The sequence below is a fragment of the Phenylobacterium sp. P4_E10 genome, assembly GCF_056401675.1.
This window is the reverse complement of sequence record NZ_JBFUIW010000012.1, coordinates 54,676-111,428: the sequence shown is the minus strand read 5'-3', so window position 1 is coordinate 111,428 and position 56,753 is coordinate 54,676. Positions and strand designations below refer to the sequence as shown.

Here is a 56,753-nt window from a genome sequence, read left to right as displayed (position 1 = left end):
ACCAGGCCGATCATCATCCCGACGGCCGCGGCGCCGAATCCCCAGTGCCAGCCCACCTTTTCGCCGAGCGTGCCGGCGATCAGCGGCGCCAGCAACGCGCCGACATTTAGGGCGATCAGGTAGAGGCCGAAGGCGCGGGTGCGCCGGTCGTCTTCACGTCCGTAGAGCAGGCCGAGTTGGGCGCTCATATTGCCCTTCACCAGGCCGGCCCCAAGGATGATCAGCGCCAGGGCCGCCAGGAACCATCGCTCGGAGGCCATCGCCAGATGCCCTGCCGACATCAGCACGCAGCCCAGCGTGATCACCGGCGTCCGGCCGACCACGCGGTCGCCCAGCCAGGCCCCGAGCAGCGGCGTGAGATAGACGCATCCGGAATAGAGCCCGAAGACTTGGCTCGCGAACGCCAGGTCGCTGAGCGAGCCATCCGGCGAGACCAGCCGACGTAGCGCCGTCAGGCCGACGACGCCGTCGGCCACCGCCGGCGCCAGCAGATGCTGCGTCAGGTACAGCATCAACAGCGCCTGCATGCCGTAGAAGGAGAAGCGCTCCCAGGCCTCGAGCCCGACAATGAAGCCAAGCCCGCGTGGATGACCGAAGAACGCGGAGTCCTCCAGCCTTTCTCGGTAGCGCTTCTCCTTCCCGGCGACCTCCCCCAAGGCCGCCGTTCCGTCTTCCAGCATCGGCATGCGCCTACTGCCGGATGGCGGTGAACGCGCTGCTTGCGCCGCTCTCCTTGTCGTCCACCTGCAGCTTCAGTGTCTTGCCGTCTTCCGCCACGGCGTAGGTCTGCACCAGCACGACCTTGCCCTTCAGCAGGCTGATTTCCTCAATGACGCTGGGTGATGGACGGCGCACCGACACCACGGCCCCGCCGACATCCCCGACCAGTGGAACCGCCGGACCGCCGACCTTCGCCTGATAGCTGAGGCCCGTAGCGGAGCTGAATCGCACGCTGTCGCCCTCGACGGCCAGGGTCATCAGTACCGCATTGTCCGACGCGTCTTCGTACTTGGCGATGCGCCAGGAGCCGGAGATCGGGTGCGCCCCGGCCGGGCCGGACGACAGCCGCTGGCGGGTGGTGCTCGTGATCGCTCCCCCGGCCGTGTAGCTATCGACATAGGTCGCGCTCATCTCCTTGCCGTCAGCCGACAGGTGGAGCATGCCGTTCATGACGACCCGGTCGTCCTTCATGGTGACCAGCATCACCGTCTGCGGGTCGATGACGCTGATCGCTCGGCGATCGGCATAGGCGTTGTCCTTGAGGGGATGGAACCGACCGTCGGCCGGAATGCTGTAGGCTGGAATGCAGCTGTTGCAGGTGAAGACCCCGTCCTTGAGCTCCAGCACGCTCGGCCGCTCGGGGGTCTTGGCCGACGCCATATCCAGCTTCCAGGTGCCGTCGAACGGGCTCGCCGCCATCGCCGGACCAGCCGCGAACAGCAGGCCGATAGTCACCGCCATCGTCTTCATGATTTGCATCCAGTTCTCGCGCCGCGCCCCCCGCGCAGCGTACGAACCCAAGCTTGGCCATGACGCGTCCCGCGCCAACCGATTGCCGGTGATCTTTCGCTTATGAACTGATGATTTCAGTCACGCACTCAACAGAAGGGCGGGCGCGCGCCGCAGCCCCTGTCGCCCGGCGAGCCTTTGCCCCTGGATGTGACGGCCGCCTGCGCGGGGCTGTCGTCGGGAAGCGCCGACAACGGTGGAGCTCAATGTCTCAACTGGCGCTCGACCAGGTCGAGAGCACCACCTCCCGTTCGACTTCGTCGGCGTTCTGCAGGGTCAGGGTCCAGTTTCCCTTGGAGATCGGCCGGTCGACGAAGAGCGACCGGAAGATCTGGCTGGCCTCGGGTTTGCCGGCCAGGTTGGCGCCGACGACAGCGCCCTTGTCGTCGGCCAGGGTCGCCGAGACCTTGCTCGCGGCGACGAAGGTCAGGCCGAGGTTCCGCGCCTCCTTGACCGGAATGGCGACTGTCGTGGTCTGGCCAGGCGCCAGCTTCACGATCTTCGAGAAGTCCGGCGCGACCGACGCGGCGTCGGCAGGCCCGCTGTCGGCGGCGTCGGCCCCCTGGGCGAGCGCGTTGAGCGCGGGCGACAGGGCCGACAGCTTGGCGGCCGATTTCTGCTTGCCGGGTCCGATGGCGACGCGCGGCTTCACGAACGATGAGAAGCCCTCCGTGCCGGTCATGCTGGTGTGCAGGACGCTCTGCTGCTCAGTGTCCGTGATGGTCCAGGTCGCAGACGGAACGGTGACCACCCCGTCGTTGGCGTTGTACATGTAGCAGATGGCCGGCAACGGGTTCCCGGCGAGGACGGAGAACTCCACGCCCTTGCGTTCGGTGTGGGTGGCGTTGAATTCCGCGACCACGCTCGGCCGCAGTTCGCGCAGCGCGTCCATCGATCGGCCGGCGGCCTCCAGCGGGGCGCTGATCAGGTCCGCGCAGCGGCTGCCCATGTTGGGGGTGCCGAGCATGACCAGATGGGCGACCTGCGGCTTGCCGTCAGGATAGGTCGGCATGGTCGCGTGGATGTAGCGCCGGCTGATCAGCCCCCCCATCGAGTGGGCGACGATGTCGACGTGCCAGGCGTTGCGGTCCTTCTGAGCGTGTTTGACGTAGAGCCCCAGCTCGATGGCGTTCTGGCTGATAGTGTTGGTTTGCCCGAGATTGCCCATCTCCTCGCCGGTGTTCATCCGGCCATGCTGGGCCTCCTGCCCGACTGGGAACGCCTTCCAGTCATAGGAATGGGTGGTTGTCAGGATGTTCTGCCAGCTTTCCCACGCCGTCCAGTTCGACCATAGGCCGTGCACGAGCACGATCGGCTTGGGCGCGATCTTCAGGTTGAGGGTCTTGTCGTCGACCTTCTTGCCCGCATCCTCGACCTCGGTCTTGATGCGCTGGATCAACCGCGGGCGGCCGTCGTCGTACCAGGCGTAGCCCGAGGAATCCCATTTGAACGTGACTTCGCGCTGTTCGCCGGCCGGCACCTTGACGGCGAGTTCCTCCAACAGCCCGTCGGGGCGAGACCCGTCCCACTTGTCGCCCTTGTAGGTGTCGCGGAACTTGACCGTGGCCGACTTCTCGTCGGGACCGTCATTGGCGACGACCGCGGTGATCCGGACGATGTTGCCGTCGATCGTGCCCTTCTGTTCGTTGATTTCCTGCCAGGCCTCCCAGGTCGGAAAGCGCATGTCCTCGAACTTGACGTCGACCAGGCGTAGGTCACCGCCGCAGCGGCGCAGATTCCAACGAAGCGTTTCGGTCACCCCATAGGACGAGACCGAGTGGCTGCCGGACAGCCGATTGGGATCGGAGGGCAGGACTCGGTCTTCGCCGCTGGTGGAGAACGTGAACCCGTCGATGGTGGTTGGCGTGTCGGCGATGCTGTGGTTCACGCCCTGCTTGGGGGTGCACTGGCCGGCGAAGCTCGACGAATTTGATCCGGAAACGGTCCCCTTCACCTCCGGAAGCCGGACGCCGACGCTATAGGTCCCGTCCGAATCCATCGTGATGTCGACGTTCGTCTCCAGCCCGCTCGCGTTCGCCCGGGTCTCGCTCTTGGTGACGAAGCTGCCAGACATGGTGCGCGGCGTGGTCGTATGGGGGCAAATCTGCTGGTCCTGGGCGTTGGTCGTCTCGGTCGAGACGGAGTTCAGGGTGATGTTCGCCCGGCCGACGCTGAGATCTGGCTCGGGCGCCGCGCGCACCGCGACCTGCGCCGCATACTCATAGGTCATTGACCAGTTCGTCGTGTCCGTGCCCTTGCGGGACACGCGCTCCACGGTCTTGGAACTGTTGTTGGCCTGGGATCGAGAATACTGCACCGATCCCGTCCAGCCGCGCGTGCATTGGGCGGCGGCGGCCGAGGTCGAGAAGGCCGTGCTCGACAGTATCAAGCTGATCGCGAGCGCCGGCAAAGTACGTGAAACGACGGCGCAGATCACCGGACACGATTTCATTGACTGGGCCCTCGGCTCGCAAAAGTTGAGCCGCGTTAGCCTCGAAACACAGGCGCGTCGCGGAGCCGAACGACCAAACTCGCCCGACATGCGCTTGATCGCCGAGATGCAGGAAATGGGCGTCCAAGGCCCGGTCGAGCGAGGCGGTCCAGGACGGCCTGGCATCTCAGACTGGGGCGGCCACGCGCCCCGCGAGGTCTTCGCCGCGCGGGTCAGCAGCCAAGCTCCTCATCGACGGGTGGGAGCACCCACGAACCGCGGGGGCGACGCCCGAGCATTCGCCTTCATCTCCTTGTCGCACCGTTGAGCGCTTTCGACGGACAGGCATGGTCAGGCTGGCCGTTCGCGTCGAACAGAATGCATGCGTTCGTGCATTCAAATTCGCCGCCTCGGCGGCGGCGGCAAGGGGGCCGTCCAATATGCGCAAGATGATGCTGGGGGCCGCGATGGCCTTGCTGCTGGCAGGAACCGCTCAGGCTGCGCCGCCGCGCGAGGTGGTCGGCCAGGTCGCCGACGAGATCTCGAAACGCTATTTCGACAAGGACCGCGGCGCCAAGCTCGCCGCCGAACTCAAGGCCGAGGCGGCGCGCGGCGACTATGATCGCTACGCCGTGCCAGAAGATCTGGCGAACGCGCTCACCGTCCGACTCAAGCCGCACGACGCCCACTTCCAGGTTAGCTGGTCGGCGTCGCCGCCGCCTGCTGCGCCCCACACCCCGGCGCCGGCGAGCTCGGAGCGCCGCCAGAACTACGGCTTCCGCGCAGCCGAGCTACGGCCGGGCGCAGTGGCGGTCGTGCGAATGAGTTATTTCGCGCATTTCGAGGGCCTCGACGGCCCGGCGAAGGAGATGGCCGACGCCGCCATGGCGATGACGGCGGGCGCCGACGCTGTGATCTTCGATCTGCGCGACAACATCGGCGGCTCGCCCGCCATGGTCGCCTATCTGGTCAGCCATTTCGTGCCGGAAGGCGCCAACGTCTACAACACCTTCAAGACCCGCGGGGCCGACGAGCTCGAAGGTCCGCCGGCCCCGCCGAAAACCGGCCGCCGGCTCGACCAGCCGCTCTACGTCCTGGTCAACGGCCGCAGCGCCTCGGCGGCGGAGAGCTTCAGCTACATCCTGCAGGCGGCCAAGCGTGCGGTCATAGTCGGCGAGGCCAGCATCGGCGGCGCGAACCCCGGTGAAGAGTTCCCGGTCGGCGACGGGTTCGCCGCCTTCATCTCCGACGGCAGCCCGGTGAACCCGATCACCGGCACGAACTGGGAGGGGGCCGGCGTGATCCCGGACGTGAAGGTCTCGTCCGGCGACGCCCTGGTGAAGGCCGAGCAGCTAGCCCTGGCCAAGGTGCTGGAGAGCCAGCGCGAACCGGCGCTCGCGACCGAAGGCCGTTGGGCGCTCGAAGCCCTGCAGCCGCCCGTTCAGGTCCAGGCGTTGGCCGACTACGCCGGCGCCTACGGCTCGCGCAAGGTGGTCATGCAGGACGGCCGCCTGCAGGTCGTCCAGAGCCGCCGTTCGCCGCTGTCACTGAAACCCATCGGACCCGACACCTTCGTCGTCGAGGGCGCGGCGATCCCCAGCAAGGTGACCTTCGACCGCGACGCCGCGAGCAAGATCACCGGCATGGTCCTAAGCCTCAGCACCGGCCAGTCGGCGCGGTTCGCCCGGGCCGACTAGACCGCGCCGGCGATCCGCTCCATCACCTGGGCGATCTGGGCGTCGTTGCGGCGGTAGAAGGTCCACTGCTTGATCTTCGTCGCGGTGACCAGACCGGCCTGCACCAGGATGCGCATGTGCTCGCTTAGGGTCGGCTGAGTGACCTGAAGCTTCTCGGCCAGGAACACCGCGCAGACCCCGTCCGCGACCAGGTCGCCGTCCACCTGCGGCGGGAAATGCGCCACCGGGTCCTTCAGCCAGTCGAGGATCTGGAGCCGGCGCTCGTTGGCGAGAGCGCGCAGCAGATGGGCGATGTCCATGTTGGGACTTTGCCAATTGACTAAGTTGTGTCAAGCCGGAGCTCTCCCTTCTCCGGCCTGGACGGCGCATATGACCAGCTATCCCTTCGTCACCCTCGACGTGTTCACCGACACCCGCTTCGGCGGCAACCCGCTGGCCGTGTTTACCGACGCCCGCGGTCTGACCGACGCGCAGATGCAATCCCTTGCCGCCGAGATGAACCTGTCCGAGACCACCTTCGTTCTGCCGCCGCAGGACCCGGCCAACACCGCCCGCGTGCGGATCTTCAACCGCACCGCCGAGATGCCGTTCGCAGGCCATCCGTCGGTCGGGACCGGCTGGACGCTATCTCAGATGGGCCGGGGCGAGGCCCTGCGGCTGGAAGTTCCGGCCGGCATCGTCGAGGTCAGCATCGTGGACGGCGGCGGCGTCATCGCCGCGCCGCAGCCCCTGTCGCTCGGCGAGCCTTTGCCCCTGGATGTGACGGCCGCCTGCGCCGGGCTGTCGCCGGACGACTTCGTGACCGCCGGCCACGCCCCCGTCGAGGCCTCGGTCGGCGTCGCCTTCGTGTTCGCCGAGGTGACGCCCGAGGCGCTGACCCGAGCCGCTCCCGACCTCGCCGCCTTCAAGCAGGCGGCGATCGACTACCCGCACTTCGGCGACCGCCTATCGCTGCACCTCTACGCCCATGATGGCGAGGGCCGCCTGCGAGCGCGGATGTTCGCGCCCAATTCCGGCACGGTCGAGGATCCGGCCACCGGCAGCGCCAACGCTACCCTGGCCGCTCTGCTGCTCTCGCTGACGGACAAGGAGACCGGCGCCTGGGACATCATCCAGGGCGTCGAGATGGGCCGGCCCTCGAAGCTGCGGGCCAGCGCCCGCCGGGCCGCTGACGGGGTGCGCGCCACCATCGGCGGCGGCTGCGTGCCGGTGCTGCGCGGCGAGGCCAGCCTCGCCTAACGGCACGATGGTGGGATTTCGCGCGGAAAACCTGCCGACGAGGCGCCGATAGCGCCTCGCCCTGCCGATAGCGCCGATGGGCGGTTAGGCGGCCGCCTCGGGTCCGCCGAACCGCTCCAACCAGGCGGCGACCTGGTCGTTCTCGACCTTCTTGAACAGCACTTCCGGGGCCGCGACCGTGCGGCCGGCGGGCAGGATGTCGAGCACCGCGGCGCCCTCGCCGGTCGGCCAGACGCCGGGGAACGGCTCGCCCACCGCCAGCGCGATCTTCTCGCAGGCAAAGGGAATAAAGGGTTCGGAGACCTTGGCGAACAGCGCCACCAGGTTCAGCCCGGTGCGCACCACCACCGCCGCGCGCTCCGGGTCGGTCTTGATCGCGGTCCAGGGCGCGGCCTCGGTCAGGTACTGGTTGCCCAGCACCCAGAGCTGCCGCAGGGCGGTGGTCGACTTGCGGAATTCGCGCGCTTCCAGGAGCTCGGTGAGCTCGGCGAGCTTGGCGCCCACATCGGCATATAGGCGGGTTTCCAGTTCGGCAGGCGCGCCCCCTGCCGGTACGACACCCTCGAAGCGGGTCTCGGTGAACTTCAGGATTCTATTGACGAAATTGCCCAGGACGTCGGCCAGGTCGGCGTTCACCTGCGCCTGGAACTGTTCCCAGGTGAAGGTCGAGTCCGAGGTCTCCGGGGTGTTGGCGGTGACCCACCAGCGCCAATAATCGGCCGGCAGCAGCTCCAGCGCGTGGTCCATGAAGACGCCGCGCTTCTGCGAAGTCGAGAACTTGCCGCCGTAATAGTCCAGCCAATTGAAGCCCTTAAGCTCGTCGACCAGCTTCCAGGGGGCGTTGTCCGCCGGCGTCCACGAGCCGTCCGCCTGCAGCCGCTCGTTGATCCCGATCAAGGTGCAGGGGAAGCCAACCGTATGAAAAGGCACATTATCTTTGCCCATGAACTCGACATAGGTGACGTCCGCCGCCTCCGGCCCGCGCCACCAACGTTCCCACTCGGAATCCTCGGCCGGACCGCGCCCAGCCTCGGCCGCACGGGCGTCGGCCCATTCCCAGGTCGCGGCGATGTACTCGATCGGCGCATCGAACCAGACGTAGAACACCTTGCCCGCCAAGCCTTCGATGTCGGGCGTCTTGCCTTCGGGGTTGGGGCCCCACTGCCAGGCGTTGACCGGCACGCCCCACTCCAGGTCGCGCGTGATGCCGCGGTCCTGCAGCCCTTCATCCAACCATTTCAAAGCGATGGAGGTCACCAGCAGCGGCCACTGCCCCTTCTTGCCGTCGATCCACGCCCGGAGCCGATCCGAGAACAGGCTCTGGCGCAGGAACAGGTGCTTGGAGTCGCGGATCTCGATGTCCTCGGACCCCGACACCGCCGAGCGCGGATGGATCAGGTCGGCCGGGTCCAGCACCCGCGTGCAGTTCTCGCACTGGTCGCCGCGCGCCGCCGTGTAACCGCAGTGCGGGCAGGTGCCGATCACGTAGCGGTCGGGCAGGAAACGCTTGTCGGCGTTGGAATAGACCTGCTGGGTGATCCGCTCCTCGATGAAGCCCGCTTCCCAAAGCTGCTGGGCGAACCGCTGGGTCAGCTTGTGGTTCTGCGGCGAGGACGAACGGCCGAAGTGGTCCCACGACAGCCCGAACTGGCGTCCCAGGTCGTGCTGCACCTCGTGCTGCGCGGCGCAGAAGGTCGCCGGATCCTGGCCGGCTTCGGCGGCAGCCAGCTCGGTCGGGGTGCCGTGTTCATCCGTGGCGCAGATGTAGAGCGTCTCGCGGCCCCGCGAGCGTTGGAAGCGCGCATAGACGTCGGCCGGCAGCATGGAGCCCGCAAGCGTTCCCAAGTGCTTGATCCCGTTGATGTAGGGCAAGGCCGAGGTGATGAGGATGCGGGACATGGATGCTCTCGAAATGAGGAGGAGCGCGGCTTATAGGGCGCCCGCGCCGCGCGCTAAAGCGGTCCCTTGAACACGAACAGCGCGCCCACTGCGATGAATCCGAAGCCGACGGCGTGGTTGAGCGTGAACCGCTCCCCTAGATAGGTGATTGAGAACACTGCGAACACCGCGAGCGTGATCACCTCCTGCATGGTCTTGAGCTCGGCCGGCGAATAGACGGCGCGTCCAATCCGATTGGCCGGCACCGCCAAACAGTATTCGAAGAAGGCGATCCCCCAGCTGACCAGGACCAGCAGCCAGATCGGCCGATGCTCCACCTTCAGGTGTCCATACCAGGCGAACGTCATGAACACGTTGGACGCCACCAGCAGCAGGATCGGTGCGATCGTCGCCATACTGAAGGGCACTAGGTAATCTCCTTGCGCATTAGCACTTAAATTCCGACGCCTTGGCCCTATAAGCTGCACTCCTGGCGAGTGGGAGAGCGGGATGAAGAGTTGGACAAAGACTCTGGGGGTGGCGGCGGCCTTGCTCCTGAGCGTGAGCCTGGCGGCGTGCGGCCAAGGCGGCGGCGGCAAACCCCAGACGCTGAAGATCTACAACTGGTCAGACTATATCGACCCGGCGATCCTTGCTGACTTCACCAAGGAGACGGGGATCAAGGTGCAGTACGACACCTTCGATTCCAATGAGATCCTCGAGACCAAGGTCCTTCAGGGCAACACCGGCTACGACATCGTCGCCCCGTCGAACCACAACATCCCGCGCTACATCACCGCCGGCGCGCTCGCCACGCTCGACAAATCCAAGCTGCCCAACAACAAGAACCTGTGGTCAGACGTCATGACCCACATGGAGCCGTTCGACCCGGGCCAGAAATACACCGTGCCCTATATGTGGGGCACCATCGGCATCGGCTACAACGTCAAGGAAGTCGCCAAGCGCCTGCCCGGCGTGAAGATCGACAGCTGGGCGGTGGTCTTCGATCCCGCGAACCTGGCCAAGTTGAAGGACTGCGGCGTCTACTACCTCGACGCTTCGGAGGATATGTACGCCGTCGCCCTCAACTACCTGGGCAAGGATCCGAACTCCGAGCACGTCGCCGACTATCAGGCCGCCACCGAGATGATGGTCAAGGCGCGGCCGTTCGTGCGCAAGTTCCACTCCTCGGAGTATGTCGAGGCCCTGGCCAACGGCGACATCTGCGTCGCCATCGGCTACTCCGGTGACATCCTCCAGGCCAAGACCCGCGCCGTCGAAGCCAACAACGGCGTCGAACTCGCCTATGTCATCCCCAAGGAAGGCAGCCAGGTCTGGTTCGACGTGTTCGCCATCCCGGCCGACGCGCCGAACCCTGAGGCCGCGTACAAGTTCCTCGACTACATGCTGCGCCCCGAGGTGATCGCCAAGGCGTCGAACTACACCCAGTACGCCAACGCCAACCTGCCGGCGACGCCGATGGTGGACGCCTCGGTTCGCGGCGATCCGAACGTCTATCCGACGCCGGAGGTGTTCAGCCGCCTCTTCGTGACCACCACCAAGGACCAGGATCTGCTGCGCGAGGTGACGCGCATGTGGACCCGGGTGCAGACCGGACAGTAGGAAGCAGGGTCGATGACCGAGCGCTCCCGCCCGCGCCTCAATATCGGCGCGGTCCGTTCGACCTTCGCGCCATGGGCCGACCCGACGGCCAAGCCCTTGGTGCGGTTCGAAAAGGTGGTGAAGCGCTTCGACGGCGAAACCGCCGTCAATGGTGTCTCCCTTGACATCTATCCGGGCGAGTTCTTCGCCCTGCTCGGCCCGTCGGGGTGCGGCAAGACCACCCTGATGCGCCTGCTGGCCGGCTTCGAGACGCCCGACGAGGGCCGGGTTCTGCTCGCCGGGGAGGACCTTGCGGGCAAGCCCCCGCACGAACGGCCGGTCAATATGATGTTCCAGTCCTACGCGTTGTTCCCGCACCTCAGCGTGGAGCGAAACATCGCCTTTGGCCTGAGGCAGCAAGGCATGGACAAGACGCAGATCGCCGATCGCGTGAACGAGATGCTGGATCTGGTCAGGCTTCAGGGTCTGGCCAAACGCAAGCCGCATCAGCTCTCCGGCGGCCAGCGCCAGCGAGTCGCCCTGGCCCGCGCCATCGCGCCGCGACCCAAGATGCTGTTGCTGGACGAGCCCCTCGCGGCTCTGGACAAGAAGCTGCGTGAAGAGACCCAGTTCGAGCTGATGGCGCTGCAACAGCAGCTGGGAATGACCTTCCTGATCGTCACCCACGACCAGGAAGAGGCCATGGTCACGGCCGACCGGATCGCGGTGATGCGGGCGGGCGAGATCGTGCAGATCGGCCGTCCGGCCGATGTCTACGAGGCGCCCAACTCCCGCTACGTGGCCGATTTCATCGGCGACGTGAACATCTTCGAAGGCAAGGCCGAGCTGGCGGACGGAACGACAGTCCGCATGTCCAGCAGCGAGTCCCCTCAAGGCTTCGACGTGGTCGAGGACGACCGCATTGAGGTCGGCGCGACCGCTTGGCTGGCCGTGCGCCCCGAGAAGATCCAGGTGCACCTGGACGAACCCCCGCCCGGCCCGAACCGGATCGCCGGCAAGGTCGCGGACATCGGCTATCTCGGGGACTGGACCACCTATCTGGTCGAGCTTGAGAGCGGCCGGACCATCCGCGCGGCCCGGGCCAACGCCTCGCGTTTCGTGGATCGGCCCGTCGACTGGGACGACAATGTCTGGCTGACCTTCGCCCGCGACGCGGGCGTGGTGCTGACCCAGTGAAGCGCCGCGGGGACCGCACGGCGCTGGCCGCCGCCGCGCCGTTCCTGTGGCTCGGCCTGTTCTTCCTGTTCCCGTTCCTGCTGGTGGCCAAGCTATCGCTGTCGGAAACGGCGCTGGCCATGCCGCCCTATGCCCCGCGCATCGACTGGTCGGCGGGGTTAGCCGGTATCAGGACCTTCATCGCCGGCCTGGATTTCGAGACCTACGCCCGGCTGACGTCCGACCGGCTCTACATCGTCGCCTATCTCTCCAGCCTGAAGTTCGCCACCGTCGCCACCTTCATCCTCCTGCTGCTGGGCTACCCTCTCGCCTACGCCATGTCGCGCTGCTCGCCGGGGATTCGTCAGGGGTTGCTGATGGCGGTGATCCTGCCGTTCTGGACCAGCTTCCTGATCCGGGTCTATGCGTTGATTGGCATACTGAAGCCCGAAGGCCTGCTGAACGTCGTGCTCCACTCCGTGGGCCTGCCGAGCGTCGCCATCCTCAACACCGACACGGCGATCTATATCGGCCTCGTCTATGCCTACCTGCCGTTCATGGTCCTACCGCTCTACGCGGTGCTGGAACGCCAGGAGCACGACCTCCTGGAGGCGGCGGCCGACCTCGGCTGCACGCCCCTCCAGGCCTTCTGGCGCGTGACCTTCCCGATCTCGCTGCCGGGCGTGGCCGCTGGATCCCTGCTCTGCTTCATCCCGATGGTCGGCGAGTTCGTGATCCCCGACCTGCTGGGCGGCTCCTCGACGCTGATGCTGGGCAAGGTCATCTGGACAGAATTCTTCGCCAACCGCGACTGGCCGGCCGCCTCGGCCGTGGCCATCGTGCTGCTGTTCACCCTCGTCGTTCCCATCGTCCTCTACCAGCGCCAGCAGGCCAAACTGATGGAGGCTGGGCGATGAAGCGCGGGCTGACCTGGTTCAACCTCACCGCCCTGATCGTCGGCTTCGGCTTCCTCTACCTGCCGATCGTGCTGCTGGTGATCTACTCGTTCAACGCCAGTCGGCTGGTGACGGTGTGGGGCGGGTTCTCCACCAAGTGGTACGCGTCGTTATTCCGCAACGAACAGCTGCTGGACGCCATCTGGGTCACATTCAGGGTCGGGCTGATCTCGGCGACCATCGCCACCATCCTGGGCACATTTGCAGCCGTAGCGCTGGTGCGGGCCGGGCGCTTCCGCGGCCGGACGCTCTTCTCTGGCATGGTGTTCGCCCCGTTGGTGATGCCCGAGGTGATCCTTGGCCTGTCGTTGCTGCTTCTGTTCGTCTCGCTTGGCCTGCCGCGCGGTTTCTGGACGGTCACGGTGAGCCACGCGACCATCACCACCTGCTACGCCGCGGTGGTCATCCAGGCCCGTCTGGCCGCCTTCGACCGCCAATTCGAGGAAGCCGCCCAAGACCTGGGATGCCCCCCATTCAAAGCTTTCTTCCTGGTGACCTTGCCCAACATCGCCCCGGCCGTCGCCGCCGCCTGGATGTTGGCCTTCACCCTCTCGCTCGACGACCTAGTGATCGCCAGCTTCACGTCCGGCCCGGGCGCCACGACGCTGCCGATGCGCATCTACAGTCAGGTGCGGCTGGGGGTCAGTCCTGAGATCAACGCCGTCTCGACCCTGCTGATCGGCATGGTCGCGACGGGCGTGATCGCCGTCTACCTGTTCCAGATGCGCCGGCGCAAAGCCGACGCCTAGAGCGTCGGCACGCGGTCGAACCAGGGCCGCGCCTTCTCCAGTTGCCCCGCCAGGCGGAACAGCAGCGCCTCCTCGCCCATCCGCGCAACGAACTGCATGCCGATCGGCAGGCCGCCCTTGCTCTGGGCCAGGGGCACGGTCATCGCCGGTTGGCCGGTGTTGTTGAAGGCCTGGGTGTTGGGCATGAAGTGGAACAGGCGCTGGGTGTATTCGCGCACGTTTTCGGTCAGATGTCCGACCGGAATGGCCGGGCTGCCCAGGGTCGACAGAAGCAGCACGTTGTAGCGTTGGAACAGGCCCGCCACCGCGCGGCCGTAGGCATGGATAGCCGCCAGTCCGCGGACGTAGTTCGCGCCTGAGACCTGCTTGCCGCGCTGGTACATCAGCCAGGTCAGCATCTCGACTTCGCCCTCGACGACCGGCCGCCCGCGCCGCTCGCCCTCGGCGTCGAGGGTGGCGGCAATGCTGGCCGCGATCACATCGCCGGCCCCCTGCTGCATGGCGGCAAGATCGCCGGGAACCTGCACCTCCTCGACAATGTGGCCTAGGCTCTCGCAGAGCTTCGCCGACTCCAGCACCGCCGCTGCACACTCCGGATCGAGCCCGCTCGAGGCCAGGGCCGCTGTGGTGAAGCCGATGGCCAACCTCCCAGGGTCGCGATCGACCTCCTCGAAGAACGGCCGCTCGGGAGGCGCCAGAAAATAGGGATCGCCGGGCTGCGGCTGGCAGACGATGTCCAGCAACACGGCGCTGTCGCGCACCGATCGGGTCACCGCGTGTTGGATCGAGGCGCCGCCCCAGCCCTCACCCGTCGGGGCGAACGAGACCCGCCCGCGAGAGGGTTTCATGCCGAACAGGCCGCAGGCCGAGGCGGGCGTGCGGATCGACCCGCCGCCGTCGCTGGCGTGAGCAGCCGGCACAATGCCCGCGGCGACCGCCGCGGCAGCCCCGCCCGATGATCCGCCCGGTGTCCGATGGACGTCCCATGGATTGCGGCAGGGGCCGAACAGGACCGGCTCGGTCACCGGCATCAGGCCGAATTCCGGGGTGTTGGTCTTGCCGAAGGTGACCAAGCCCGCCTGCTTGTAGGCGGTGACGATGGCGCTATCGGAGCTGGCGGTGATGTCTTTGAATACCGCTGAGCCGGCGCTGGTCGGCGAGCCGGCCAGCTGTGCGCCCAGGTCCTTGAGCAGGAACGGCACGCCGGCCAGCGGTCCGCTCCAGATGTGGCGCTGCACGTCCTGGCGGCCCCACTCGGTGAGATCCATGGTGACCGCGTTGATCTTCGGATTGACCTCGGCCATCCGCGACACCGCGGTCTCGAGCAGTTCCGAAGGACTGACCTGGCCGCTGGAGACCAGGCCGGCCAAGCCAACGGCGTCGTGCCTGCGATAGTCCTCGAAGTTCATCGGTGGCCTCCCGTTGTCGTTTTCGACAAGGGAGCACGAGGGCCAGAGCGCGCCAAGCCCCGGCTCGGTCGGATCGTCGCCTCAGACCATCCCGACGTGCTCGACCGGCGCGCCCTTCATGGAATGGGTCTGCTGCACAGGCAGGCCGTCGGCTTCGAACTCAGCCTTCAGCTCATCCTTGCGGACGGCCATCTGGCGGCCCAAGGCGTCCATATCGAGGCCAGCGTCACGGGCCTGGGCGAACATGCCCTCGGAGCGCATCTCCTCTTCCTTGACGTGATGCTTGATCTCCTCTGACAGCACCTTGACCTTGGCGTCGTAGAAGGACTCGTCCGGCTCGCTCTCGCTCAGTTCGGCGATCAGCATCTTGGCCCCGTCGTGCTCGACATAGGCTTCGTCCAAGGTGTCTTCCTCGACCTTCCCGCGGCAGGCCGGGTAGAAGATCTCCTCCTCGATCATGGTGTGGACGGTCAGCTCCATGCAGATCTGCCGAACCAGCGCAGCCTTGCGCGCCGGGCCACGGGCCTTCTCGAAATCCTCAAACAGACCTTCGACCTTGCGGTGATCGGCCTTCAGCAAGGCGATGGCGTCGAGCGCAGTGGTAGTGGTCATGGGGTACTCCTAGGGAGGTGTCGACGCACCCGCGCCGAAAAAGGGTCAGACCCTCAATCCCAGGGCGCGAAGACGGTTCCTCTGTCGGGAGTCCGACGGGGCGATGGTGCCGGCTACAGGAATCGAACCCGTGACCTTCGGTTTACAAAACCGCTGCTCTACCAGCTGAGCTAAGCCGGCCCCTGCGACGCGCAACGTCGCCGCGGGACCGATGCCACGCCCCGCCGCCGCTGCCAACCCCCCGCATCTGGCACGCCTATTGCGACGCTCCCCTCGTCCACCTGGACAGAATCCCATTTGGAGACTCACAAATGACGACCAAGACGAAGACTCTGCTGGTGGGCGCAGCTTTCGCGGTCGCCGCAGCGCTCGGCGCCGGTTCGGCCAATGCCGCCAGCGTCGTCAACGGCAGCTTCGAGTCGGGTGTGAACCCGGGCTCGTTCATCACGCTGGGTCACAACAGCACCGGCATCGACGGCTGGACCGTCAAGGGCAACGGCGTCGACTATGTCGGCTCCTACTGGCAGGCCGCCGACGGCGTCCGCAGCGTCGACCTCTCCGCGCTCAACGGCGGCAGCATCCAGCAAACGATCGATACCGTCGTGGGCCAAGCCTACAAGGTCACCTTCTGGCTGGCCGGCAACCCGGACGGCGGTCTGGGCGACAAGTTTGTCGCGACCTCGGTCAGCGGCGACTGGGTGAACAGCTTCACCTTCAACGTCGGCGCCGGCAACACCAAGGAGAACATGGGCTGGAAGGAGTTCAGCTACATGTTCACCGCGTTCGACACGACGTCGACCCTGGTGTTCAACTCGCAGACCCACACCCCATACGGCCCGGCGCTCGACAACGTTTCGATTTCGTCGGCTGTCCCGGAACCGGCCACCTGGGCGATGATGATCGTCGGCTTCGCCAGCGTCGGCGGCATGGTCCGTTCTTCGCGCCGCAAGCAGGCTCTCGCCTTCGCCTGATCGCCTACAGGCACTATGAAGGACGCCGCCGGTCATCAGGCCGGCGGCGTTTTTCGTGTTCGGAAGGTCCAGTGACCAGCAAGCCCATCGAGATCTTCATCGACGCCGACGCCTGCCCGGTGAAGGACGAGATCTACAAGGTCGCCCAGCGTTACGGCCTCAAGACCTGGGTGGTCTCCAACGCCTTCATGCAGATCCCGCAGTCGCCGCTGGTGGCGAGGATGATCGTCGACGCCGGCCCCGACGCCGCCGACGACTGGATCGCCGAGATCATCGCGCCCGGCGACGTGGCGATCACCAATGACATCCCGCTGGCCGAGCGCGTGCTGCAGGCCGGCGCCCACGCCCTGGCCGCCAACGGCAAGCCCTTCACCGAGAATTCGATCGGCGCGGCCATCGCTCAGCGCGCTCTGATGGAGCAACTGCGTTCCACCGGCGAGATCCTGGGCGGACCCAAGCCGTTCGACCGCAACGATCGCTCGCGCTTCTTGCAGAGCCTGGACGAGACAATCCAGAAGGAACGCCGACGCCGCGCCTTGCAACGCGGCGGCGCATGACTAGCTTGCGGTCACGTTTGTTAGCCAAGGGGTTCGAGACAATGCGCAACGCGACCATGCTGACGCTAGTGGGGGCCTGCGCCCTGCTCGCCGGCTGCGGCCAGGGCGGCGGCGAGAAGTCCCCCGCGTCGCCGGCCGCCACCGAGGCCGCTGCGCCGCCCGAGCCCACGGCTGCCGAGAAGCAGGCCCTGCTGTCCAGCCTGCCCGCACCCTACAACACCGCCGACATCGAGAACGGCAAGATGAAGTTCGGCATGTGCCGGTCGTGCCATACGATCGTGCCGGGCGGCGCGAACCTGACTGGCCCCAACCTGCATGGTGTGTTCGGGCGCAAGGCCGGGACCCTGGAAGGCTACAAGTACTCCGACGCAGTCAAGAACGCCGGCTTCAACTGGGACGCCGAGCATTTGGACAAGTGGCTGGCCCAGCCGCGCGACTTCCTCCCCGGCACCAAGATGTCGTTCGCCGGCCTCAAGACCGAGAAGGATCGTGTGGACCTGATCGCCTATCTGAAGGTGGAGACGGGCTACAAGCCGCCAGCGTCGTGAGACGCTAACTCTCCAAAACATCAACCTTGACGAGAATATGGAACGGCCGCAGGATCATGCGGTCGAGGCTGCGCTTGCATCTGTCAGCCGAGATCCTGCGCCGGCGCCTGTGACACCCCCTTGTCGCAGCCGGCGCCACCCCGACAACTCGCCTCCCCCGCTGGGGGAGGCTTTTTCGTTTGTGAGATAGACGTCTCGCCTATTCGGCGGCGTTGGCGGCCCGGGCCTGTTCGGCCTCTTCGAAGGCCTCGATGCGGCGGGCGGTGGCCTGCGGCGACTTCGTGAACCGAGCCAGCATGTTGTAGAACACCGGCACGATGAACAGGGTCAGCAGGGTCGAGAAGATGGCCCCGAAGAAGATGACCACGCCGATGGTCTTGCGGCTGGCGCCGCCGGCCCCGCCCCACAGGATCAGCGGGATGGCGCCGGCCGCGGCCGAGATAGAAGTCATGATGATCGGACGCAGGCGCAGCGAGGCGCTTTCGATCACTGCCTCGCGGATCGACAGCCCTTCGTCGCGCAACTGGTTGGCGAACTCGACGATCAGAATGCCGTTCTTGGCCGCGATCCCGATCAGGATGATCAGGCCGATCTGACTATAGGTATTGATGGTCGAGCCTGCGATCAGCAGGCCGAACAGCCCGCCCAGCGCCGCCACCGGCACGGTCAGCATGATCACGCCCGGGTGAATCCAGCTTTCGAACTGGGCGGCCAGCACCAGGAACACCAGCAGCAGAGCCATGCCGAACGCCAGGCCCACGGCGTTGCCCGCTTCCAGGTAGTCGCGGGCCATGCTGCCCCATTTCACCTGCGGACCAGGAGGCAGCTTGGCGATTTCGCTCTCGAAGAACTTCACCGCGTCGCCGACCGGGTAACCGGGATTGAGCTGGGCTGTGAGGGTGACAGACCGCAGGCGGTCGACCCGCGCACGGTCCGGGGTGTCCCCACGGATCTCGGTGGTGACCAGTGTCGAGAGAGGGATCAGCTGGCCCGAGTTCGCCCGGACATAGAGATTGCCGATGTCCTGCTCGGTCTGGCGCTTGTCGCGATCGGTCTGCAGGAGGACATCGTACTCCTGGCCGTTCTTGATGTAGGTCGTCACCCGGCGGGTGCCGAAGTTGCTCTCCAGCGCACGACCGACCGCCTGGGCGGAAACGCCCAGGGTCGCGGCCTTGTCGCGGTCGATGCTGACCAGCACGCGCGGGCTGGTGGGTTCATAGTCCAGCCGCGCCCGGGACAGGCCGGGATTTCCCTCCGCCGCGGTCAGCAGCGGTTTGATCCAGGCGGCGATCTGCCCGTAGTCGTCGCCGACTGCGATGACGTCGACGCTGTTGCCGCCGCCACCGCCGCCGCCGCCGCGCTGGAAGGCGGGCCGCACCGAGGCGATGGCGCGCACCGAGGTGATCGACGACAGTTCGCGATTGAGCTCGGCGGCCAGGTCGTTGGACGTGATCTTGGCGTCAGGCCCCAAGGTGGTGTTGCCGAAGCCGCTGTTGAACTGGGTGCCGCCGAACCGCGGCACGCCGATGATGTAGCGGGTGGTGACGCCTTCTTTCAGCAGCTCCTGCAGCCGGGCCTCGACCTGCTTCACCGCCTTCTGGGTGTAGTCGTAGCCCGCGCCTTCCGGCCCGATAATATTGATGTCGACCCGGCCGCGGTCTTCCTCCGGCACCAACTCGCGCGGAAGCACCGTGAAGAGACCGCCCGCACCGACCGCCAGCACGGCGACCAATGCGCCGGTGGCGATAGTCGCGCTGCGCCGGCCCAGCAGCCACTCCAGCGAGGCGTGATAGGACGAGCGCAGATTGTCCATGCCGCGATCGACATTGCGGGCGATGAAGCCCTCGCCATGCGCCGGCCGCAGCAGTTTGGAGGCCAGCATCGGCGAGAGGCTGAGCGCCAGCAGGGCCGAGAAGGCCACGGCGGCGGCGATGGCCACCGCCAGCTCGACGAACAGCCGGCCGATATAGCCAGGCAGGAACATCAGCGGCGCGAACACCGAGATCAGCACGATGGTCGTGGCGACCACGGCGAAGAACACCTGCCGCGCCCCGCGCTGGGCGGCGACGATCGCCGGCTCGCCGTCGTCGATGCGGCGCTGAATGTTCTCGACCACCACGATCGCGTCGTCGACCACCAGGCCGATCGCCAGCACCAGGGCCAGCAGGGTCAGCAGGTTGAGCGAGAAGCCAAGCGGGGCCAGGACGATGAAGGTCGAGAGGATGCAGATCGGAGCGACGACCGAGGGGATCAGCGCCGCGCGCCAAGTGCCCAGGAAGATGAAGTTGACCAGCGCCACCAGGGCCAGGGAAATGCCCATCGTGATCCAGACTTCCTGGATCGCGTGCGCGGTGAAGACGGTGTAGTCGACCGCCACCTCCAGCGACGTGCCCTTGGGCAGCGACTTGTTCAGTTCCGGCAGCAGGTCGCGGACGCCCTTGGAGATCTCCAGGTCATTGGCCTGGGACTGGCGGGTGATGGCGATGCCGACTTGATCGCGGCCGTTGGACCGGAAGCTGCGGCGCGGCTCGTCTGGCCCCTCCTCCACGCGGGCGATGTCGCCAAGACGGGTGACATAGCTTTGGGTCGCGTTGCCGGTGGCCGCGACGGTGCGCGCGCCGGACGGCGTCACCGGCAGCTCGGCGAACTGCGCGGGCGTCGAGTAGCCGCGAGCGACGCGGATGGTGAAGTCCTTGTCCTTGGCTTCCAGCGAGCCCGCCGGAAGCTCGAGGTTCTGGCTGTTCAGCGCGGTCTCGACGTCGTCGACGGTCACGCCGCGAGCCGCCATGGCGTCCGGATCGAGCCAGATGCGCATCGAGTAGAGCTGGCTGCCGCCGACATTCACCTGAGCCACGCCCGGGATCGTCGAGAACCGCTCGACCAGATAGCGCTGGGCGTAGTCGGATAGCTGCAGCCGGTTCAGGTTCGTCGACGCAAACGAGACGAACATGATCGGCGAACCATCGGCGGTCGCCTTGGCGATCTGCGGCGGGTCCGCCTGCAGCGGCAGGTTGGCCGCCACGCGGCTGACCGCGTCACGGACGTCGTTGGCCGCATCATCCAGGTCCCGATCGAGCCGGAAGGAGATGTTGATGTTCGAACGGCCGTCGCGCGACGAAGAGTTGACGCGATCGATACCCTGGATGCCGGAGATCTGGCGCTCGATCACCTCGGTGATCCGCTCTTCCACGACCTCGGCGGAGGCGCCGCGATAGGTGGTGGAGATCGACACCACCGGCGGGTCGACGCTGGGCAGCTCGCGCACCGTCAGCGAGGCGAACGCCGCCAGACCGACCACGCAGAGAATGATCGCCGCGACCGCGGCGAAAACGGGCCGGCGGACCGAGATATCCGACAGCATCATGCGCCGGGCCGCGCGCCGCGCGCTCCTGGCTGAAGGCCGGCCTCGGCCTCACGCGGGCCTTGGCTCGCCTGCACCCGCACCGGCTGGCCGGGTTGGATCTTGTTCAGTCCGTCCGCCACGACCTGTTCGCCAGATTGTAGTCCATCGCGGATCTCAACCAGACCGTCCTGACGCACGCCGGTCAAGACCGGACGCTGTTCGGTCTTGGTCTGCTCGCCCTCGCGCTTCAGCACATAGACGAAGGCGGAGTCGCCTTGGACCGACACTGCGGCCTCAGGAACGGCCACCACCTGGCGCTGGCCGCGGGCGATGGCGATGCGCATCATCATGCCCGGCTTCAGCTTGCCGCCGGGATTGGGAAATTCGGCCCGCGCGGTGATGGCGCGGGTGCGTTCGTCGATCCGCGTGTCGAGCTTCTGGATCTTCCCGTTGATCGCTTCGCCCGGGTAGGCGTCGACGCGGGCCACGATCGGCTGGCCTTCGCGGACCGACGCCAGGTAGCGATCCGGAATCTCGAAATCGACCCGCACGGCCGAGACGTCGTCGAGGGTGACGACCGGCGCGCCTGGATTGATCAAGGCGCCGGCCGTGATGTCCGACAGACCGACGACACCGGCGAACGGCGCGCGAATGGTGCGGTCCGCCTCTCGCGCCCGGGCCGCGTCCACATCTGCCTTGGCGGCCAGATACGTCGCCTCGCGCTGGTCGAGTGCGGTCTTGGAGGCGAACCCCTGCGCGGCCAGCTGCTTCCAGCGATCGAAGTCACGCTGCGCCTGCACCAGTCGCGCCTGCGCCTGCGCCAAGCCGGCCGACTGTTCGGTGGACTTCAGTTCGACCAGCACAGCGCCCTTGGGCACGAACTGCCCGTCGCTGAAATGGACCTCGTCGACCAGCTGGGTCGCCGCGGCGCTGAGCGTTACGGACTTGCGGCCCTTGGCCACCCCGATCACGTCGATGGCGTCGGTGAAGACCTTCGACTGGGCGCCGACCAGCGAGACCGGCGTCGGACCGCCCATGCCGCCCATTCCGCCTCTGCCGCCGCCAGGGCGACCGCCGCCGCCGGGACCGCCCGGGCCCTTCTGTGCGGCCATGGCGCCGCCGGGGCCTCCATGAGCGTCTTTCTTGCCCAGGGTCAGCTTCCAGCCGCCCGCGACCACCATCAGGGCCAGGATCACAATCGCGCCGACGAGGAAAAAGTGGCGTCGTAACAAGTCGCGGAAACTCCTGGGCCTAACTCCAGAGTGGAGTTGGAAAACAAATGAATCGAAGCGGGTCTTATGGCGACGACATAGGCGCCGTCCAGTGACAGAACGATGGCTTTGCGTGTCGGTCCTGAAATAGAGCGCCGATATGCCCAGCGACGACACTCATCGCCGGCCGCGAAAGCGTATTGGACAGTTCCCGCAAACAAAACGGGCGCCCGTTGAACGAGCGCCCGTCATACCAATCCTTGATATTGACTCTAGCTGTCGTAGCCGGGGAGCGCCCGGTCAAGTTGCCGCAGGGCGCCCGGCCAGGCCAGCTTGCCGCCCAGGCCGCGGGCCAGCTGGGACTTCACCTCGTCCTGCGCCGCCTCGGGGGCGAAGAGGACGTTCTCACGGCCAGCCGACAGGGCCATCACCTGCTGTTTGCAGGCCCGCTCCAGGTAGAACATGTTGATCCAGCAGTCGGCGGCGGTTTCGCCCACGGTCAGGGTGCCGTGGTTGCGCAGCAGCATCATCTTCTTGTCGCCGATGTCGGCCACGAGGCGCTCGCGCTCGTCGAGGTTCAGGGCGATGCCCTCATAGTCATGATAGGCCAGCTGGGTGCGCACGATCAGCGCATGCTGCGAGAGCGGCAGTAGCCCCTCCTTCTGCGCCGCCACGGCCACGCCCTGGTCGGTGTGCAGGTGCATGACGAAGTGGGCGTCTTCCCGCGCGGCATGGATGGCCGAGTGGATCGTGAAGCCCGCCGGATTGATGAAATACGGCGTCTCCTGGAGGATGTTGCCCTCCAGGTCGATCTTCACCAGCGAAGAAGCGGTGATCTCGCCGAAGTACATGCCGTACGGGTTGATCAGGAACTGATGTTCGGGTCCCGGCAGGCGGGCCGAGATATGGGTGTAGATCGCGTCATCCCAACCATAGAGCGCCACCAGCCGGTAGAGCGCCGCGAGGTCGACGCGCGCTTGCCACTCCTCGGCGCTGACCTTGCCCTTCAGCGAATTGACGCCCGCGAGCGAACCATCGGCCATAGCGGTCTCCCTTCAAGTGTTCTGATATCTCGTTGGGCCGCAGAGTCGCGCCCGGCGCCGCCAGCGTCAAGCGCCGTGCTGGGCGAGTTCATTATCGGCCTGGTTAATTGACTTCCCCCTCCGAGGGGCGGAAAACCATTAACAAGAACAATAACTCTCCGCGCATCACGCAGTCAGTTCCTGAGTTGGCGCCTGTCCCCTAAGCGGAACGACGGGCGCCCTGGAAATTCCTCGTTGCGAAGCGGAGTGTCATCGTGTCCCAAACCAGCATCAAAATGCTCGCCTTGGCTGCAAGCCTCCTGCTCGCGGGATCGGCCGAGGCGGCCACCTTCTACAAGGCCACTCTTCTAGGCTCGAACGAGAACCCGCCCAACGCCACCACCGGCACCGGTACGGCCCTCGTGACGATCGACGGGACCAACATGACGTTGGACGTCGCGTTCCAGAACATGACGAACCCCACCACGGTCGCGCACATTCACTGCTGCGCCACGCTGCCGGCCAATGCGGGCGTCGCCACGGGAGTTCCGACCTTTCCCGGTTTTCCCACCGGGGTGACTAGCGGGACTTACCTGCAGACCTTCGATATGACCCTGGCCAGCAGCTACAACCCGGCCTTCGTCACCGCGCAGGGCGGCGTTGCCCAGGCCTTCGCCGCGCTGGTTGGCGGTCTCGGATCAGGCAGGGCCTATCTGAACATCCACACGGCAGTCTTCCCGGCCGGCGAAATCCGCGGCAATTTCTCGGCGGTGCCTGAGCCGGCCACCTGGGCGCTAATGATCACCGGCTTCGCCTTGGTCGGCGTCGCCGTCCGTAGTCGGCGGCGGCTGCTGCCCGCATAGCGCTGCCTAGGCGCTGGTCCGCACCCGGGCGACCGCATCCAGCCAGCGGGCATAGGCCGCCTCGCGATCGTGCGTGTTGAGCGACGGCTCCATCCGCTCGGTCGTGGGCCGGGCGGCGATCGCCTCCTCGACGGTGGCGTAGACCCCAGCGCCCAGGCCCGCGAACAGGGCCGCGCCCAGCGCAGTGGTTTCCAAGTAGCTGGCCCGCCCCACGGCGATCCCGGTCAGATCGGCCAGTCGCTGGCTGAACCAGGCGCTGCGCGACATGCCGCCGTCGATCCGCAACTCGACCTCGCGGCCGAAGGCGCCGGGCGCGTCGGCCCGCATCGCCTCGATCAGGTCGCGGGTCTGCAGGGCGCAGGCGTCGAACGCCGCCTGGGCGATCTCGGCCAGGCCGGTGTCGCGGGTCATGCCGAACAGCGCGCCGCGGGCGTTGGCGTCCCACCAGGGCGCGCCAAGTCCGGTAAAGGCCGGCACCAGCACCACGCCGTGATCGTCCCGGGCCGTCTGCGCGAGCTTCTCGACGCCAGCGCCGCCTCCCTCGACCTTCAGGCCTTCATTGACCCATTGGAGGGCCGCCCCGGCGATGAAAATCGAGCCTTCCAGCGCATAGGTGGTGCGGCCCTTGAGCCGCGCCGCGACCGTGGTCAGCAGCCGTGAGCGCGACGGCGCCAAGTGCTCGCCAGTGTTGACCAGCATGAAGCAGCCCGTGCCGTAGGTGGCCTTCATTTCCCCGGCGCGCACGCAGCCCTGGCCCATCAGCGCCGCCTGCTGATCGCCGGCCACGCCGCGGATCGGCACCGCATGGCCAAGCAGTTCAGGCGCGGTGGAGCCATAGTCGTCCGCGCAGTCCAGCACCCGCGGCAACATCGGCGCAGGCACCTCCAACATCTCGAGCATGTCGGCGGACCAGGCCTGGGCCTTGATGTCGAACAACAGGGTGCGGGAGGCGTTGGTCGCGTCGGTGGCGTGCACAGCCCCGCCGGTCAGCTTCCAGATCACCCAGGTGTCCATGGTGCCGACCAGAAGTTCACCCGCCAGAGCGCGTTCTCGCGCGCCCTCTACGGCTCCCAATATCCAGGCGACTTTGGTCCCCGAGAAATACGGGTCCAACAGCAGGCCGGTGATCTCGGTGACCTGCGGCTCCTTGCCGGCGGCGCGAAGCCGCTCGCAGGTCGCAGCCGTGCGGCGGTCCTGCCAGACGATGGCCCGATGGATCGGCTTGCCGGTGGCCTTGTCCCAGACCACCACCGTCTCGCGCTGGTTGGTGACGCCGATGGCCGTCACCTCTGCCATCGAGCGCCCGGCCTTCTCGACCGCCTCGCGCAGCACGGCGACCGAGGCTTCGAAGATTTCCTCGGCGTCGTGCTCAACCCAGCCGTCGTCCGGATAGAACTGCTCCAGCGGTCGGCCGGCCTGGGCCAGCGGCGCGCCCTTGGCGTCGAACAGGATGGCGCGCGTCGAGGTGGTGCCCTGGTCCAGGGTCAAGATCAGCGGCTCAGCCATGCACCCCTCCCGAGGCGCGAGTCGCCCCACATGGTCAGCAGGTTGTAACCATGTTTTCATCCGCGGGGCGCAGATTTGCGGTCCCTTCGCGGAGAAGCTCTTGAGCGTGGCGACCACGACCGACGAGTTACTGGACCTGGCGCGCAGCCGTGCGCCGGCCGACCGCGAACGTCTGTTGCTGGCGATCGTCGACCTGTGCGATGCGGGCGAGAGCGCCGCCGGCATGATGTCCAGCGAACCGGCCCAGGCGCTGCTCAACTCGATCTTCATGAGCCTGGTCGTCGAGGCCGAGCGCGACATCCGCCGCCGCCTGGCGGAAAAGCTGGCCCGCGCCCCCTGGGCGCCTCCGGCCCTGATCAACGTACTGGCCCTGGACGACATCGAGATCGCCCGCCCGGTCATCGCCTCCAGCCCGGTGCTGGATGATCGAGCCCTGGTGCGTCTGCTCGTCGAGGCGACGATCGAACATCAGATCGAGGTCGCCCGCCGTCCCAACATCGGCCGGCCGGTGGTCGCCGCGATCCTTCGGCAGAGCGAGCCTGCGGTGCTGACCGCCCTGGCCGACAATCCGACCGCCGCCATTGACGAGGGCGATCTCGCCGTTCTGGTGCAGGCATCACAGAAGATTGCGGCCCTGCGCTCTCCCCTCGCCCGCCATCCCGGCCTGAACGACGAGTTGGCCCGCGGCCTCTACCTCTGGGTTGGACAGGCGCTTCGGCTATCCATCGCCGCCCGCTTCCGCCTCGACCCTGCCGAGCTGGACGGCGCGCTCGCCGCCTCGGTGCGCGAGGCGCATGGCGGGACCTGCGAGCAGACACCGGCCGAGATCAAGGCGCGCGAGCATCGGCGCGAGGAGATGGAACAGCGGCTTGTCGACAAGCTCGAGGCCGCCGGCCAGCTGCGCCCCGGCTATCTGATCCGGGCTCTCAAGGAAGGCCGTCTTGGCCTGTTCCTCCTCAGCCTGGCGACCCTTGGCCGCTTCGAGCCAAGCCACGTGCGGCGGGCCGTGGACTCCGACCGGCCGGAACTGCTGGCGCTCGCCTGCGCGGCCGTCGGCATCGATCGCAGCGTCTTTCCGAGCATCCTGGAAATGGTCCGCGACTTGAACGGCGGTCTCCCCGGCGGCGGCCAGGAAGGCGCGCGCCGGGCCAGCGGCGCCTTCGGTCCATTTGAGGCTCACATAGCCGGAGCCGCCTTCCGCCAGGCCCTAAAGCCCGGTTGACGGCCCGCCCGTTTCCGGGACTTCTGCCCGCGCATGTTCAAGCCTGAGCCTTTCGTGACCCGTCTCGCCTTCGCGGCCAGCGACCGCCCTGAGGCGCAGGACGCCCGCCACCTGCTGGTCGGCCGCTATGGCGAGGCCAGCGAGGAAGACGCCCAGGTGATCGTCGCCCTGGGCGGCGACGGCTTCATGCTCGAGACCCTGCACGAGAACCTCAAGAGCGGTCGGCCGATCTACGGCATGAACCGCGGTTCGGTTGGGTTCCTGATGAACGAGTACAGCGAGGACGCGCTGCTCGAACGGATCAACGCCGCCGAGCAGGCGGTCATCCATCCGCTGTCCATGGTCGCCATCGACGCCTCCGGCCGGCGGCACGAGGCTCTGGCGATCAACGAAGTCTCGCTTCTGCGCCAAACGCGTCAAACCGCCAGGCTCCGCATCTCCATCGACGGCAAGGTCCGGCTGGGCGAGTTGTCCTGCGACGGGGCTCTGGTGGCTACACCGGCCGGCTCGACCGCCTACAACCTCTCAGCCCACGGCCCGATCATCCCGCTCGACGCCAAGATCCTGGCCCTGACCCCGATCAGCGCCTTTCGGCCGCGCCGCTGGCGCGGGGCGCTGCTGGCCCACACCGCCAAGGTCACCTTCGAGATCCTCGAGGCCGACAAGCGCCCGGTCAGCGCAGTGGCCGACAACTTCGAGGTCCGCGACGTGGTCGCGGTCCAGATCGCCGAGAACCGCGACGTCGCGCTGCACATGCTGTTCGACGCAGGGCGCAGCCTTGAGGAGCGGGTGCTAGCTGAGCAGTTTTCCGTTTGAATTCGGCGACTTCCCGGCTCATCCGTTGTTAACGCATGGCGCATATCGTCCGGGCGTTGTCCTAGGAGGCGCGTTATGAGCCAGCAAAATCCGGTCATTCAGCCCCCCAGTCTTCGCCTGAAGGTCGGCGGCCGTTTCGGCGCGATCGATCCGAGCGCCATTGCCAAGGCCGAAGCGGCTCTGAAGAGCCTGTCCGGCAACTTCGCCCAATGGCTTTCCGATGAAGTGGTCAAGCTCGATGGCGCCCGCCAGCGCGTGCGCGACGAAGGCGTCACCGCCGAGACCATGGAAAGCCTCTACCTGCGCGCCCACGACCTGAAGGGCCTGGGCACGACCTATGAATTCCCGCTGATCACCCGCATCGGCGCCTCGCTGTGCCGCCTGATCGACGACAAGGACAAGCGCTTGTCCGTCTCGCTCGCGCTGGTCGACGCGCACATCGACGCCATCAAGGCGGCGGTCCGCGACGACATCAAGACCGACGAGCATCCGGTCGGCCGCATCCTCATCGAGGAACTTGAGCGCAAGGTCGCCGCGGCGGCCTAAGCGCTACATCACGTTCGACAGCGGCTCCTCGACCACGCCGTAGCCGGCGTCCGGCGGCAGCACCAGGACCTTGCCGCCCGGCCGGTCCTGGATCTGCGGCTCAACCGTCACCAACATCCGATCATTGGCCCGCGCCACACAGTCGTCGGCGCTCGCAGCCTCGGCCAGCAACTGCACGTTCATTCGCGTCGGGAAGATCACCTTGCGCTCGCCGGCCAGCGCCAGGCGCAGCACTTCCTTTGGCGAAATCCATTCGGCGTCGACCGTCTCGCGCCCATCGCAGGCGGCCAGCTGATCGTCAGGCGCGACCGCTGCGTAGAACCAGGTGTCGAACCGCTTCGGCGTTAGCGGCGGGGTGATCCAGCGCGCAAAAATCGTCAGCGCATTCAAATCGATAGACACGCCCAGCTCACGCACGACATCAAGGAAGGCGAGTTCACCGGCGTCGACCTTGGCGCGGACCTCCAATGGCGCGGACTCGCCGCCGATGGGCGAACCGTCGTCGCGCACGCCCAGCAGGATGCCGGCTTCCTCGAACACCTCGCGGATCGCCGCGATCCGTAGTCCGCGCTGCTCGGCGTCGTAATCTCCGAACCCCAGCGCCCGCTCAGCCCAGGCTGGATCATGGTCTCCGGCGTGGCTCTTGCCGCCCGGAAACACCAGCGCGCCGGAGGCGAAGTCGATCTGATGGTGGCGCTTGACCATCAGCACTTCGAATTCCGGGTCGTCGCGCAGCAGCAGGATGGTGGCTGCCGGCTTGATGTCTTGCGAGGTCATGACGCCAGCTTGGGAGCCTGACGCCGGCCACGCAAGTATGACGCTAGGTCAGGCCCGCACCGCGACGCCGCAGGACTCTCGCGCCGCGCCCGACACGGAGTCCATCTTCTCAAGCAGGTAATCGACGTCCTCGCGGCCGACCACCTCGGGCTGGGTCAGGAACCGCTGCAGCATCCGCTCCTGGAAGCGCTCGTGGTCGCGCAGCCCCCCGTCGAATTCCATGGAGTGGTAGGTGTCGACCCCGGCTCGGAAGGCGCCATAGAGGCGGGCCGGCAGACCGGCGCGGTCGTAGATCGCCTTGAGCCCCAGATCCCCCGCGTCGTGGATCATCAGCCAGGTCCGGTGGTGAGGCACGCTGGCGAGCTCGGCCAGCCCCCACTCCAGGAAGGTCATGTGGCCCTGAGCCAACGCCCGCAGCAACAGCGAGGCGGTCAGCCGGTCGTTGCGGTGCAAGTGACCGACAAAGCCGCGAACGTCGTTGGTCCGCCCGGCCTGGTCCACCAGGTCGAGGGTCGCCCGTTCATGGGCGCCCATGGCGATCTCCAGCGCCAGCTCGGACGAGATCTGGTGGTGGTTCAGCAGGTGGTCGCGGACCTGCTCGCTGACCATCTTGACCAGCCGTTCGGTCACCGAGAGCGGCAAGGCGTTGCGATAGGCCACTGCCGCCAGCACCCGCTCAGAGGCCTCGAAGCGATCGACCACCACCTGCAGCGACGGCTCGGCGAAATCGGCGTTGTCATTGGCGCAGGCTGCTTCCACCGCCCGCTCGGCGCCGTGTTCGGCCAGGGCCGCGGTCACCGCCAGCGAGACCGCCGGCCGCTTGGCGATCACCACCTGCCGCACCGGTTCGCCAAGCCTGACGATCTCCACTAGGTCGGCGTCGGTAAAGGCCGGCGAGCCGCCGAGGATCGGCAGGCTGACGCTCTCGACGTCTTGGGCCAGCTTCAGGGCGACGTCGTGAGGCACCAGCGGCGAGACCTTCAAGGTCACAGCCAGCGCCCGCCGCACCACTTCGGCCGCGTCCTGCGCCATCACTCGCAGGATGTCCTGGGCCCGCGCCCTGTCCTCGTCGGACAGCGTCGCTCCGTCGAGCCGGCGGCAGATCTTCTGGGCCGCGGCCGCGCGCTCGTCAGGGGTCGCCCCCCTCACCAGCGCACGGATGTCGTTGTCCGTCAGCGCCGCACGCGTGGTCGCCATAGCCCCTGCCCCAAATCGGAGTTCCTCGCGTTTGATAGTCGACGGTTAAGCTTAATGAACGGTTGCCTAAAACCTGTGCTTTTCCAGCGCCGCGTAACCTCTCGCCAACACTGTCCAGATAAGCTCCCAGGCTATCCCCGAGGAACACGTTTGATGCTGCCTACGACCGATAGTTTGGAGCCTCGCGGCGGATTGTCGGTCACCCAGCAGGCGCTCGACACCCAGACCTCGCTGCTGCCCTACGCCCTGGCCGCATTCGCGGTCAGCCTGCCGCTCTACGTGTGGGCCGGCTCCTATGCGCCCAACGCCGTTTGGATGACCGGCAGCTTCGCGATCTTCGCCGCGGCCTGGGGCGTCTTCTACGCTGTGGTGAACTGGATGAAGCGGCCGGATTCGGCCCTCGACATTCGCCGCCGCGGCCACCTCCATATTGCCGGCGGCCTGGTCTGGACCCTGGCCGTGGCGCAAATCGCGGCCTTCGCCGACAGCGCGGGCCCGGCCCGCGACATCCTGATGATGATCTCGGTGGCCGCCGCGGCCATCATCATCTTCTTCACAGCCCCTTGGCTGCCGAGCCTGCTGATCGTCGGCTTTGCGACGGCCGCCGCTCCGCTCTTCTTCCTGCTCGGTCGCTCGGATGAGACCAAGACCGCCAACATGGCCTCGGGCGCCCTGGCCCTGGCGCTGGCCCTGGCGCTGATCCTCAACCGCATCCTGCGCCGCCAGTTCGCCCTGGCCGCCGAACGCGAAGTACTGATCGCCGAACGCGCCGGCCGCATGGAGGCGGCGCGCCAGCTCGCCCAATCGAAGTCCGACCTGGTCGCCACCCTCAGCCACGAGATCCGCAACGGCCTGACCGGCGTGGCTCACGTGCTGGCCTCCGCGGTCGGCCACAACGGTCGCTCAGCCCCGTCCCGCGAACAGCTCTCGGCGGCCCTCGACGCGGCCAACGACCTGATCGCCGTCCTCAACACCACGCTCGACTCCGAGACCGCCGAGGCCGGCCGGCTCGAGGTCGACACCCACCCGTTCGACGCCGTCGCCCTGGTCCGCGACCTGGTGCTGCTGAACCGCCCCAACGCCGCCGCCAAGGGCCTGGAGCTCACCCTCCACGTCTCCAGCGAACTGGCGGCCATGGATCGCGGCGCAGCCGTCGCCGACGCGCACCGCGCCCGCCAGATCCTCGCCAACCTGCTCGGCAACGCTCTGAAGTTCACGTTGCGAGGCCGCGTGGAGGCCCGCATCGAACTCGCGCCCTCCGGCCGCCTGGCCGTCGAACTGGCCGACACCGGCCCGGGCCTCTCGCCCGAGGAACTCGAACAGGCCTTCGAGCCCTTCAACCGCATCGCCCGCACCAGCGCCGGCACCTCCGGCGCGGGACTGGGGCTTTCGCTCTCGCGCCAGCTCGCCCGCCTGATGGGCGGTGAACTCCTGGCCCACAGCGCCGTCGGCGTCGGGTCCTGCTTCCGCCTGGAACTGCCCTTCGACAGGGACGTCCAGCCGGAACGCGAGCTGGACCAGCCCGTCGAAGCCGCCAGCTCGGCCGCCGCCGCCGGGCCGCGCCGCCTGCGGGTGCTGATCGCCGAGGACGACGCCCTCAACGCCGCCATGCTGCGGGCCGTGATCGAACAGCTTGGCCACCAGGTCGTGCACGCCATCGACGGCCGCCGAGCTGTCGATCTGGCCAAGGTCTGCGAGTTCGACCTGCTGATGATCGATGGACGGATGCCCAACCTCGACGGCCCAGCGACCATCGCCGCCATCCGCAATCTCGACACCGACATGGCGCGGGCGCCGATCGTCGCGGTGATCGGCGGCGACGCTGACGAGGCCCGGGAATGCAGCCTGGCCGGCGCCGACGCCGTGCTTCGCAAGCCGGTCAGCGTCACCGCCGTCGCCCGCGCGGTGGCCGACGCGGTCGCCGTCGAGCGCGACGACAGCCCCGCCCAAGCGTTCGGCTAGGCCGCTTCCACGCGCGGCCTTGAGGCCGACGACCGGCGGCTCCACTATGCTTCTCAAAACAACGGGAGGAGCGCCTGGTGCTGCTGCAGGGTCTGAAGGTCGTCGAGTTCGCCTCCTACATCGCTGCGCCGGGGGCCGGCGGCATCCTGGCCGACTGGGGCGCGGAGGTGATCAAGGTCGAGCGGCCGGAAGGCGATCCGATGCGCCATGTGTTCGGCGACGCCAAGGGCGAGATCACCACCAACCCGACCTTCTGCCTCGACAACCGCGGCAAGCGCGCCGTGGTGCTCGACATCTCCAAGGACGAGGGCCGCGAAGCCCTGGCCCGCCTCGCCGCCCAGGCGGACGTCTTCCTGACCAATGTCCGCCCCGCGGCGCTCAAGCGCGCCGGCCTCGACGAGGCGACCCTGCGGGCGGCCAACCCGCGGCTGGTCTACACCATGGTCACCGGCTATGGCCTGGAAGGCCCCGACGCCGGCAAGCCCGGCTTCGACGTCACCGCCTTCTGGTCGCGCGCCGGCGTCGCGCACATGCACGCGCCGAAGGGCGCGGACCCGTTCATCCTGCGCACCGGGGTCGGCGACCACATGACCTCGCTGGCGACCGTCTCGGCGATCCTCGCGGCCCTCTATGAGCGTGAGAAGACCGGGGTCGGCCGCGCGGTGCAGACCTCGCTGCTGGCGACCGGGGTCTACGCCGTCGGGTCCGACCTGGCGGTGCAACTGGCATTCGGCAAACTCGCCTCGAACCGGCCGCGCAGCGCGCCGTTCGACCCGCTGGCCAACTTCTACCGCAGCCGCGACGGCCACTGGTTCGTCCTCAACCCCCGCGGCGCCAGCAACGACTGGCAGCTGCTGTGCAAGACCTTCGGGCGCGAGGACCTGCCGGCCGACGAGCGCTTCCGCACCGGCCGCGTGCGCCGCGAGAACAGCGCCGCCCTGGTCCAGGAGTTCGACGCCGCCTTCACGGCGCTCGACTTCGCCGAGATCGCCCGTCGCCTCGACGAGGCGGACCTGGTCTGGGCCCCGGTGCAGACCCCCGCCCAGGTCGCCGCGGACCCGCAAGTGGCCGCAGCCGGCGCCCTGCTGGAGGTCGAGGACGGCCAGGGCGGAACCTATCGCTCCCCCGCCGCCCCGGCTCGCTTTCCCGGCGCGGACGCGCTCGTGCGCCCGGCCGCCCCTGGCCTCGGACAACACACCCGCGAGGTGCTGGCCGAGATCGGCTATTCGCCCGACCAGATCGAAGCGATGCTGAGCGCCGGCGCGGCGGTGTAGCGATGAAACCTGCGCAGACCCGAGCCCTCTATGCAGGCTCTTTCGATCCGATCACCCGCGGCCACCTCGACATCATCCAGAAGGCGCTGAAGACCTTCGACCAGGTCCACGTCGCGGTGGGCGTCAACCCGCTGAAGACGGGCCTATTCGAGGTGGACGAACGGCTCGACCTGATCCGCCGGTCCGTGACGGAACTGGATCCCGCCGGCGCGTTCCCTGAACAGGTGGAGGTCGGCTCCTTCGCCGGCGAGAGCGTCATCAAATACGCGCGTCGCATCGGCGCCACCCACGTCGTGCGCGGCCTGCGCCAGTTCTCCGACTTCGACGACGAGTTCCGCTATCACGGCGTCTTCGGGCGGCTCGAACCGTCGATCCCGATGATCCACATCATCTGCCACGAGACCTTCCTGCACGTCAGCTCGAGCACGGCGCGCGAACTCGCCGCTCTGCACGAGGACGTCTCCTGGCTGGTCACCCCCAGCGTGGAAGACGCTCTGCGGCGCAAGTTCGGAGCCTAGGCCGCCGTTCCAGGCCAATGCTCACGCCAGTTGGGGTATCCACCCGATATCGATGTCGTTTGCCCCTGCCCTTTGCTGAGCGGGGGCCGGAACTCTCCGGTTGCGGTCCCGCCCCTGCAACACAGGAAGCTGGCCATGGCGAATACGCGCGCGTTTCTGACCCTCGGCGCGGTCGCCGCCATGAGCGTCGGCTTCACGGGCCTGGCCCAGCCCAGCGCCGCGCGTGAACCGCAGCCGACCGTCGTTCCGAAACCCGAACCGACGCCGCCTGTGCCGGTTTTCAAGCGAAGCCTCGCCTCGTTCGCCAAGTCGAACGCCAACCAGCAGTGCTTCGACCGCGCGACCGAGCCCTACACCGGCGTCTCCGACGCCCACTTCCATCCGCGGCCGTTCGGCGGCCAGGCCATCGAGCCGGCCACTCTGTTCGGGTACTTCGACAAGGCCGGCGTCCGCTTCGTCACCTACATGGGGATCGGCCAGTCGCTCGATATGGCCAGCGACTGCACCTACTACCTCGACTGTCCGGGGACCTCGGCCCTGCCGAGCATCAAGAACGACTTCGTCAACGGCGTGCAGGTGAAAACCTACCCGCACGACAACGTCCACATCACCCTGTCGATGACCTTCGTCGACCTCGCCCACCCGGACGACGCCATCGAGACCATCAAGCTCTACGACAAAGAGTTTCCCGGAATGTTCAAGTGGACCGGCGAGGCCAACGTCATGAAGCAGGCCCTGCTGAAGAACAATTTCGAGCCGGCCACGATCGAGAGCATCGACCGCTGGGCGCCGTTCATGAAGGTGCTCCAGGAGCGCGGCATTCCGCTCACCCTGCATGCGGACCTGGGAAACGACGCCGAGCCGACCAAGTTCGTGCCGCTGATGCAGCACGTGCTGAAGAGCTATCCGAACAACAAAATCGTCTGGGCGCACATGGGGCTCTCCAAGGAGCTGACCCACATGGATCCCAAGCTGCACATCGCGATCATGAAGAAGGCCCTGGACACCTATCCGAACCTGATGCTCGACATCTCGTGGGACGTCATTTTCAACTCGTACTACCAGTACGGGCAGGAATTCATTGATTTCTTCAACGCCTATCCGACCCGCATCCTGAACGGCTCGGACTTCGTCGCGGCCAGCAACAAGACCTTCGACCAGTACTGGAAGGAATTGGAGATCACGAGCCGGGTGAACAGGCGTCTGAACGACGAGGCGTTCCGCAACATCGCGCTGGGTGAAAACTACTTCCGGCTGCTGAACCTCGACTACACCGCCCCAAAAATCTGCCGCCCCTAGCGGATTAACGCCAGGGGCGGCTCTTCAACGCGCGCGACTGAGGGGTTCAGACTGGCTGAGAAGCGAAGGGATTCCCGCCCAGCGCGTTGGAGATCGCCGTAATGGCGCGCTGGCCGCGAACGCTGTTGCCGGCGGCGTCCAGTGGCGGCGCGAAGGTGCCGATCCCGAACTTGCCCGGCGACACGGCGATCAGGCCGCCGCCGACGCCGCTCTTGGCCGGCAGGCCGGTGTGGAACAGCCACTTGCCGCTGTCGTCATAGAGTCCGGCGGTGGCCATCACGGCCAGGATGCCCGGCACAAGCCGCGGGTCGATGACCTGCTTGCGGGTGATCGGGTTGCGGCCGCCGTTGGCCAGGGTGACCGCCATGTTGCCCAGGTCCTTGGCGTTGACCGCGATCGAACAGGCTCGCGTGTAGAGGTCCACCGCGACGGCGGGGTCGCCAGGGAAGCGCTCATAAGCCGACATCAGCATGCTGATCGCGCGGTTGCGCTGGTTGGTGTCGGACTCTGACTTGTAGACTTCCTGGTCGACGTCGAGTTGACGGCCGGCGAAGTCGCTGTGAATGCCGATGACCTTGGCCCAGATGTCGTCGGGGTTGGAACCCTTGACCATGCCCATGGTGGCGATGGCGCCTGGGTTGACCAGCGGGTTCATCTCCTTGCCGCGGAACTGCTCGACCGCGACGATTGAGTTGAACACCTGACCCGTCGCATCGACGCCCACCGAGTTCTCGACCAGCGCCTCACCCGACTGCTGGAACACCAGCGCCATGGTGAAGACCTTGGAGATCGACTGGATCGAGAATTTCGGCTCGATATCCCCAGCCGTCGACATCTTGCCCTGCGGGGTCGCCAGCGCGATGCCGAAATAGTTGGACGGCACCTTGGCCAGCGCGGGGATGTAGTCGGCGTTCTTGCCCTCGTTGAGGCCCTTGTAGGCGTCGTACGCGGATTTGACGGCGGCGTCGGCCGAGGTGCTGGCCTGCGCGAGCGCCGGGCCCGCGGCCAGGCCGGCGGAACCGGCGATGCCGAATAGCGCCAGACCTCTGGCGAGATCCCGGCGAGAGGCGTTGACTTGGGGCATCGGATCGCTCCCTGGGGCGTCGATTATTTGATGAAGTCTTTGCTGGAGAAATTGTACTTGAACGTGACCTGCAGGCGGTAATCCTCGCCTTCTTCCCCGTCCTTGTCTTCGCGGGTGCCCCACAGGAACTCACCGCCCATCAATATCTTGTCAGAGGGCGTGTAGAGCAGGTTCGCCGACGCATACTGGGCGGTCTGGAAAGCTGAATCTTCTTGGAAGTTGGTGTTATCGACCTGGACGCGGCTATAGCCGATCGAGGAACTCCACTCTTCGTTCCAGTAGTGGTCGTAGTAGGCCATCACCCCGAACAGCGGCACGACGTCGCCGCGAAGCCCCTGGTTCGGCACGCCCGGCGTCGGAGGCGCTCCGAGCTCGTCGGCTTCGGGGGCGAGATCGGTTCCCCCGTCGTTCATGTAGCTGGCGATGCCTTCGCCGTAGACCGCGCTCAGATGGATGACGTCCTTCTCGAACAGCTTGATGTTCGAGGAGAGGTTGATGCCCCAGCCAAACTTGCTGTCCGAAGGTTCGTTGTTGGGGGTTCCGGCGGTTTCGAAGCCGACACGCCGCGCGATGCCGGCGATCTGCACGTGCCCCCAGTCGCCGTTATGGCGCCAGTGGGCGGTCAGGTCCGGAAGTTCCTCATCGCCCTGCAGGCCTGACGCGATATCAGAGTCGATCAGTCGGACGTTGCCGGGGTCGATGTCGTTGCCCGGCTGTTCGATGGCGATCGCGAACTGGTTCGAGTCGGTCTTGTAGGTGTAGCGGATCTGCGGGTTTCGCAGAAACACCATGCCGTTCGGACCCCAGTAGTCGACCGTATTGGGAAAGGTGTCGCCGTCCATGAAGAGGCTGTTCGTCTGCCCCGCCAGGACCGGGCCCCACTCGCCGTAGACGTGGCGTAGGCGGAACGTGGTTTGGCCGGCGTCGCCGCCGACGCCGTAGAGGTCGAACTCAAAGCGGACGAACAAGTCATGGTCGCCTACCGGCTGATTGGCGCGAACGCCGAGCCGCGATTGCCGGACGCTGATGACGCTCTGGCCGTCGTCGCCGAATACGCCGTCCTCCGTCGGAATCTTCGACGGTCGCAGGGTCGCGTCCCAGGCAGGGTCGACGCGCTTGAAGTCCTGGACGTAGTCGACCTGGGCAAAGCCGTAAACTTCGAAAGAGGGTTCGGCTTGGGCGGCGCCGGCCGCCAACAAGCAGACCGCAGATGTCCCCACCAGGAGCCGCACCTGCAGCCGGCGTCTGTTGCGTGTCATATGCCACCTCTTCCCCGAGCGCCGAGCGCCCTTGCTTTGCTAGAGGTGTATTTTTGAAGCTGGGGCTTGGACATACAGGCGACGCCTAGGGCTTGATCAGGAAAAGCCTGATGCGGGGTCGCGGAAAACCCTGATGCTCGGACGCAAATTCCTCCTGATCGTCACGCAATTTCAGTCAGTCCAGCACACCGGGGTTATTACCAATGGGCTAGTCTGGCGGCGCTGGCCTGCGCCGAGCCCGGCCACCCTGACCGGCTCCAATCGACGGAGGCTGGTCGCTGTAAGGCCTGCCGCTTAGCTCGCCTTGTCGCGAGCTTCGGACAGCACGCGCAGCATCTCGCTGGTGAACATCGAGCCAGTCATCCGGGCGCCGGAGCTGGCGTCGTCCTCGGCTTTGGAGCCGCGCAGGATCAGGTCGATCATGGCGTCCTGGCTCTTCTGCAGCGCCTGCTGGCGGGCCGAGGCGTACTGCACGAAGGCGCTTTCCTTGGGTGCGGGCGCCGCGGCCGGCGCGCCGGCGCCGGAGCCGCCCTTGGTCAGGTTGGCGTAGACCTCCGCCACCGTCGCCGCCCGGCCGTCGCGATAGAAGATCGAGCGGTTGGCGTTGGCGGCGTCCGGAAACAGGCCGGCGGCGCTGGCGCCGGGCTGGCTGCGCACCGCCTCGATCAGCTTGGCCGAGCCCTGCGGTCCGAGGAAGTGAGCCGCGTAGAGCTCGCCCGCGGTCGGCGCGCGTCCTACTCGGCCACGAAGATATGAGGCGTGGTCGGAGGTCAGTTCCCCGGCCATCAGCGAGGCCGCGTGCGGATCCAGCCTCAGATCCATCACCGCCTTGCGGGCCTCCGCCCCGGCCACGTGATAGCGGCCGTCTGCGCCCTTGGTGATCAGCTCGGCATAGCGGGCGTAACCGTACTTGGCCCCGTGCTGCTTGAGTGTCGAAAGCCAGGTCTGCTCAACGAACTGGAACAGGCCCGCCGCCGACGAGGACTGCGCCTTGGCCTTGGGATCATAACCGCTCTCGCGGTGCGCGGTGCGCATCAGGAACGTGAAGTCGACGCCCGTGGCGTTGGAGGCCCGCTGGATTGCGGCCTCCACGACTCCCCTGATTCCCTGGATCGACATGGCCCAGATGTCGCCTCACATAGTTAACGCGTCGCTAACCATGTTCTTCCGCGCTCGCGCCTTGCGTCCCGATCGCGGCGCTACGATCTTGCCCGGCAGGCTTCAGCACAAGGCGGACTTCATGACCCAGCCCCTCATCGGCTTCAAGGACGGCGCGTCGCTTCCCCAACTGGGCCTTGGCGTCTGGCAGGTGCCCGATGACGAAGCCGCCGCCATCGTGCAGGCCGCCGTCGAGGCTGGCTATCGTCAGGTCGACACCGCGGCCGTCTACCAGAACGAAGCCGGCGTCGGCGCCGGGCTGAAGCGCGCCGAGGCGGGCGCCGAGGTCGCGGTGACCACCAAGCTGTGGAACGAGAGCCAGGGCTTCGACCGCGCCCTGCGGGCCTTCGACAAATCCCTGCAGCGCCTGGGCCGCGACAGCGTCGACCTCTACCTGATCCATTGGCCCTGCCCGACCCAGGATCTCTATGTCGACAGTTGGAAGGCGTTGGTGCGGTTGAAGGAAGAGGGCCGCGCCAAGTCGATCGGCGTCTCCAATTTCGCGGCCAACCACCTGCGCCGCATCGTTTCCGAGACCGGCGTCGCGCCGTCGGTCAATCAGATCGAACTGCACCCTCGCTTTCAGCAGACCGCTCTGCGCGCGGCCCACGCCGAGCTCGGGATCGTCACCGAGAGCTGGAGTCCGCTCGGCCAGGGCAAGCTGCTGGCCGATGCGGTGATCGGCAAGGTCGCCGCCAAGCATGGCAAGACCCCGGCCCAGGCGATCATCCGCTGGCATCTGGACAGCGGGATGATGGTCATCCCCAAGTCGGCGAACCCCGAACGGCTCCGCCAGAACTTCGACGTCTTCGACTTCGCCCTCGACGCCGAGGACCTCGCCGCCATCGCCGGCTTGGACGACCCGGACGGCCGGATCGGTCCTGATCCGCTGAAGTTCGGCTGATAGGCGAAACCACCGCAAGTTCGCCACCGATCCGCCACGGTTGCGCTCCCATACGGCCAAGCTTCGAACATGATCAAGGCGCGACCCTTTGTTTCAGCGATGAAAACAAAGGGAGGTCGCCATGGTCGTCCGTCAGTTCCTGCCGTTCGCTGCAGGTCCTGCTCTACGGAAGTATCGCAAGTCTCCGGCCGTCACCGCCGCCATCGCGCTGTCGGTGATTGTCCACGGCGGTCTGGCCGCCTACCTGGCGGTGAAGACCTGGTCGCCGCCCGAGATCGAGCCCCTGCCGGAAGGCCCGATCATCAACGTCGAGACCGTCACCTTGAGGCCCAAGCCGGAGCCCGTGGTGGCCCAGCAGCCCCGCGCGGTCACCCCGCGGGTCAGCCAGCCGATCGATTCATCGATCCTTCCGCCAACCCAGATTCCGATGGATCCGTCGCCGGCTCCTCCGCCGGTCGATCCGCCGACCAGGATCGCTCCGCCGGCGCCGCCAACCCCGACCGCCGCCCCGCGCATCGTGGCTCCGAACTGGCTCAAGCGTCCGGGAGCCAAGGAGTTCGCCCGCTTCTATCCGGACCCGGCGGTGCGCAGGGAGATCGGGGGCACGGCGGTGATCTCCTGCCAGGTCAGCGCCGCCGGCGCGCTCAGCGGCTGCTTGGTGGTTCGCGAAAGCCCTGGCGACGAGGGCTTCGGACGCGCCGCCCTCAAGCTGGCGCCCTATTTCCAGATGAGCCCGATGACCCGCGACGGCCAGCCGGTGGAGGGCGGCACGGTGCAGATCCCGATCCGCTTCAACCTCGGCGGCTAATTGGCAAGGCTCGGCTTGCTCAATAGCTCTCAGTAGCTCTTGGGCAGGCCGAGCACCCGCTCGGCGATGTAGTTCATCACCATCTCGCGGCTGATCGGCGCGATGCGGGCGATCATCGCTTCGCGGAAATAGCGCTCGACGTGGAATTCCTTGGCGTAGCCCATGCCGCCGTGGGCCAGCACCGCCGCTTCGCAGGCGTGGAATCCGGCCTCGCCGCCCAGGTACTTGGCGGCGTTGGCCTCAGCCCCGCACTCGCGCCCGGCGTCGAACAGCGCCGCGGCCTTGAACGCCATCAGGTTGGCCGCTTCCAGTTCGGCCCAGGACTTGGCCAGCGGGTGGGCGACGCCTTGGTTCTGGCCGATCGGCCGGCCGAACACGATCCGCTCCTTGGCGTAGCCCGCCGCCCGCGCCAGCGCCGCGCGGCCCAGGCCCACGGCTTCGGCCCCGAACAGCACCCGCTCCGGATTGAGGCCGTCCAGCAGGTAGTAGAACCCTCGCCCCTCTTCGCCGATCAAGTCCTCGGCGGGGACCTCGAGGTTGTCGATGAAGACGCTGTTCGACTCGACCGCCTTGCGGCCCATCTTCGGGATCACCGTCGCGCTGATCTTGCTGCGGTCGAAGTCGGTGTAGAACAGGCTGAGCCCCTCGGTCGCCTTCTTCACCTGATCCTTCGGCGTGGTGCGCGCGATGATCAGCATCTTGTTGGCGCGCTGGGCCATTGTGGTCCACACCTTGCGGCCCGAGATCACGTAGCCGTCCTTGGTGCGCACCGCGCGGGTGGTCAGGCTGGTGGTGTCCAGGCCGGAGTCGGGCTCGGTGATGCCGATGCAGATCTTGTCCTCGCCAGACATCAGCCGCGGTATCGTCCGGTTCCTGAGAGCCTCGCTGCCATACCTGACGATAGGCATTGGTCCGAAGATGTTCAGGTGCATGGCGCTGGCCCCTGAAAACCCCGCGCCAGACTGCGTAACGGCCTGCATGACCAGCGCCGCTTCGGTCAGCCCCAGCCCCGCTCCCCCAAACTCCGTCGGCATGGCCGTGCCGAGCCAGCCGCCGGCGGCCATGGCCGCAACGAATTCTTCAGGAAAATCACCGGTTTCGTCGGTTTTCCGCCAGTAGTCCGCATCGAACCCCGCGCACAGCCGGGTCACGCTCTCGACGATGGCTTCCTGTTCCTCGCTCAACCAGAAGCCGCTCATCACCCTCTCCCTACCTACCGAACCGCGCCGGGCTCAGCCTCTCGGCAAAGGGACCAGCCTCCCCCTCCGTCACGCAAGCCGTGATCAGCCTGGCGACCAGCGGGGCCAGCAGCCAGCCATTGCGCCGCGCGCCAGCCGCCAGCAGCACGCCCTGGTGCCGACCCCGCCCGACCATCGGCAGGCCGTCCGGGGTCGTCGCCCGCACGCCGGTCTCAGCTGCGAAGTCGGCCTGCGCCAGGTCCGGAAACAGCCGCGCTCCCGCCGCCTTCAGCGGCTCGACCTGGGCCGGATCGACGATGCGGTCGTCTATCCCAGCCTGCATGGTGGCGCCGATGGTCAGTCCTCCCGGCGCCGCGGTGACGTAGGCTCCCGGGCCTCGCACGACCACGCCCTCATAGGCCCGCTCGCGGGTGCGCAGGATGTGGCCCTTGATCGGCGAAAGCTGGTCGAGCTCCGGCGCGACCACAGCCAGGTCCCGGCTCGCGCCTGTGGCGATCACCAGCCGCTCAGCGCCCTCGAAACCGGTCGCCTGCTGCTGGCGGAACTCCACACCGGCCGCCAGCGCCGCGCCTCGCAGGGCGGCAAGGGTGGTTGAGGCCTCGATCCGCCAGTCCTCGCGGATAAGGCTACCGCGGGTCCACTGGGTCGCCAGGCCTGGCGCCAGGCCGTCGAGCGCCCGGCGTTCCAGTTCGGTGGGGTGCAGGCCCAGCCCACGCAGGCCGGCGTCGACCTTGGCTAGGAACGCATCGTCGCCCACCGCCACAGCTCCCGCACGGTCAGCGACGACGCCGATGCGCGCTTCCAGGGCGGGCCAGAGGTCGCGGGCGGCGAGCAGCAGGTCGAAGTGCGGCGCGGCTCCCGCGTCCAGCACCGCCTCGAAGGCGGGGGCCAGCATGCCGGCCGCCACGCCCGAGGCGTTGTCCCCAACCGGGGCCGGGTCATAGACCGTCACCTGCGCCCCGGCGTCCGCCAAGGCCAAAGCCGTGGTCAGGCCGAGCGCGCCGGCTCCGGCCACGGTGATCTTGGCGCCTTTGCTCATGGCCCTAACCAGCGGTCTTCGCGCTTGAAATCAAGCGCTGAACCGCTGGCAGGGCGAAGCTATTCCGCGGCGATGGTGATGGACGCGGCGGAGCGGTCCTTGAAGTTGATCTCCTGGAGGTACTTGATCCCCTCCTCGGCGATGTCGTCGCCGACCATCTTGTCGCCCTCGGCCTTCAGTTCGTCCATGTCCACGTAGGTGGCGTAGAACGCTCGCGTCCGTTCGGTGATCAGGCCCGAATTGAACAGCGTCTTGATGAGCACCCGGAAGATGTTGGTCTGGCTCTTCAGCCGCTCGCGGCGGCGATCGTCGTTCTGGATCAGGACCACCATCTCTGCGCGCACCCGGTCCGGATCGAGCCCGAAGTCGGCATAGACCCCCGCCTGTTGATTGGGCGAACCCATGTTGAACAGCAGCGACTGGAAGCAGTGCGCGGCCCAGTCCTCGACCATGTCGCGCTCGGCCTGGGTCATCTTCGGGATGGTGCGGTCGGCCCAGATCTTCCCAAACTTGTGGTGAAAAGCCTCGTCGGTCATCACCAGCTGAAACAGCTTCTTGGCCAGCGGATCGCGGTTGTACTGGAAGCCCGCTGCGAAGGCGCCCATGGCTAGGCCCTCGACCAGCATCTGCATTCCGATGATCTTTTTGTAGACCTCGGGAGCCTCGATGATCTCGACCAGCAGGGTCTTGAGCACCGCGCCGCAGGGCCGCGGCCGGCCCCACCGGGCCTTGATGTACTTGGCGAAGGCCGTGACGTGGCGGGCTTCCTCGCGGGTCTGGTTGGCCGCGTATTCCTGCGCGCCCTGGTCCTTCAGCACGTGGCAGAGGCTGGCCGACAGGTTCAGCGCGCCCTGCTCGCCGTGCAGGATCGAGGAGAAGTTCCACAGCGCCATCTCGTTGATGAACTTGGCCTTCTGACCGGTCTTCTCGAGATGGTCGAGCACGTAGGGGACGCTCAGGCTCATGATCTGGTCATCGGGCAGGAGCGGCTCGTTCTCCATGTCCCAGGGCGCCGAGAAGTCGATGTACTTGGTGTCGAGCGGATCCCAGAAGTGATCGTGGGTCGCGGAGATGATCTTGTCGAAGGCGGTGGAGCGCGCGTTGTAGCGATCCAGCTCAAGCATGGATTCGAAGTCGTCCGGGGCCACCGCGTCATACATGACGTCTTTGGTGATGTTGCCGTCGGCCATATCCTGGTTCCTCCCGATGCAGCGTGGGAAGCAGGCTCCGCCTGTGAACACCGTTTGGATAGCGTCGTTCAACGTCGGCGGAACAGCGCCTCCAGGCCCTGAATCACGTCCTCCATCAAGGTCGATTCCGCAGCTTCCGCGTCGGCCAGGGTCAGCGAGGCCGCTCCGTGTCCGCAGGCCCAAACCGCCAGCGCCACCTTGTGAATCAGGCTTTCGTCCGCCGATTGTTGGCTCGGGGCCTGAGCGATGACCGACTCCAGCACAGCGAAGGCGCTGTCACGGGCGGCCGCCACCTCCGGGTCAGCCATCATGCCGGTGTCGAACATCAGAGAGTAGAGCGCCGGCTGGGCGCGCGCGAAGGCGAAATAGGCCAGGGCCGAAGTCCGGATCGGCGTCGCATCTGGCGCCTTGGCAGCCGCCTCACGCAAGCTCGCCTCCAGTTCTCGGAAGCCCATGGCCGCAAGGCCGGCCATCAACGCCGCCTTGGACGCATAGTGGTGATAGACCGAGCCCGCTGCGATGCCCGCCCGCGCCGCCAGGGCCCGCAGGTTCAACTCCGAGCGGCCGCCCGCCTCCAACAGCGCCCGCGCCTCGTCGAGCAGCTGGGCGCGTAGATTACCCACATGATACGGGCGCCGGCGCGCGGTCGGGGCGTCAGCCCAGGGCATCGCTGTTCGTCCTCCTGATTGCGGCCAATGTCCTTGGCCTGCGTGGCGTTGTCGAGAACCGTCCGCTGCGGCGACAAACTAACCGTTGATCACATATAGCGCCCTGACTAGCCTCCCGCGCAATAGTGATGGGGGGAGCCGCCATGGCCGCTGAGTACAAGGTCGTCATCCTGGGCGCGGGCTTCGCCGGGCTCTGCATGGCTCGCCAGCTGACGGCCGCGGGCGAGAGCTCGTTCCTCGTGCTGGAGAAGGCCGACCGCGTCGGCGGCACCTGGCGCGAGAACATCTATCCCGGCGCCGGCTGCGACATCCCCAGCCACCTCTACTCCTATTCGTTCGAGCCAAATCCCGATTGGCCTGAGGTCTATTCAGCCCAGCCCGACATCCTCGCCTACATCGAGGGTGTCGCCGAAAAGAACAATCTTTACCGTCACATCCAGCTCAATGCTGAAGTGATCGGGGCGGCCTGGAACGAACGCGAGGCGCTCTGGCGCATCGCCCTGGCCGATGGCTCGACGCTCACGGCCAACGCCTTCGTCACCGCCTGGGGCCAGCTCAATCGGCCCAAGCTGCCGCCGATCGAGGGACGCGAGACCTTCGCTGGTCCAGCTTTCCATTCGGCCCAATGGGAGACGTCCGTCGTCCTCGCCGGCAAGCGCGTCGCCGTAATCGGCAACGGCGCCAGCGCCATCCAGTTCGTGCCCGAGGTGGCCAGGGTCGCCGGCCAGCTGACCCTGTTCCAGCGCTCGCCCAACTGGATCGTCCCGCGCATGAACCGGCCCTATACCGAGGCCGAAAAGGCGAACTTCCGCGACAACCCCGCCGCGATGGTGAAGGTCCGGAGCGATATCTTCCAGATGGCCGAGAACCGGCTCGTCGCCAAGCGCGCCGGGACGTTGCCGGTCGAGGAGGTTCCAATCCCGCTGGCGCACCTGCACGCCCAGGTCGTCGATCCCGAGCTGCGCGCCAAGCTCACGCCGGACTACGAGATCGGCTGCAAGCGCGTGCTGATCTCCAACGACTTCTACCCGGCCCTCACTCGCCCCAACGTCTCCCTGGTCACCGCGGCCATCGCACAGATGACGCCGCAGGGCGTCGTGGACGCCACGGGCGTCCTGCACGAGGCCGACGTGGTGATCTACGCCACCGGCTTCGAGACCAAGTCGTTCGTGGGAGAGACCGCCATCACCGGCTCTGGGGGCCTCACCCTCGCCCAAGCCTGGAGCAACGGACCAGAAGCCCATCTTGGGATCACCGTCGCCGGTTTTCCCAATCTTTTCATGCTATACGGGCCAAATACGAACCTGGGCCACAACTCGATCATCTACATGATCGAGGCTCAGGTCGGCTATGTGCTGCAAGCCCTCGCCCAGGGCCGCCAGCTGTCGGTGAAGGCCGAGGCTATGGCCCGCTACAACGACCAGATCCAGGCCGAGCTCGCCCACACCCCATGGGCCGGGACCTGCACCAGCTGGTACAAGACGCCTGAGGGCAAGATCCTCAACAACTGGCCGAACACCGCCCAAGCCTACGCCGACGCAGTCGCCCGCTTCGACGTCGAGTCCTACGAGCCGCTGAAGGTCGGGGAACCGGCGGAATAGGACGGAGGCCCTAGGCGGCCTCGACCGCTGCGCGCTCGTCCAGGACCTGCTGCAGCGCCTCGAACAGCCGCCCAACCTCGATCGGCTTGGGTACGAAGCCGTCCATCCCCGAGCCCAGGTACTCGGCCACCTGGTGTGCCATGGCGTTGGCGGTTAGCGCCACGATGGGGGTCCGCGTGCGGCCCTCGGCCGCCTCCCGCGCGCGGATAACGCCCGCGGCGGTCGGACCATCCATCAGCGGCATCTGGACATCCATCAGGATCACGTCCCAGGGCTCGCGCTCCCAGGCCTCAACCGCCTGGACGCCGTTTTCGACAATCACCGGGTCGATACCGATCTGGTGCAGCAGGGTCTTCAGCACCAGCTGGTTGACCGTGTTGTCCTCGGCCGCGAGCACGCGCAGCTCGGCGCAGGCCGAGACCTCCGACGCGTGGGGCTCGACGGTCGGCGGGGTCGGCAGCACGATGCTGGCCCCGATCCAGGACAGAGGCAGGGTCACGACGAAGGTCGTCCCTTGTCCAACCTGGCTGTCGGCGTCGATCGCGCCGCCCATCAGGCCGGCCAGCTCACGGCATATCGCCAGGCCAAGGCCGGTGCCGCCATAGCGGCGCGTGGTCGAGGCGTCAGCCTGCTCGAACTTCTGGAACAGGTTGGCCAGACGGTCGGGTGAGATGCCGATACCAGTGTCGGATACGCTCAGGCGCAGACCCGCTTGGTCGCGCGCCACGCTGACCCGCACCTCCCCCTGCTCGGTAAATTTCAGGGCGTTGGAAACCAGATTGTAGAGGATCTGCCGGACACGGGTGGAATCGCCGCGATAGACCCCGAGGGCCGCGGGCTCGATCACCAGGTCGAAGGACAGCCCCTTCTTGTTCGCAATGGCGGTAAAGGCCGCATGGGCGCCCCGCGCCAGGGCGGCCACATCGAAGTCGGCCTCTTCCAGTTCCAGCTTGCCCGCCTCGATCTTTGAAAGGTCGAGCACGTCGTTGAGGATCGCCAGAAGCGTCTCGCCTGACTGGCGGATCACATCCAGCCGCTCGCGTTGAATTTCCGAAAGGCCGTTCTCGGCGGCCATCGCCTGGGCCATGCCCAACACGCCGTTCAGGGGCGTGCGGATCTCGTGGCTCATGGTGGCCAGGAAGGTCGACTTGGCGCGGTTCGCGGCCTCGGCGTCTTCCTTGGCCTGCACAAGGGCTCGTTCGCCGGCCTTGCGCTCGGTGACGTTCTGCAACGCTCCGATCAGGCGGATCGGACGACCTTCGCCGTCGGCGATCAGCCGGCTCGCGCCCTGTGCCCACACCTCGCGGTCGTCGGCGCGCAGCAGACGATACTCGGGGCTGTACGGCGCCCCCTCCTCCAGATGACGTCGCCAGGCTTCCTCGACGTGATCGCGATCGCGCGGGTCGATGGTGCCGTAGATGTCACGATAGAGCTCGTCGTAGGTCTTCGGCTCAGTGAAGAAGGTGTCCTCGGCGCCGGCCTTGATCAGTTCGCGCCGATGGTAGTCCATCTCGAAAACGTGGATATCGGCGATCTCCATCGCCAGCATCAGGCGCTGCTCGGACCGCTCAGTGGCCTCCAGCGCCTCGACCATGTCCGAAATCTCGTAGCTGCCGATCACCAGCCCGCCGACCTCGCCATCGGCGTTGCGCCAGGGCGCCAGTTCGGCGCGGTGCCAGCGGGTCGCGCCGTCCTCCACGACGGGCACCCGATCGGCCTTTATGCTCTCGCCGGCCAGCACCCTGGCATAGATGTCCGTCCAGGCGGCATACATGTGCGGCGTAAGTTCCTGGATAGCCTCCCCCACGATGGGCTTGCCTTCCAGCTTCACCGAACTGATCCAGCGCGGGCTGGCGCCCATCACTCTCAGATCGCGGTCGGTCAGGACCAGGGCGACCGGCATGGCCGAGACGATGGCGCCAAGGGTCCCGCGGATGGCGTCGCGCTCGCGGCGGCTCTGCTCGCGCGCCTTGCTGGCCTGCGCTCGCGCCCATTCGTCGGCCAGGAAGTCGGCAATATCGTTCAAGCGCCGCTCCAAAGCCGGATCGTGAGCTCGCGGCGCGGCGCCGTAGACGGCCAGAGTGCCGGGCGTGGTGCCGTCCGCAAGCCGGATCGGCACGCCCACAAAGAAGCGCAAGTGCGGCGGGCCAACCACCACCGGCGAATTGGCGAAGCGCGGGTCCTGGGTGGCGTCGGCCACCCACAGCGGCTCACCGGTGGCCTGGACCGTCTCTGCTGTGCGGTCGCGTTCGCGCAGGATGCGGCCATCGGGATCGCGGCTGCGCCAGATCTCGCCGTCCTTGACGAAGATGACCTGCGCATCGAGCGCGTCAAACAGGGACTTGGCGAGCCGCGTGGCGCGGTCGCAAACGGCCCGAGATATCTCAAGCCCGAACGGACGCGCCTCCGGCGTGTCGCCCCCCATGCTGACCCCCCTTATTTATTCTATCGAATTCAGCGAGATGGAGGTTGGGTGACTAAGGTTAAGGCTCCTTGAAGTGGAGCAGGTCTGCGCCGAACGACCGCGGCCGCCGCCGAAGCGCCCCCGAAGTGCGCGCCGGGCAGAATGGCCAGCGCCCCTGCCTGGAGGCGGGCGGCGCGATCTCAGGACGCGCCCCCCCACGCGGGAGAGGTCTGCGAAAGTGTGCCCGGATCAGATCGAAGCCCTTCTTCAGGCCGCGCCTCGGACGCCTTAGACGCGAAAGCGCCGTTTGCCTGCACGCCAGACTCGCGCTGTAAGCGAAAATTCGCTTTCTGTTGCAGTGCAACCCGCTTTTCACGATATAGGTGTGGCGACGTTAGTTTCGCCTATGTCAGTAAGTTAGTTATGCGCAGTCGCGCGTCCGTGGTTAGGGACTTTGTCAGTGAACGAGATTTCCGAGGATCAAGGGCCGGATCCGATTGACGTCGCCGTTGGCCACCGCATCCGCGTCCGCCGCAAGTGGCTTGGCATTTCGCAGTCGACCCTGGCAGACCACCTGGGAGTGAGCTTCCAGCAGGTTCAGAAGTACGAGCGCGGCGCGAACCGCGTTTCGGCCTCCATGCTGGTCCGGATCGCTCAGAAGCTCGACACCACCGTCGGCGAGCTGGTCGGCGAAACCCCCTCCCCGATGAGCGATGAAAGCCTGTTCGAGAAACTGGCCGTCCCGGGCGCCGTGCAACTGCTCGAGGCGTTCGCGAGCGTGCAACAGCCGACCATGCGCACCGCCATTCTCAACCTGACCCGTTCGCTGATCGAAGAATCTGAAGAGCGCCCGGCCAGCGTCCGCCGCGCGCGCTAGTCCGGCCGCCTCGCGGCAAAGGCGAGGTGGTGCAGGACGACGCCGGCGGTCACCGCCACGTTCAGCGAGTCAAAGCCGTCCGCCATCGGAATGCGGACGGTCCTGGCACGGGCCAGCAGGGCTTCCGACAGCCCTGGGCCCTCAGCGCCCAGCACCACCGCCGCGCGGCGCGGTCGCGTCGCCTGCGCCAGATCGCTCTGCCCGCGCGGGCTCAGCGCCAGGGCCTCGAAGGCATGCCCCTCCAACAGATCCAGGACGTCCTCGCCCGGCGCCAGCCGCGCGAACGGCATGACCAACGCCGCCCCGACCGAAACCCGTATGGCCTTGCGGTAGAGCGGGTCGCAGCAGGTCTGATCCAGGATCACCGCATCGACCCCAAAGGCCGCGGCGTTGCGGAACAAGCCGCCCATATTGTCGTGGTTGGCGATGCCGCACAGCACCAGCACCAACGCCTCGTCAGGCAGGCCCGCCAGCAGTTCGGCGGCTGAAGGTTCTTGCGCCCGACGTCCGAGCGCCAGGATGCCCCGGTGGATCGGGAAGCCGACCACCGCGTCCATCACCGTCTGGCCGGCCGCGAACACAGGGACCTCGTCCGGTAGCGCCCCGATCACGTCGGCAAGCCCCTCGACGCGCTTGGCTGCGAGCAACAGCGATTGCGGCTGCACCAAGCGCGAGCGCGACAGCACCCGCAGCACCACCTCGCCCTCGGCCACGAACAGGCCTTGGCGGCCCACAAGGTCGCGTTCCCGCACATCGCGATAGGCGGCGATGCGCGGGTCGTCCGCGTCCTCGACCTCGATAACCTGCGCTACCAGATCTTCACCCGCTGCTCAGGGGTCAGATAGAGCCCCTGCCCTGCCTTGACCTCAAAGGCGGGATACCACGGATCCTGATTGCGCACGGTCTGGGCGCGGTATTCGCCGGGCGAGTGGACGCCCGAGAGCACGTTGCGGCGCAGGGAGGCCTCGCGGAACTTCGCGCGATAGTTCTGCGCCCAGCCGAAATAGAACCGCTGGTCGGCGGTGAAGCCGTCCAGCACCGGCGCGGGCTGCCCCTTCAGCGACAGGTAATAGGCGTCGTAGGCGACCGCGAGTCCGGCCAGATCAGCGATGTTCTCGCCCAGCACCTGTTCGCCATTAAGGTGCAGCCCCGGCAGCGGTTCATAGGCGCTGTACTGATCGGCCAGGGCCTTTCCGCGCGTCTTGAACTGGGCCATGTCGGCGTCAGTCCACCAGTTGCGCAGATTGCCGTGGACATCGAACAGCGCGCCGGTGTCGTCGAAGCCGTGCACCACCTCATGGCCGATCACCCCGCCGATGGCGCCGTAGTTCACCGCGGCGTCGGCATTGGGATCGAAGAAGGTCGGCTCCAGGATCGCCGCCGGGAACACGATCATGTTCTGCAGCGGCAGGTTCAGCGCGTTCACCGTCTGCGGCGTCATCCACCACTCGTCGCGATCCACCGGGCCGTTCAGCTTGGCCAGGTTGCGGCGATACTCGAATAGATCGCTCCGAACCCAGTTGCCGTAGGCGTCGCCACGGACGATCGACAGGCCCGAATAGTCGCGCCACTTGTCGGGATAGCCGACACCGACGCGGAAGCTGGCCAGCTTCTCCTTGGCCTTGGCCTTGGTCTCCGGGCTCATCCAGTCGAGGCGGTCGATGCGCGCATCGAAGGCGACCAGGATGTTCTTCACCATGCCTTGCACCTGGGCCTTGGCCTCGGGCGTGAAGTGGCGCTCGACATAGATCTTGCCGACCGCCTCGCCCAGCGCGGCGTTGGTGTTGTCGACCGCCCGCTTCCAGCGGTCGCGCTGCTGGGGTGTGCCCCCCAGGGCGGTGCCATTGAACACGAAGTGCTCGTCGACGAACGCCTTCGAGAGATAGGGCGCGCTGCGCTCCAGCGCGTGGAAGGCCAGATAGTCCTTCCAGGTCTCGATCGGCTGCGAACCGACCAGCTTGGAAATGCCGGACACCGCACTCGGCTGCCAAGGTCCGATCACCGGCTGATGGTCGAGTCCCGCGCCCGCCAGCCAGGCGCTCCAGTCCATGCCCGGCGTGTTCTTGGCCAGTTGCGCCTGGGTCCAGACATTGTTGGCCTTCGCGACGGTGCTGGTCTCGTCGACCGTCCAATGCGCCTTGGCGATTGCCGTCTCCAGCGCCAGGATCCGCGCAGCGCGGGCTTCGGCGTCCTTGTAGCCGGCCAGATCCAGCATCTTGGCGACGTGCGCCTTGTACTTGCCTCGCAGCTCTTCGAACTTGGCGCCGCCGTCGAGGTAGTAGGCCCGGTCGGGCATGCCGAGGCCGCCCTGCATCAGATAGGGCCGATACTTCGACGTGTCGTTCATGTCCTCGGCGACCCACAGGCCGAACAGGCGGTCGGTGGTGTAGTCGGTGGCGTTCAGGGCGTCGACGTCGGCGCGCAGGGTCGCGCCCAGTTCACGCGACAGCTCGGACCGGCTCTTGATGGCGGCGATCCGGGCGAGCTCAGGCCGGAGGGGCGTCAGCCCCGCGGCCTCGATGGCCGCCTCGTCCATGAAGCTCAGATAGTAGTCGCCGATTTTGCGGGCGTCCGTGCCTTCGGCCGGCTGCGCCTTGGCTTGATCCTCGATAATGGCCCGGGTCCGCTCGGACGCCAGGTCCCCAAGGACGGCGAAGGTGTTGAAGCTGCCGCGGTCGGCCGGAATCTCCGTGCCCTTCACCCAACCGCCATTGGCGTAGTCGAAGAAGTTGTCTCCAGGCGCGACGGCGCGGTCCATGCCGGCGACATCGAAGCCGAACGCGCCGTACTTGGGCTTGGGTTTGGCGGCTTCAGCGACCGGCGGGGGCGAGGCTTCGGCAACTGGCGGCGGCGGCGCGGCGGTTGCGCAGGCCGAAAGCAGGGCTGGCGCGCAGGCGCCCAGCAACAGGGACTTCCAGGTGGTCATCAAGGGCTCCTAGCGACGCCCTCCCCGGCGTCGAGACTGGAACCTTCATACGACGCGGCAGGCCTGAGCGAACGGCGCTCTGTATTAAACTTCCGTCATCTACGGACGTCGAGGCCGCCCTCGGCGAGCAACGCCTCAACATCGGCAAGGGTCGCCAGGTTGAAGTCTCCAACGACGCCGTGTTTCAGCGCCCCGGCGGCGACCGCGAATTCGAGAGCCTGTTGCTCCGCCATGCCGAGCCGCAGGCCATGGATCAGGCCGGCGGCGAAAGCGTCGCCGCCGCCGATGCGGTCGATGATCGGGTTCAGCGGCCGACTGCCCGTGCTCCAGGCTTGGCCGCGCGCGAACAGGAAACCGCAGAGGTCGTGATGGCTGACCGTATGCTGGGTGCGGCCCGTGCAGGCCATCAGCCTCAAGTCCGGATAGGCGGCGAAGGCCGCCGCCGCCGCCTGCTGGCGCGGATCAGCGCCCTCGAAGGCCGTCCCCAGCACCAGGGCGATGTCGCGGTGGTCGCCAAACACTAGGTCGGCGTTCGTCAGCAACTCGCCGAGGATCGCCGGCGCATCGCCGCCCCAGGCCTGCCACAGGCTTGCGCGGTAGTTGCAGTCGAACGAGACCCTCAGGCCCAGTCGCCGCGCGGCCCTGACAGCGGCGACCGCCGCCTGGGCGGTCTGCGGCCCGATCGCCGCGGTGACGCCCGAGACGTGCAGCCACTCGGCGCCTGACAGGGCGCCATCCCAGTCCATAGCGCCGGCGTTCAGGGCGAAGGCCGAAGCCGCCCGGTCATAGAGCACCTGTGAAGGCCGTTGCCCCACGCCGGGGGTCAGGAAGTAGAGTCCCTGCCGTCCTGGCAGGAACGACACCTGCGAGGTGTCGACCCCATAGCGGCGCAGCTCATCAACACCGGCCCGACCCAGGGCGTTGTCCGGCGCGACCGACAGCATCGCCGCCTGGTGGCCAAACCTGGCCAGCGAAACCGCGACGTTGGCCTCGGCCCCGCCGAAGCAGGCCTTCAGGCTTGGCGACTGCAGCAGGAACTCGCCCTCCGGAGCCGACAGCCGCACAAGGATTTCGCCAAAACAGACGATCCGCCCCTGACCCTGCACCCCTTATGATCTCCTCAGAAACAGAGCGACGCGCCAGGGCTCGGATCCCGGCGCGTCGCCGTCAGCTCTCTCGGTTGCCCGGTCGCCAACTCTAGTAGGTGTAGCGGACCCCAACCAGGAACTCGCGCCCCGTGTGGTGGTAGAACTGCACCCGGTTGGCCGCGCCGACGAACTGGTCGGAAACCTCGTCGGTGAGGTTGACCCCCTCTACCGTGAACTTGAGATTGTCGTTCCACGAGTAGGTCAGCGAGGCGTCGATATTCAACGTCTCGTTGGTGCCGTCATACTCGGTGCCGGCTTCCTGCCCCGGTACGCGGGTCAGGTACATGTCGCGGTAGCTGCCCGACACACGGCCCGACCACTGGTCGTCCTCGTAGTAGAGCGTGGCGTTCCAGGACTTGCGCGACAAGCCGGTGATGTCGTTGGTCGCGATCACCGCGCCGGCGGCGTTGAGATAGTCGATCTCCGACTTCACATAGGTGTAGTTCGCCAGCACGCCGAGGTTGGCCAGCAGGCCCGGCAGGAAGCTCAGGGGCTGCTGGAAGGTCAGCTCGTAGCCCTCCACGGTGCCGCCCGGCGTATTGCGCGGCGCCGAGAAGCTCCACGACGAGGACGGGCTGCAGCCCGGGGTCGTGCCGCAGGCGGCGATGGCGACCGAGTCCGGCAGACCGAACGGGTTGTCGCTGAAGGTGCTGGTCGTGCTCAAGGTCTGGACGAACGAGTCGACGTCCTTGCGGAACAGCGCCAGGCTCACCAGGGCTTCCGGCGTGTAGTACCACTCGAACGACAGGTCGTAGGCCTTGGCCCGGAACGGGTCGAGGTTCGGGTTGCCGGCGGTGACCGAGCGGTTGGCGCCCGAGACGCTGATGGTCGCACCTGGGGTCAGGCTGCCGAGATCCGGCCGCGACATGGTCTGCGCCGCACCGAAGCGGACCAGGAAGCCTTCGACCGGCTCGAGCACCACGTTCATCGACGGCAAGGTGTCGTCGTAGGTGCGATCCACGGTGATCGGCACGGCCGAACCGGAGACGTAGGTGTAGCCCGTCGCGCTCTGCTCGGTGCGCACGTAGCGAACGCCGAAGTTGCCGCGGAACGGCATCGACCAGAGCTCGGTGGAGAAGTCGACCTGGACGAAGCCGCCCTTGTCTTCTTCGGCGACCGACCGGTTGTTGCCCAGCGCCGGTTCAGGGCCGAGGCGCCACGCCCCGCCGAACGCCGTCTGGTCGTTGAGCGACAGCAGGTCCATCGCGACGCCAAGGTCGGGAACCACCCAGGCCGTGGCGTTGCCCGCCGGCATGTCCAGGCCATCGCCTGGGAAGTCGACCAGCTTGGCGTAGGTCGAGGTCGGAATGGCCAGGACCGCGGCCGGGACCACCGACTCCTGGTTGGTCGATGTGCCGTTTGAGCGGCGCAGTTCCGTAGTTTCGAAGTCGTAAGCCTTCCAGGACAGCCCGCCGCTCACCGTCAGAACGTCGGTCAGATCATACTGAATGTCAGCCTGGACGGTGTCGTAGGTGTTGACCGCTGTCTGCGGACGCAGACGCACCGAGGTCAGACGCCAGGCGGCCGGATCGGTCAGGTTCGCCGTCCCGTAATTGATCAGCGGCACGCGGCCCTGGCTGTAGTCGTAGGAGTAGCCGTCGACGTTGAACTGGTCCCAGGTCAGCGTGGTCTGGACCGGGTTATCGTGGTCCGACTTCGAGTGACCGGCGAGCGCATGCAGGCGCAGGCTGTCTGTGAACTCGTGGACGAAATCGAGCGAGTACTGCGTGAACTCGGTCGACAGTTCGTCGAAGCGGTCCTCGACCCGCAGGTCGACGTCATCGAACGTCCCCGAAATCAGCGTGTTGTTGGCGTCGATCACCCCGGCCAGGACATTGGTGTCGGCGATGCCGCAGGTGGTCGGGCGGTTGGCGACGGTGCAGGCCCCGCCGACGCTGAAGGACGGCGCCTCCAGGAACCGCTCTTCGCGTGTGCCGTCGAGATCGGCGTAGAGGAAGTCGAACGAGACCTGGGTCTTGTCGCTCGGCGCCCACTGCAGCGAGACCGTCGCGCCCAGGCGCTCCTGCTCCTGCTCGTATTGGTCGAAGCGCGGGAAGCGCGGGTGGAAGGCCGAGTTCAGCTGGGCCAGGGTCGGGCCGCCGGCCGGCGCGCTCTCGAAGCCGGGCGCGAAGGCGTTGCCGGTCGCCCAGCGCACCGTTGAAGTCCCCTCGTCGGTGAGCTTGCGCTTGGTGTAGGCGACCGAGACCAGGGCGCCGAACGTGCCGTCGGCCCAGGTGTTGGAAATCATCCCGGCCAGGCGCGGGCTCGTCTCGCTGCTGAGGTCATTGTAGCTGGCCTGGGCCGAGGCGGCGGCCTTGAAACCCGGATAGTCGAACGGCCGCGCGGTACGCAGGTCGACGGTCGCGCCCAGCGAACCCTCTTCGGTCTCCGCCGACGCCGTCTTCTGGACCGTGATCGAGTTGAACAGGTCCGAAGCGAAGATGTTGAAGTCGAAGCCGCGGCCGCGGTTGGTGCCGCCGTTGGCGTCGGTGCCGCCGGCGGTGGTCAGCGCCTCCATGCCGTTGATGCGCACACGGGTGAACTGCGGGCCCAGACCGCGGACCGAGATCTGACGGCCTTCGCCGCCTTCACGGGTGATCGCCACGCCGGAGATGCGCTGGATCGACTCCGACAGATTGAGGTCAGGGAACTTGCCGATGTCTTCGGCCAGGATCGCGTCCGAGGCGACCGCCGAGTCACGCTTGATATTGAGGGCCTGCTGCAGGCTGCCGCGGAAACCGGTGACGACCAGTTCTTCGACCTCGCCCGCAGCCGGCGCCGCGGCAGGGGCCTCCGCCATGGCCGGGCTCGCGGCCGCAGCCAGGGTGAGCGCAACCAGGGATGCGCTGCCCAACAGGGCGCGCGACTTCGTTCTCGTAGCCATAGTTTCCCTCCCTACCCCGGATAGGCCGCGCCGCTGTTGCGGTCGAGACTGGCTCTCCGGCCGTTCCATTTTCTGACACCGGTGTCATCACGAGGCGGTCTCTTTGACACCGGTAGCAACTCGAGTTAGCCACGATTTCTTCACGCTCGCAAGACCGGTCGGCCGCCTTTCAAGGCAGAGCTGGTGAAAGTGTGATCAAGGCGCCGCTCTAGCGAAATTCGGCGCCCATGCTTCACCGACTGAGGCTAACGCCCCAGCCAGCCGCCATCCACGGCGACCACCGTGCCGTGCACGTAGTCCGCCGCTCGCGACGCCAGGAAAACGGCCGCGCCGCCCAGGTCGTCCGGCGATCCCCAGCGCCCGGCGGGAATGCGCGCCAGGATGTCGCGGCTACGCCCCTCATCGGCGCGCAGGGCCTCGGTGTTGTTGGTCACGAAGTAGCCCGGGGCGATGGCGTTGACGTTGATCCCCTTGGCCGCCCACTCATTGGCCAGCAGCTTGGTGACCCCCGCGATCCCGCTCTTGCTGGCCGTATAGGAGGCGACCCGGATGCCGCCCTGGAAGGACAGCAACGAGGCGATATTGATGATCTTGCCACCCCTGCCCTGCTCCAGCATCCGGCGGGCGACTGCCTGGGTCAGGAAGAAGGTGGTCTTCAGGTTCACGTTCATCACCGCGTCCCAGTCGTCCTCGGTGAACTCGAGGGCGTCGTTG

Annotated in this window: 49 protein-coding genes and 1 tRNA gene (2 of these 50 only partly in view); 22 read left to right on the top strand and 28 right to left on the bottom strand. The window is 67.0% G+C overall.

What is annotated here, in order from left to right; translation table 11 throughout:
* The 3 genes from AC1DQJ_RS15020 to AC1DQJ_RS15010 all read right to left on the bottom strand — a co-directional run.
* Window positions 1-686, bottom strand: the start of a protein-coding gene (locus AC1DQJ_RS15020) for a peptide MFS transporter (RefSeq protein ID WP_477604674.1). The gene continues 754 nt to the left of window position 1, outside the view; 686 of the gene's 1,440 nt are visible here — the first part of the coding sequence; it begins with the start codon at window positions 684-686; the stop codon falls past the left edge of the window.
* A 4-nt stretch (window positions 687-690) separates the two neighbouring features.
* On the bottom strand, window positions 691-1,470 hold the full coding sequence (locus AC1DQJ_RS15015; protein ID WP_477604672.1) for a hypothetical protein: 780 nt from the start codon (window positions 1,468-1,470) through the stop codon (window positions 691-693).
* Between the two features lie 250 nt (window positions 1,471-1,720).
* Window positions 1,721-3,739, bottom strand: a complete 2,019-nt coding sequence (locus tag AC1DQJ_RS15010) for an esterase/lipase family protein (RefSeq protein WP_477604670.1) — start codon at window positions 3,737-3,739, stop codon at window positions 1,721-1,723.
* A 49-nt stretch (window positions 3,740-3,788) separates the two neighbouring features.
* On the opposite strand from AC1DQJ_RS15010, the gene AC1DQJ_RS15005 reads away from it, so the two are divergent.
* Both AC1DQJ_RS15005 and AC1DQJ_RS15000 read left to right on the top strand, forming a co-directional pair.
* A complete protein-coding gene (locus AC1DQJ_RS15005; protein WP_477604668.1) occupies window positions 3,789-4,268 on the top strand; it encodes a hypothetical protein in 480 nt (159 codons plus the stop codon).
* A gap of 112 nt (window positions 4,269-4,380) precedes the next feature.
* Window positions 4,381-5,637 (top strand): S41 family peptidase, encoded by a 1,257-nt coding sequence (locus AC1DQJ_RS15000; RefSeq protein ID WP_477604666.1) that lies wholly within the window; start codon window positions 4,381-4,383, stop codon window positions 5,635-5,637.
* Here the strand turns inward: AC1DQJ_RS15000 and AC1DQJ_RS14995 are convergent.
* Window positions 5,634-5,936: an ArsR/SmtB family transcription factor gene (locus AC1DQJ_RS14995; RefSeq protein ID WP_477604664.1), complete on the bottom strand. Its 303-nt coding sequence runs from the start codon at window positions 5,934-5,936 to the stop codon at window positions 5,634-5,636. The two genes, AC1DQJ_RS15000 and AC1DQJ_RS14995, sit on opposite strands and share 4 nt — an antisense overlap.
* A 70-nt stretch (window positions 5,937-6,006) precedes the next feature.
* Between AC1DQJ_RS14995 and AC1DQJ_RS14990 the strand changes: the two genes are divergently transcribed.
* Window positions 6,007-6,876 (top strand): PhzF family phenazine biosynthesis protein, encoded by an 870-nt coding sequence (locus AC1DQJ_RS14990; RefSeq protein ID WP_477604662.1) that lies wholly within the window; start codon window positions 6,007-6,009, stop codon window positions 6,874-6,876.
* Between the two features lie 84 nt (window positions 6,877-6,960).
* Here AC1DQJ_RS14990 and metG read toward each other — a convergent pair whose 3' ends face one another.
* A complete protein-coding gene (metG, locus tag AC1DQJ_RS14985) occupies window positions 6,961-8,775 on the bottom strand; it encodes a methionine--tRNA ligase (RefSeq protein ID WP_477604660.1) in 1,815 nt (604 codons plus the stop codon).
* Between the two features lie 53 nt (window positions 8,776-8,828).
* On the bottom strand, window positions 8,829-9,170 hold the full coding sequence (locus AC1DQJ_RS14980; protein WP_477604776.1) for a DMT family protein: 342 nt from the start codon (window positions 9,168-9,170) through the stop codon (window positions 8,829-8,831).
* 94 nt (window positions 9,171-9,264) lie between these two features.
* On the opposite strand from AC1DQJ_RS14980, the gene AC1DQJ_RS14975 reads away from it, so the two are divergent.
* From AC1DQJ_RS14975 to AC1DQJ_RS14960, 4 genes are read left to right on the top strand one after another with little or no spacing between them, the layout of a single operon-like run.
* Entirely contained in the window at window positions 9,265-10,377 is a 1,113-nt protein-coding gene (locus AC1DQJ_RS14975) for a polyamine ABC transporter substrate-binding protein (RefSeq protein ID WP_477604658.1), read from the top strand.
* Between the two features lie 12 nt (window positions 10,378-10,389).
* Window positions 10,390-11,553, top strand: coding sequence for an ABC transporter ATP-binding protein (locus AC1DQJ_RS14970; RefSeq protein WP_477604656.1), 1,164 nt, complete (start codon window positions 10,390-10,392; stop codon window positions 11,551-11,553).
* Complete coding sequence (locus AC1DQJ_RS14965) at window positions 11,550-12,449, top strand: ABC transporter permease (protein WP_477604654.1); 900 nt, start codon at window positions 11,550-11,552, stop codon at window positions 12,447-12,449. The genes AC1DQJ_RS14970 and AC1DQJ_RS14965 overlap by 4 nt, the downstream gene beginning before the upstream one ends.
* Window positions 12,446-13,237 carry an ABC transporter permease gene (locus tag AC1DQJ_RS14960; protein WP_477604652.1) on the top strand — a complete coding sequence of 264 codons (792 nt, stop codon included), beginning with the start codon at window positions 12,446-12,448 and terminating at the stop codon, window positions 13,235-13,237. The genes AC1DQJ_RS14965 and AC1DQJ_RS14960 overlap by 4 nt, the downstream gene beginning before the upstream one ends.
* Here AC1DQJ_RS14960 and AC1DQJ_RS14955 read toward each other — a convergent pair.
* The 3 genes from AC1DQJ_RS14955 to AC1DQJ_RS14945 form a co-directional block, all read right to left on the bottom strand.
* Window positions 13,234-14,646 (bottom strand): amidase, encoded by a 1,413-nt coding sequence (locus AC1DQJ_RS14955; protein ID WP_477604650.1) that lies wholly within the window; start codon window positions 14,644-14,646, stop codon window positions 13,234-13,236. The two genes, AC1DQJ_RS14960 and AC1DQJ_RS14955, sit on opposite strands and share 4 nt — an antisense overlap.
* An 81-nt stretch (window positions 14,647-14,727) precedes the next feature.
* Window positions 14,728-15,258 (bottom strand): hemerythrin domain-containing protein, encoded by a 531-nt coding sequence (locus tag AC1DQJ_RS14950; RefSeq protein WP_477604648.1) that lies wholly within the window; start codon window positions 15,256-15,258, stop codon window positions 14,728-14,730.
* 104 nt (window positions 15,259-15,362) lie between these two features.
* Window positions 15,363-15,438 (bottom strand) — tRNA-Thr (locus AC1DQJ_RS14945).
* A 131-nt stretch (window positions 15,439-15,569) separates the two neighbouring features.
* On the opposite strand from AC1DQJ_RS14945, the gene AC1DQJ_RS14940 reads away from it, so the two are divergent.
* From AC1DQJ_RS14940 to AC1DQJ_RS14930, 3 genes are all read left to right on the top strand, one after another.
* On the top strand, window positions 15,570-16,229 hold the full coding sequence (locus tag AC1DQJ_RS14940) for a choice-of-anchor C family protein (protein WP_477604646.1): 660 nt from the start codon (window positions 15,570-15,572) through the stop codon (window positions 16,227-16,229).
* A 71-nt stretch (window positions 16,230-16,300) separates the two neighbouring features.
* On the top strand, window positions 16,301-16,786 hold the full coding sequence (locus AC1DQJ_RS14935; RefSeq protein WP_477604644.1) for a YaiI/YqxD family protein: 486 nt from the start codon (window positions 16,301-16,303) through the stop codon (window positions 16,784-16,786).
* A gap of 41 nt (window positions 16,787-16,827) precedes the next feature.
* Window positions 16,828-17,334: a c-type cytochrome gene (locus AC1DQJ_RS14930; RefSeq protein WP_477604642.1), complete on the top strand. Its 507-nt coding sequence runs from the start codon at window positions 16,828-16,830 to the stop codon at window positions 17,332-17,334.
* A gap of 199 nt (window positions 17,335-17,533) precedes the next feature.
* On the opposite strand, the gene AC1DQJ_RS14925 is transcribed toward AC1DQJ_RS14930, so the two are convergent.
* From AC1DQJ_RS14925 to AC1DQJ_RS14915, 3 genes are all read right to left on the bottom strand, one after another.
* Window positions 17,534-20,695, bottom strand: a complete 3,162-nt coding sequence (locus tag AC1DQJ_RS14925) for an efflux RND transporter permease subunit (protein WP_477604774.1) — start codon at window positions 20,693-20,695, stop codon at window positions 17,534-17,536.
* The gene (locus AC1DQJ_RS14920) at window positions 20,695-21,909 is read right to left on the bottom strand and encodes an efflux RND transporter periplasmic adaptor subunit (protein ID WP_477604640.1); all 1,215 of its coding nucleotides are present in this window, start codon (window positions 21,907-21,909) and stop codon (window positions 20,695-20,697) included. Before AC1DQJ_RS14920 ends, AC1DQJ_RS14925 begins: the two co-directional genes overlap by 1 nt.
* A 251-nt stretch (window positions 21,910-22,160) precedes the next feature.
* Window positions 22,161-22,931 (bottom strand): class II aldolase/adducin family protein, encoded by a 771-nt coding sequence (locus AC1DQJ_RS14915; protein WP_477604638.1) that lies wholly within the window; start codon window positions 22,929-22,931, stop codon window positions 22,161-22,163.
* Window positions 22,932-23,206: 275 nt separating this feature from the next.
* On the opposite strand from AC1DQJ_RS14915, the gene AC1DQJ_RS14910 reads away from it, so the two are divergent.
* Window positions 23,207-23,773: a CHRD domain-containing protein gene (locus tag AC1DQJ_RS14910; protein ID WP_477604772.1), complete on the top strand. Its 567-nt coding sequence runs from the start codon at window positions 23,207-23,209 to the stop codon at window positions 23,771-23,773.
* Between the two features lie 6 nt (window positions 23,774-23,779).
* On the opposite strand, the gene glpK is transcribed toward AC1DQJ_RS14910, so the two are convergent.
* On the bottom strand, window positions 23,780-25,279 hold the full coding sequence (glpK, locus tag AC1DQJ_RS14905) for a glycerol kinase GlpK (RefSeq protein ID WP_477604636.1): 1,500 nt from the start codon (window positions 25,277-25,279) through the stop codon (window positions 23,780-23,782).
* 106 nt (window positions 25,280-25,385) lie between these two features.
* On the opposite strand from glpK, the gene AC1DQJ_RS14900 reads away from it, so the two are divergent.
* From AC1DQJ_RS14900 to AC1DQJ_RS14890, 3 genes are all read left to right on the top strand, one after another.
* Window positions 25,386-26,501, top strand: a complete 1,116-nt coding sequence (locus tag AC1DQJ_RS14900; protein WP_477604770.1) for a DUF2336 domain-containing protein — start codon at window positions 25,386-25,388, stop codon at window positions 26,499-26,501.
* A gap of 33 nt (window positions 26,502-26,534) precedes the next feature.
* On the top strand, window positions 26,535-27,317 hold the full coding sequence (locus AC1DQJ_RS14895) for an NAD kinase (protein ID WP_477604634.1): 783 nt from the start codon (window positions 26,535-26,537) through the stop codon (window positions 27,315-27,317).
* Between the two features lie 75 nt (window positions 27,318-27,392).
* Window positions 27,393-27,863, top strand: a complete 471-nt coding sequence (locus AC1DQJ_RS14890; protein ID WP_477604632.1) for an Hpt domain-containing protein — start codon at window positions 27,393-27,395, stop codon at window positions 27,861-27,863.
* Between the two features lie 3 nt (window positions 27,864-27,866).
* On the opposite strand, the gene AC1DQJ_RS14885 is transcribed toward AC1DQJ_RS14890, so the two are convergent.
* Window positions 27,867-28,640, bottom strand: a complete 774-nt coding sequence (locus tag AC1DQJ_RS14885; protein ID WP_477604631.1) for an NUDIX hydrolase — start codon at window positions 28,638-28,640, stop codon at window positions 27,867-27,869.
* A gap of 48 nt (window positions 28,641-28,688) precedes the next feature.
* Complete coding sequence (gene spbR / locus AC1DQJ_RS14880) at window positions 28,689-29,837, bottom strand: SpbR family protein (protein ID WP_477604629.1); 1,149 nt, start codon at window positions 29,835-29,837, stop codon at window positions 28,689-28,691.
* Window positions 29,838-29,990: 153 nt separating this feature from the next.
* Here spbR and AC1DQJ_RS14875 point away from each other — a divergent pair, with 153 nt between their 5' ends.
* From AC1DQJ_RS14875 to AC1DQJ_RS14860, 4 genes are all read left to right on the top strand, one after another.
* Entirely contained in the window at window positions 29,991-31,799 is a 1,809-nt protein-coding gene (locus tag AC1DQJ_RS14875) for a hybrid sensor histidine kinase/response regulator (protein ID WP_477604627.1), read from the top strand.
* Between the two features lie 77 nt (window positions 31,800-31,876).
* Entirely contained in the window at window positions 31,877-33,073 is a 1,197-nt protein-coding gene (locus tag AC1DQJ_RS14870) for a CaiB/BaiF CoA transferase family protein (protein WP_477604625.1), read from the top strand.
* A gap of 2 nt (window positions 33,074-33,075) precedes the next feature.
* Window positions 33,076-33,591: a pantetheine-phosphate adenylyltransferase gene (gene coaD, locus AC1DQJ_RS14865; protein WP_477604623.1), complete on the top strand. Its 516-nt coding sequence runs from the start codon at window positions 33,076-33,078 to the stop codon at window positions 33,589-33,591.
* 135 nt (window positions 33,592-33,726) lie between these two features.
* The gene (locus AC1DQJ_RS14860; protein ID WP_477604621.1) at window positions 33,727-34,890 is read left to right on the top strand and encodes an amidohydrolase family protein; all 1,164 of its coding nucleotides are present in this window, start codon (window positions 33,727-33,729) and stop codon (window positions 34,888-34,890) included.
* Between the two features lie 46 nt (window positions 34,891-34,936).
* Here AC1DQJ_RS14860 and glsA read toward each other — a convergent pair whose 3' ends face one another.
* The 3 genes from glsA to AC1DQJ_RS14845 form a co-directional block, all read right to left on the bottom strand.
* Window positions 34,937-35,974 (bottom strand): glutaminase A, encoded by a 1,038-nt coding sequence (gene glsA, locus AC1DQJ_RS14855; protein ID WP_477604619.1) that lies wholly within the window; start codon window positions 35,972-35,974, stop codon window positions 34,937-34,939.
* Window positions 35,975-35,997: 23 nt separating this feature from the next.
* Window positions 35,998-37,233, bottom strand: coding sequence for a DcaP family trimeric outer membrane transporter (locus AC1DQJ_RS14850; protein WP_477604617.1), 1,236 nt, complete (start codon window positions 37,231-37,233; stop codon window positions 35,998-36,000).
* A gap of 294 nt (window positions 37,234-37,527) precedes the next feature.
* On the bottom strand, window positions 37,528-38,352 hold the full coding sequence (locus tag AC1DQJ_RS14845; RefSeq protein WP_477604615.1) for a transglycosylase SLT domain-containing protein: 825 nt from the start codon (window positions 38,350-38,352) through the stop codon (window positions 37,528-37,530).
* Window positions 38,353-38,473: 121 nt separating this feature from the next.
* Between AC1DQJ_RS14845 and AC1DQJ_RS14840 the strand changes: the two genes are divergently transcribed.
* The gene (locus tag AC1DQJ_RS14840; protein ID WP_477604613.1) at window positions 38,474-39,295 is read left to right on the top strand and encodes an aldo/keto reductase; all 822 of its coding nucleotides are present in this window, start codon (window positions 38,474-38,476) and stop codon (window positions 39,293-39,295) included.
* A gap of 121 nt (window positions 39,296-39,416) precedes the next feature.
* Window positions 39,417-40,103, top strand: a complete 687-nt coding sequence (locus tag AC1DQJ_RS14835) for an energy transducer TonB (protein WP_477604611.1) — start codon at window positions 39,417-39,419, stop codon at window positions 40,101-40,103.
* Between the two features lie 29 nt (window positions 40,104-40,132).
* Here AC1DQJ_RS14835 and AC1DQJ_RS14830 read toward each other — a convergent pair whose 3' ends face one another.
* The 4 genes from AC1DQJ_RS14830 to AC1DQJ_RS14815 all read right to left on the bottom strand — a co-directional run bounded on the left by AC1DQJ_RS14830 (window position 40,133) and on the right by AC1DQJ_RS14815 (window position 44,154).
* A complete protein-coding gene (locus tag AC1DQJ_RS14830; protein ID WP_477604609.1) occupies window positions 40,133-41,302 on the bottom strand; it encodes an acyl-CoA dehydrogenase family protein in 1,170 nt (389 codons plus the stop codon).
* 10 nt (window positions 41,303-41,312) lie between these two features.
* The gene (locus AC1DQJ_RS14825) at window positions 41,313-42,341 is read right to left on the bottom strand and encodes an NAD(P)/FAD-dependent oxidoreductase (protein WP_477604607.1); all 1,029 of its coding nucleotides are present in this window, start codon (window positions 42,339-42,341) and stop codon (window positions 41,313-41,315) included.
* A 59-nt stretch (window positions 42,342-42,400) separates the two neighbouring features.
* Window positions 42,401-43,531, bottom strand: a complete 1,131-nt coding sequence (locus AC1DQJ_RS14820; RefSeq protein WP_477604605.1) for a ferritin-like domain-containing protein — start codon at window positions 43,529-43,531, stop codon at window positions 42,401-42,403.
* 68 nt (window positions 43,532-43,599) lie between these two features.
* On the bottom strand, window positions 43,600-44,154 hold the full coding sequence (locus AC1DQJ_RS14815) for a TetR-like C-terminal domain-containing protein (protein ID WP_477604603.1): 555 nt from the start codon (window positions 44,152-44,154) through the stop codon (window positions 43,600-43,602).
* Between the two features lie 188 nt (window positions 44,155-44,342).
* On the opposite strand from AC1DQJ_RS14815, the gene AC1DQJ_RS14810 reads away from it, so the two are divergent.
* Window positions 44,343-45,800 carry a flavin-containing monooxygenase gene (locus tag AC1DQJ_RS14810; RefSeq protein WP_477604601.1) on the top strand — a complete coding sequence of 486 codons (1,458 nt, stop codon included), beginning with the start codon at window positions 44,343-44,345 and terminating at the stop codon, window positions 45,798-45,800.
* 10 nt (window positions 45,801-45,810) lie between these two features.
* Here AC1DQJ_RS14810 and AC1DQJ_RS14805 read toward each other — a convergent pair whose 3' ends face one another.
* On the bottom strand, window positions 45,811-48,225 hold the full coding sequence (locus AC1DQJ_RS14805; RefSeq protein ID WP_477604599.1) for an ATP-binding protein: 2,415 nt from the start codon (window positions 48,223-48,225) through the stop codon (window positions 45,811-45,813).
* 439 nt (window positions 48,226-48,664) lie between these two features.
* Between AC1DQJ_RS14805 and AC1DQJ_RS14800 the strand changes: the two genes are divergently transcribed.
* Complete coding sequence (locus AC1DQJ_RS14800) at window positions 48,665-49,081, top strand: helix-turn-helix domain-containing protein (protein WP_477604597.1); 417 nt, start codon at window positions 48,665-48,667, stop codon at window positions 49,079-49,081.
* Here AC1DQJ_RS14800 and AC1DQJ_RS14795 read toward each other — a convergent pair.
* From AC1DQJ_RS14795 to kduD, 5 genes are all read right to left on the bottom strand, one after another.
* Entirely contained in the window at window positions 49,078-49,815 is a 738-nt protein-coding gene (locus tag AC1DQJ_RS14795) for a TrmH family RNA methyltransferase (RefSeq protein WP_477604595.1), read from the bottom strand. The two genes, AC1DQJ_RS14800 and AC1DQJ_RS14795, sit on opposite strands and share 4 nt — an antisense overlap.
* Window positions 49,816-49,889: 74 nt before the next feature.
* Window positions 49,890-52,007: a M13 family metallopeptidase gene (locus tag AC1DQJ_RS14790; protein ID WP_477604593.1), complete on the bottom strand. Its 2,118-nt coding sequence runs from the start codon at window positions 52,005-52,007 to the stop codon at window positions 49,890-49,892.
* 95 nt (window positions 52,008-52,102) lie between these two features.
* Complete coding sequence (locus AC1DQJ_RS14785; RefSeq protein ID WP_477604591.1) at window positions 52,103-53,113, bottom strand: sugar kinase; 1,011 nt, start codon at window positions 53,111-53,113, stop codon at window positions 52,103-52,105.
* Window positions 53,114-53,204: 91 nt separating this feature from the next.
* Entirely contained in the window at window positions 53,205-56,039 is a 2,835-nt protein-coding gene (locus AC1DQJ_RS14780) for a TonB-dependent receptor (protein WP_477604589.1), read from the bottom strand.
* Window positions 56,040-56,284: 245 nt separating this feature from the next.
* On the bottom strand, window positions 56,285-56,753 hold the 3' portion of the coding sequence (gene kduD, locus AC1DQJ_RS14775; RefSeq protein ID WP_477604587.1) for a 2-dehydro-3-deoxy-D-gluconate 5-dehydrogenase KduD. It continues 287 nt past the right edge of the window; only the last 469 of its 756 coding nucleotides appear in the window; the start codon falls outside the window, past its right edge — the gene reads right to left on this strand; it ends in the stop codon at window positions 56,285-56,287.

Coding starts and splice junctions, on each gene's coding strand:
- AC1DQJ_RS15015 (WP_477604672.1), bottom strand. CDS start 1,470: ATGAAGACGATGGCGGTGACTATCGGCCTGCTGTTCGCGGCTGGTCCG.
- AC1DQJ_RS15010 (WP_477604670.1), bottom strand. CDS start 3,739: ATGACCTATGAGTATGCGGCGCAGGTCGCGGTGCGCGCGGCGCCCGAG.
- AC1DQJ_RS15000 (WP_477604666.1), top strand. CDS start 4,381: ATGCGCAAGATGATGCTGGGGGCCGCGATGGCCTTGCTGCTGGCAGGA.
- AC1DQJ_RS14995 (WP_477604664.1), bottom strand. CDS start 5,936: ATGGACATCGCCCATCTGCTGCGCGCTCTCGCCAACGAGCGCCGGCTC.
- AC1DQJ_RS14990 (WP_477604662.1), top strand. CDS start 6,007: ATGACCAGCTATCCCTTCGTCACCCTCGACGTGTTCACCGACACCCGC.
- metG (WP_477604660.1), bottom strand. CDS start 8,775: ATGTCCCGCATCCTCATCACCTCGGCCTTGCCCTACATCAACGGGATC.
- AC1DQJ_RS14980 (WP_477604776.1), bottom strand. CDS start 9,170: ATGGCGACGATCGCACCGATCCTGCTGCTGGTGGCGTCCAACGTGTTC.
- AC1DQJ_RS14975 (WP_477604658.1), top strand. CDS start 9,265: ATGAAGAGTTGGACAAAGACTCTGGGGGTGGCGGCGGCCTTGCTCCTG.
- AC1DQJ_RS14970 (WP_477604656.1), top strand. CDS start 10,390: ATGACCGAGCGCTCCCGCCCGCGCCTCAATATCGGCGCGGTCCGTTCG.
- AC1DQJ_RS14960 (WP_477604652.1), top strand. CDS start 12,446: ATGAAGCGCGGGCTGACCTGGTTCAACCTCACCGCCCTGATCGTCGGC.
- AC1DQJ_RS14955 (WP_477604650.1), bottom strand. CDS start 14,646: ATGAACTTCGAGGACTATCGCAGGCACGACGCCGTTGGCTTGGCCGGC.
- AC1DQJ_RS14950 (WP_477604648.1), bottom strand. CDS start 15,258: ATGACCACTACCACTGCGCTCGACGCCATCGCCTTGCTGAAGGCCGAT.
- AC1DQJ_RS14940 (WP_477604646.1), top strand. CDS start 15,570: ATGACGACCAAGACGAAGACTCTGCTGGTGGGCGCAGCTTTCGCGGTC.
- AC1DQJ_RS14930 (WP_477604642.1), top strand. CDS start 16,828: ATGCGCAACGCGACCATGCTGACGCTAGTGGGGGCCTGCGCCCTGCTC.
- AC1DQJ_RS14925 (WP_477604774.1), bottom strand. CDS start 20,695: ATGCTGTCGGATATCTCGGTCCGCCGGCCCGTTTTCGCCGCGGTCGCG.
- AC1DQJ_RS14915 (WP_477604638.1), bottom strand. CDS start 22,931: ATGGCCGATGGTTCGCTCGCGGGCGTCAATTCGCTGAAGGGCAAGGTC.
- AC1DQJ_RS14910 (WP_477604772.1), top strand. CDS start 23,207: ATGCTCGCCTTGGCTGCAAGCCTCCTGCTCGCGGGATCGGCCGAGGCG.
- glpK (WP_477604636.1), bottom strand. CDS start 25,279: ATGGCTGAGCCGCTGATCTTGACCCTGGACCAGGGCACCACCTCGACG.
- AC1DQJ_RS14895 (WP_477604634.1), top strand. CDS start 26,535: ATGTTCAAGCCTGAGCCTTTCGTGACCCGTCTCGCCTTCGCGGCCAGC.
- AC1DQJ_RS14890 (WP_477604632.1), top strand. CDS start 27,393: ATGAGCCAGCAAAATCCGGTCATTCAGCCCCCCAGTCTTCGCCTGAAG.
- AC1DQJ_RS14885 (WP_477604631.1), bottom strand. CDS start 28,640: ATGACCTCGCAAGACATCAAGCCGGCAGCCACCATCCTGCTGCTGCGC.
- spbR (WP_477604629.1), bottom strand. CDS start 29,837: ATGGCGACCACGCGTGCGGCGCTGACGGACAACGACATCCGTGCGCTG.
- AC1DQJ_RS14875 (WP_477604627.1), top strand. CDS start 29,991: ATGCTGCCTACGACCGATAGTTTGGAGCCTCGCGGCGGATTGTCGGTC.
- coaD (WP_477604623.1), top strand. CDS start 33,076: ATGAAACCTGCGCAGACCCGAGCCCTCTATGCAGGCTCTTTCGATCCG.
- AC1DQJ_RS14860 (WP_477604621.1), top strand. CDS start 33,727: ATGGCGAATACGCGCGCGTTTCTGACCCTCGGCGCGGTCGCCGCCATG.
- glsA (WP_477604619.1), bottom strand. CDS start 35,974: ATGCCCCAAGTCAACGCCTCTCGCCGGGATCTCGCCAGAGGTCTGGCG.
- AC1DQJ_RS14850 (WP_477604617.1), bottom strand. CDS start 37,233: ATGACACGCAACAGACGCCGGCTGCAGGTGCGGCTCCTGGTGGGGACA.
- AC1DQJ_RS14845 (WP_477604615.1), bottom strand. CDS start 38,352: ATGTCGATCCAGGGAATCAGGGGAGTCGTGGAGGCCGCAATCCAGCGG.
- AC1DQJ_RS14840 (WP_477604613.1), top strand. CDS start 38,474: ATGACCCAGCCCCTCATCGGCTTCAAGGACGGCGCGTCGCTTCCCCAA.
- AC1DQJ_RS14835 (WP_477604611.1), top strand. CDS start 39,417: ATGGTCGTCCGTCAGTTCCTGCCGTTCGCTGCAGGTCCTGCTCTACGG.
- AC1DQJ_RS14830 (WP_477604609.1), bottom strand. CDS start 41,302: ATGAGCGGCTTCTGGTTGAGCGAGGAACAGGAAGCCATCGTCGAGAGC.
- AC1DQJ_RS14825 (WP_477604607.1), bottom strand. CDS start 42,341: ATGAGCAAAGGCGCCAAGATCACCGTGGCCGGAGCCGGCGCGCTCGGC.
- AC1DQJ_RS14820 (WP_477604605.1), bottom strand. CDS start 43,531: ATGGCCGACGGCAACATCACCAAAGACGTCATGTATGACGCGGTGGCC.
- AC1DQJ_RS14810 (WP_477604601.1), top strand. CDS start 44,343: ATGGCCGCTGAGTACAAGGTCGTCATCCTGGGCGCGGGCTTCGCCGGG.
- AC1DQJ_RS14805 (WP_477604599.1), bottom strand. CDS start 48,225: ATGGGGGGCGACACGCCGGAGGCGCGTCCGTTCGGGCTTGAGATATCT.
- AC1DQJ_RS14790 (WP_477604593.1), bottom strand. CDS start 52,007: ATGACCACCTGGAAGTCCCTGTTGCTGGGCGCCTGCGCGCCAGCCCTG.
- AC1DQJ_RS14780 (WP_477604589.1), bottom strand. CDS start 56,039: ATGGCTACGAGAACGAAGTCGCGCGCCCTGTTGGGCAGCGCATCCCTG.